The sequence below is a fragment of the Acinetobacter pullicarnis genome (genome assembly GCF_006352475.1).
GTDB classification, from domain to species: domain Bacteria; phylum Pseudomonadota; class Gammaproteobacteria; order Pseudomonadales; family Moraxellaceae; genus Acinetobacter; species Acinetobacter pullicarnis.
The window spans coordinates 1,730,142-1,787,812 of the sequence record NZ_VCMZ01000001.1 but is presented as its reverse complement, the minus strand read 5'-3'; the positions used below and the strand labels follow the sequence as shown (position 1 = coordinate 1,787,812).

Here is a 57,671-nt window from a genome sequence, read left to right as displayed (position 1 = left end):
TTCAGTACGCAGAAATAACCCTAGAACAAGGTTATATTGGACCTAGCAATAATGCGCAGACATTAGAACAATTGTTTGGCAACTATCAATTTAAACAACTTAAAAATAAATGTGACAATGTAATACTTGGCGAGGAAAATGCACATTGGCAATTGACACCAAGCAAGAGTCAACCCATTTATATCACGCTTAAAACCTCAGCCAATCAATCAAAAATTCGTGTGGCACACAATTTATATTGGGCAGACGATCAAGATTACGACAAATGCAATCTAAAGCAATATGATGCAGATTAAATCACTATTCAATTTAAATTATAAAATAGCCCCACTGCGCTACTCGATCTATGCGGGGTTATTACGTCGCAGCAGTATGATTACTGCTTGTGTAAACTGTTGATGCTTCATCGAATAGTGCGAACCTTTATTTAGAAAGGATTTCATAACTCATATTTCTAAACCATTTCTGGCTTTTTTTATGATGGCTAGAGACATGCCAAAATTGCTTAATCGCATAGGTTGGGAAATCAATGGGTGCTGCTAAAATCTGTAGATTGCCACGCGCCAATAGCACTTCACTGAGATAATACGGTACCGTTGCAATACTTTCTGATTCTTGAACCACCAAACCTACCCCCAAATAACTTGGTAGCTTCATCACAATTGATCTTTTTAAACCCAGGTTATTACACACTTGCTCAAGTGAGTAATGCCCTGCGCCTGCATCAACATCAATATGTTTTTCATTTAAATACTGCTCAATACTGATTTTATTATCTTGCAAACGTGGATGGTCTTTCGATGCGATCACCACATAATACTGTTCAAAAAGCTTTTGTTGATAAAAAGAGGGTTCTAAGTTGGGTAAAAAACCAATCGCTAAATCAATCTCACCGCTTTTCATTTTATCAGCAGTATCTAATGTGATCGAATGAACTTCGAGCTGGATACCTGGCGCATGCTGTTTTAAATAGGTTGAAATTTTCGGTAATAAAACCAAATGGGAAACATCGGTCATCGCAATATTAAATTTAAGCTGCGAATTAATTTCATCAAATTGATCAGAGAAATTTAGTACCAATTCAAATTTCTGTAAAACCTCACCAACCAAAGGAAAAAGTTGCTTAGAAAGATCTGTTGGCAACATTTCATTGCCCACTCTTAAAAACAGTGGATCGTTATAATACTTTCTTAATTTATTCAATAAATTACTTAATGTTGGCTGGCTTAAGTTTAAATAATTAGCAGCCTCAGAGATACTTTTAAATCGATAAATACAATAAAAAATGTTCAGTATTTTAATATCTATATCATACATTCTTTAACCATTTTCCAATGAGAGCTTAAAATACAAAAAAGTTCCAATCAATTATCTATCAACAGAAGACGTATTTTTTGAATTAAAGCACTGTCAAATTCATTATTGTGCAATACACTCAAGCAATACTTCTCATCTCTAAAAGTAAAATAATTCTAACTTAGGGTCTAAAAATCGATCACACACTTCGATAAAAACAATCAATACAGCTTAGGCTAGGCCTTCCGATATGGGTGAGTCTAGCGCTAGACATCTCTTAGAGATGCATTCACAAGATTAAACACGTAGCATTCACAATGAACTTTACGCCGCTAAAAACGCTGGCATGCTACGCATTGAATGATCAAATAAACATATCCCTGTAATATTTGATTGATAAACGAAAGTTTTGACTATTTTAGCACAACAGCCATCAGATCTTTATACAAATTGATTTGAGTTGAATTCAAGTCGCCTATGGATTGTGCAGGCAATCCTAGTAGACACAAAATTTCAGCATGCGTTTCTATAGATGAATATGACAATAAACTAAAATGAAACTAAACTTATCCTGTCGTATTAACGTATGTGCTTCTAATACACTTAATGGAATATCAACTCCCCCTAATTTGTATTTTCTGTAAGCTTACATTCTCTCCCTCTTAATCACACTGAGCTTAAACTTTACTCATCAAATCAATAAACAAGAGTAAAGCTCATGGCAACATACGAATTAACCACCTCAAATGACTTAATTGACAACCCATCACCACGTTGTGCATGCATGGTTATTTTAGATACCTCAAGTTCGATGGGTGGCGCAGCGATCCGTGAATTGAATAGTGGTATTCAACACTTCATTGCTTCTGTGCAGGAGGATGAGGTTGCGGCTTATTCTGTGGAAATTGGAGTTATTACTGCTGGCGCAGCCGTAACAGAAGCCTTGGCATTTACCACTGCCAATAATATTGATGGCATTACACAGTTTACCGCGCATGGTACAACACCTTTGGGTCGTGCAACTGAACTTGCACTACAACGTCTTGAGGAACGCAAAAAAGAATATAAAAATTCTGGCGTTGCGTATTATCAACCGTGGCTCATCATTATCAGTGATGGTGCACCTACAGATCACTACAGCGCTGCGGCACAACAAGCTAAAACATTATCAGAACAACGTAAGTTGGTGGTCTTACCAATTGGTGTTGATGGTGCTGATTTAAATATCCTTGGGCAATTCAGTTCACGCGGTGCAAAAAAACTACAAGGTCTTAAATTCAATGAGTTCTTTGAGTGGCTTTCGGCAAGTATGAGTCGCGTCTCAGCTTCTGCTTCAACTTCATCGAGTGTGAAATTGCCTGCAACAGACGGATGGGACTCAATCTAATGATTTTTAAAACTGTTCTAAATCACTTTATGCAGACACGCAGCACAAATGAGCGTTTCGTCACGCCCAAAAAAGCAGATATTGCACAAGGCGCTAGAATGCCAAAAGTCTTTGATCGTTATGCCGTGCAACAGGCCCTTTCACCTTTATTGGCGAAAGGAGGAGAAGGTGAAATCTACCCACTACAACAACAGGAAAATATTTTAGTTAAACGCTATTTGCCAGAAATTCTACATACAGAAAAAATCTATTTGGAACAAAAAATAGAAGCAATGCGTGGTTTACGACCGTTATTTAAAGACCGCAATATGAGCTGGCCTGCTATTTCGGTATACGACGAACATCAACAATGGCTTGGTTATGCTATGCCGAAAATTGAAGGCTCTACCATGCGCGTACTGGCTCATGCAATTGCCTACAAAAAATATGCACCCGATTTAAATCGCCATGACATTGTCAAAATGCTGATTTATTTTCTAGACAATATCCGCCACTTACATAAACACGGCATCATGATCGGTGACTACAATCTTAGTAATTTTATGTGGAATCCCAAAGACTTTAATGTCGGATTTATTGATTGCGATAGCTATCAGATCCAAATAAAAGATCAAACATTCCCATGTTTAGTTGGCAGCCCTGATTTAACTGCCCCGGAACATCATGGCAAAGCATTTAAAGATATTCGTCGGACCCAGGAATCTGAATATTTTTCCATTGCGATCGTACTGTTCATGTGTCTTATGCTTGGTCGTCATCCCTACGACATTATTGGTGGTGATGATCCCGTTCAGAATCTAATCTCAGGAAAATTTGCCTATGGGTTAGGCAATCGCGGCATCCCTAAAGGTCAGTGGTATAACATCTGGAGCCACATGCCCTATCGGGTAAAAAGCTTATTTATTGAAACCTTTACCAATGGTGCAAAAGATCCTTGCGCGCGTGCCGATCTTGAAACTTGGTTAGATGCATTACAGGTGTATGAGCGTGAATTAGCCAAAGGCTATCATGCGATGGAAATCATTCCACCAGAACCAAAGAAATCGATCAAAAAGTAGCAACCACTTGTTTACTCATCACAATTCATTTTTTTGAGATCTCATAATGAAAAATAGCACATCGACTGTGCCAAGTCGCAAAGTTAAAAAACCACGCAATGGCGCGCAGCAGCATATTCAGACTGCAATAACTGCCGCTTCAAACGGCAATATGAAAAAAGTACCTTATCGCTTTACAGACGCGTCTTTATTTGGCTACTCGCCTTGGACATTGAAATTTATCTGCAAGCAATATTTATTTAAATTATTGTCCTTACCATTGGAATCTCAAGCTGAGCAATTAAAATATTATGCACGTGTCACCCAAGAACCAGCCAAGGTCTATGCTGAAGCATTGGTCGGAATACAACATCGCCAACCGAATATTCAACTCCCCTGTCAAGATGCTGCTCAAGCAACTATTAAACCGCGCCCCATTCTAATCGTTTGTGATGGAGCAGGCAGTGCTGCTGTATCAGATTTAGGTGCAAATGCACTCACTGCCCAATTAACCCGGCTCTGCCAAAGTTTAGAACCGTTACTTGCGACTTACCTCGATGTGGCACAGCCTCATGATTTTTCAACCTTAGTGCGGATTGTCATTCGACATGCGATGGGGATTTTACAAGACTGCGCAGCATTACATCGACGCTCAATCCGTGATTTTCGCAGCACGCTTAATTTAGTTGTTGTCGGTTCCGTCCATAGCCTATGGCTTAAAGTCGGTGATGGTGAAATTGTGCAAGAACATCTTTTTCAACTCGATACTGAGCAAGTGCATGTCGACTACCAATGTTTGGGTCTGCACAATAAAGGCGAGTTTGCCAATCAAACTCAATTTATAGATGACCAACTACAGTTTTCTGATGTACATTGGGGTGTTTTAGACAGTCAAATCACGACTGGCTTAGTCCTGATGAGTGATGGTGCCGCGGAAAAACTGGTCAGTGTAAACCGCGATCAAGTAGCAGGACAAATCACACAGTGGTTACAACAGCTACGAGGTGATCAATTTAAAGTTGCTGAGCTTTATAAACGTTTTTATTCGGAAGAATTCTTAACCCGCTCCACAGGTGATGATCGCTCCATTGTTTTATATGCAAAAAACTACCGCTTTGATGCTGATTAAAGTTACTAAAAAAATGAGGTCTAAAAGATGATATTTGCAAGCAAACGCATACCTGCTCGTTTAGACGAAAATTTATCTCAAACTATTGAAATTTATACTTATAAGTATAACTACGAAACATTTTGTCATACAGCAACTTTACTGATACACACTTTGAAATATTTAGCAGCTGTAACTCATTGCTTTACAAAAGGAAAAAACGAGGGTAGAGTCTGAACAGACCTCCCTGCTGATAAGGGATTAAGACAGTTGTAATGTTTTGATTGAATGCGCTTCCAATGTCTGAACAGACCTCTTGAGCCTTTTGCAAAACATGTTTTGCATAGGCGCAAGTTAGGGATGAAGACCAAGCAATCCCTCCCGACCTCCCTTTTCAAAGGGAGGAGCGCTATACAAAAACCGGTTGGACTTGTTATGAAGACTGCCCTGCTGATCAGGGATTAAGACAGATATGTCTCTATTTCGTTAGCTGTTTTTGGTGGTCTGAACAGATCTCTTGAACCTTTTGCAAAGGTAGAAATAAAAAATGGACTACAAAACTAAAATGACTTTGTAGCCCATTTTTTATTATCGATGATACAACCCAACAATTTAGAAGATTGATCATTTTGATATTTACTTAAAAACATCCGTCATAAAAAACAATAAAATTACGATGACATCCAGCGCCAGCAATATGCCTAAATACATTTTTTCCATGCGATTGAAAATAGGCGCAGCAAGTTGCTTCTCTTTTCTCGACCAAATATAGACAGGTAATCCACACGTCAATAACACCGGGATTAAGGCGACATATTTTAAATCACTGGCATAGAGAATAAATAAACAGAATAAGGCACCCAATACACCACTACATAAAGCCATGGTGCGGCCCGTTTTGGCATATTGATCATACTGGCGATTTAAACAGATTTTAGCCATAAACAAAGTGGTGGTAATATAAGCGGGAACAACCATCAATGCGCTAATATTATACATAGTGACCCATGCATTATTTGAGAAATACACCAATAGCATTGCAGCCTGCATCACACCACTACTGACCCAAAGTGAAACATTGGCGGCATGATTTTTATTTGTTTTCGCAAATACTTTCGGAAATGCGCCTTTTTCACCCGCGACCATTGGAATTTCTGCACACAACATGGTCCAAGCCAACCATCCTGCAAGTACGGAAATAATTAATCCAACATTCATGAACCAATCGCCCCAATCCCCCACCATATGGCTTAAAACACCAGCAGTTGATGGATTGGCGACTGTTGCCAATTCGGCTTGCGGCATTGCACCAAAAGGAAGTACCGACAATAAAATATAAATAAATAAGGCAACGATAAAACCAATTAAGGTTGCTTTACCTACATCCTTTTTATTCTTTGCACGCCCAGAAAGAACCACTGCTCCCTCTACCCCAATAAATGCCCACAGTGTGACGGTCATTGGCGCAAGGATCTGGGTGAATAACGAAACGGATTCTTGCGGATTACTGCCTGCAGCAACAATTGCTGGGCTAGTGCCCCAAACATTGGTAAATAACTGCGTATAGTTAATCAAAAATCCTAAAATAATAACAAACAAAATTAAAGGGACCAGCTTGGCAATGGTGCCAATGGTATTGATTGCACCCGCAACACGAGTACCGGATAAAACTAAAAAGTTATAGCCCCAAATTAAGACGGACCCACAAATAATCGACGTTAAGTTATTCCCCCCCGTAAATACCCCTGGGAAAAACTGATTTAATGCATCCATGAGAATAATTGCAAAGGCAACATTCCCAAAACAGGTCATTAACCAATAACCCCACGCTACATTAAATCCAATAAAAGAACCGAAGCCCTCCTGTGCATACATATATACGCCGGCTTGTAAGTCTGGTCTTAAATCAGATAACAGTCGAAATGAGTTTGCAATAAAGTAAATACCAATACCCGCAATCAACCACGCAATCACTACGGGACCCACCGCAGATGTTGCTGCGGTATTTTGTGGCAAACTAAATACCCCACCACCCAACATCGATCCAACCACAATCGCAATAAGTGCCAGTAATCCCAATTTTGCACTCTTGCTTGTGTCTGGCTGATCCGTTGGCGTTACACTATCTTTGCTTTTATTTGTCATAAAAAGTTCCTTTAAATAAAAAAAGCCAATGCATTGCATTGGCTCTCCTCTAGACTATTGACGACCTTTTTTGATCGACGTTGATGTATGGCGTTTGAAACGAATATGGCTTGGCAATTTTTCTGGAACAGTCTCATCTTCCATAATTGCTCTTAACCAGAAATCGCCATTTTGATCAACATTTAGACCTTGAATTTCATGTTCAAAGCCTGGGTACTGCTTATCGAATGTTTGTAAGGCCTGTAAATACCCTAAAATGCCTGTGTCATCTTGCGGTAAGCGCTCTCCTGGCATTAATACAGGGATACCCGGTGGATAAGGAACCAACATCGTTGCTGCAATACGCCCAGTAAATTCTGCAAGACGCACATGCTCAGTTTTATAACGCACGACTTTTTGATAGGCTTCCGCGGGTGTAATCACGGGTGCTGGAGAACTACTGACCGCAGCACTAATATGTTCGATCAGCTGTAATTGCTGCATGGTTTCATGCATGCCCTGACACAATTGTTTTAACGTCATACCATCATATTGAGGCGAGTTTTTCTTTAATGATGGAATGGCTTCGACTGCAGGCGCATCACTATCATATAAATGCTTAAACGCAAGTAAGCTCTCGATCAAAGTGCCCCACTTACCTTTGGTAATTCCAACCGAAAATAATATAAGTAAGGTGTAATCACCTGTTCGGGCAATTTCAGTTCTGCGATCATCTAAAAATTTGGTGATGATATACCCTGGAATGCCCATTTTTTCATAATGGCCATCTGCCGTAATCCCTGGGCAAGTAATGGTGACTTTGACCGGGTCCAACATACAGTCGGTACCCGCAATATCTTCTTGACTGAAACCATGCCAAGCCTCATTTTCTTTGAGTGTCCAGATATCAGCCGTTTGGCTCAACAATTCCATCGGTGCTTGGCCAAATGAATAGTGTGAACCAGACTGAGTGTCCACAACCTCCTTGGGCTGTAAAACATCAAAGAACCACGATGACTCGCCTTCCTGTTCGCGCAGTTTTTCTTTAATATTTACCACAGCTTGGCGGAAAGAGATCGCTTCCTCAATCGATTCTTGCACCAATGATTTACCGGCACGACCTTCCATCATACTGACCGCAACATCGATGGATGCAATGATTGGATAAAACGGTGAGGTCGTTCCGTGCATCATAAAAGAATCATTAAAATCATCATAATCGAGTGGTGCGCGCTCACTTTTTTTAACGTGAATCATCGATGCCATAGACAATGCTGGCAACATTTTATGGGTCGATTGCACTGCAAAAATCGTTGGTCTATCAGGCGTATCATCATCAATATCCATCGCAAAGCGATCTTTATAAAGCGGATGGAATTTTGCATAGGCATACCACGCTTCATCAAAATGAATCCGTGGCACACTTAGTTTTAATTCTTCGACCAACTTTTTAACGTTGTAGCAGAAACCATCATAAGTACAATTGGTGATTACGGCATAGGTCGGTTGTTTACTCACCGCGTGCGCACTCAAGGCACTTTCTGCAATTAATTGATCAATACTGGCTTTACGCATGCGTTGCATGGGGATTGGACCAATTAAGCCATAGCCATTGCGGGTGGGTTTTAAATAGACCGGACGTGCATTTGAAAGGGTGATTCCGTGGTTTAAGGACTTATGGCAATTACGATCGACAACCACAACTTCATTGGCGCCAATTGCGCCTTGCGCAACAATTCTATTCGAGCCAGAAGAGCCTGCAACCGCGTAAAATGTCCAATCCGCGCCAAATAATTTTGCTGCTTTGACTTCAGAGACTTTGGAAGGCCCAGCATGAATCAAATAATCTCCCATTTCAGCTGTGGCAACACCAATATCGGCACGCATAATGTTTTCACCAAAGAATTTGATGAACTCAATGCCAATCGGATGTTTCTCATAGGCCATACCGCCCATATGCCCCGGACAGTCCCAGTAATAATCACCATCTTCTGTAAAATCTTTTAAGGTCTTAAAGTAAACTGGCAATAAATTATCCGCATAATGCTTGACTGCGGTATATATTCGATTCGCGGTAAATTCTGCCGTTTCTGAATATAAATAAACGTACTCATTTACTTCTTTGAGAACTGTTAAGGCAACATGCTCAGTAATATTTGCTTCAGAAAACAAGAAAACTGGCACTTTCTCATTTCGCTCACGAATTGTAGAGATTAACGCTTCACTTTCCGCATTAATCTTTTCATTCCCCTGATCCCAAATTAATCCAATCATGCTGTAGCGTGGACTTGCTTTGAGCAGTTTCAAGCCATCCTCAATACTGTCGGCAATCGAGATATGAAAGCCTCGATTTTCTAATGCTTGATGTATTTGAAATATAGATTTCGCGGCAGGATCTGTGTTTTGAATGGTTGAAGAGAATATGAATAAAATATTTTTATTAAATTTCATTAGCAGACTTTTCCCGTAATTTACTTTCTTAAAAGTAAATATAAAATATTACAGATCCCCCCATCCAATATGTATTTTTGTATCCACTCTAGAAAAAATGTATTTAAATATTTATTTTTGTACCAATTTAAAAACGATATTTGTACTACTCTTTTATAATCATATTGATTATATTCAAATCAACAAGATGCACATATAACCATATTGAACGCACACCATATAATCAAAGTAAAATCTAATGATTTGATATTACACCATTCTAATTTTTCATCGCCAATTTTAAACGCTTAAAATACAGCCACGCCAAAAACGAATGCAAATAGATGTATTCAACCTAAATCATCGTCATACGCAGAACAAACTTTAATATAAAAAAACAATCGAACACATATCCATATTAATTTTATGTATTTAATTATCGATTGATATAAAAATCGCATAAAATTTATTTACTTAAGGATAATAAATGAGCAATGCACCATCGACGAACAACCAAAAATTAGGCTTATTCGCTTTAATTGCGATTGTTGTAAGCACCATGATCGGTAGCGGTATTGATGGTTTACCCCAGAATATGGCAGCAAACTCTGCACTTGGCCCAGTGATTATTGCTTGGTTGATTTGTGGATTTGGCATGTTCTTTATTGCACGAACCTTTATCACCCTTTCAAACATCAGACCCGATTTATCTTCGGGTATCTATATGTATCCGAGTGAAGGCTTTGGACCTTTTGTTGCCTTTATCTCTGCATGGGGATATTGGTTTATGACCATGTTTAGTAATGTCGCTTTTACCATTATGGTGATGGATGTATTAAATTACTTTCTACCGGGTGATTTTAAAGGTGGTAATAATATCGCTTCTTTAATTGGAGCATCCATTTTAGTTTGGGGATTTAATTTCCTCGTTCTTTCTGGAACAAAAGCAGCCAGTTTACTTAATTTAATTGGAACATTTGCTAAAATGATTCCATTGATTGTATTTATATTTATTCTTATTTATTACTTAAACTACAATCTGTTTATAACTGATATTTGGGGACATGCTGCGGTTAATCCTAAACAACAGCTGGGTTCAATTTTAGATCAGGTTATTTCTCCACTCGATGTCGCAATCTGGTGTTTTATTGGTGTGGAAAGTGCTGTGGCACTTTCTAATCGCGCCAAAAATAAAAAGGATATTGGGAAAGCGACTTTTATTGGTTTTATGATCTCACTGACCGTTTGTATTTTAGTTTCGATTCTGCCTTTTGGTGTGCTCAATCAGCAACAGCTTAGTCAAATCGCAACCCCCTCGACTGCAGGTGTGCTGAAAATCATTAGCGGTGAATGGGGAGAATGGCTAATTAATATCGGTGTCTTGGTTTCTATTTTAGCCAGCTGGTTGGCTTGGACCATGATCTGTGCAGAAGTACCGATGGTTGCAGCACAGAATGGGACTTTTCCTAAACAGTTTGCCAAGAAAAATAAAAATGATTCTGCTTCGGTATCTTTATGGACCAGTAGTTTTATTATGCAAGCCATCGTCATTTTAATTTATTTTTCTAAAAATGCCTGGCTGACCATGCTGGCGATTTCCACCATTACGGTTTTACCCGCTTATTTTGCATCTGCCGCTTACCTGCTCAAACTCAATATTCAGAAAGATTCAACGTATAAACTACGGGCAAAAGCACGAATCACCGCGATTTTCAGCAGTGTCGTTAGTATTATTTTCTGTTTATTTATGCTGTACGCCAGTGATTTTCGCTATGTTGCAATGACACCACTTTTAATCACGCTCGGGCTACCTTTCTTTATCTGGGCCAGAAAAAAAGATCCTAACACCGTTCATATTTTTGCAGGCCGTGAATGGATTTATCTCGCGGTACTGATTCTGCTCGATATGATGACCATTGCGCTCTATTGCAACGGTATCATTTCTTTTTAGCATCTTAGTATTTGACCAGCCCAATCCCAATATTGTGATTAAGCAAATATCTAAACCAGTCACTAAGCCAATTACGATGAGAAAAATAAAGCCCCAATCATTGATTAGGGCTTTATTGACTCATTTTCTGAATCGGCTCTGCGGCTGACTAATTAACCACGTTCAGCAAGCGGTGCAAATTTTAGATTTTCAGGACCAGTATAGTTGGCACTTGGGCGAATAATCTTGCCATCTTGGCGTTGTTCGATCACATGTGCAGACCAACCTGCAGTACGCGCAATGACGAACAATGGCGTAAACATTGCTGTCGGTACGCCCATTAAGTGATAGCTCACCGCACTGAACCAATCCAGATTTGGGAACATGTTTTTAACTTCTTTCATCACCGCTTCAAGACGTTCAGCAATCAAATACATTTTTTGATTGTCCTGCGTTTCTGCCAGTTCACGTGCAACCTGTTTGATTACATCATTACGTGGATCTGCAATGGTATAAACCGGGTGACCAAAACCAATTACCACTTCTTTGTTTTCAACACGCTTACGGATATCAGCTTCGGCTTCATCAGCATCGTCATAACGCTGTTGAATCACAAATGCAACTTCGTTGGCGCCACCATGTTTAGGACCACGTAATGCACCAATTGCACCAGCAATGGTTGAATACATGTCTGAACCCGTTCCAGCGATTACACGCGACGTAAAGGTTGAAGCGTTAAATTCATGCTCTGCGTATAGAATCAACGAAGTGTGCATGGCTTGAATCCATTGTTCACATGGCTTTTCACCATGTAACAAATGCAAGAAATGTGCGCCAATAGAGTCGTCGTCAGTCTCCACTTCGATACGTTTGCCATTGTGGCTAAACTGATACCAATACAACAACATAGAACCAAATGAAGCCATCAGCTTGTCGGCAATATCACGTGCACCAGCATAGTTATGGTCTTCATGTTCTGGGGTTAAACAACCCAGAACCGATACGCCTGTACGCATCACATCCATTGGATGTGCATACGGTGGTAATTGTTCTAAAGCGGCTTTAAGTGCTGCTGGTAAACCGCGAAGTGCTTTGAGTTTGGCTTTATACGCTTTTAGTTCAGCTTTGTTGGGTAACTTACCGTGTACCAGCAAATAAGCAACTTCTTCAAACTCACTTTGACCTGCAAGGTCTAAAATATCGTAACCACGATAGTGCAAATCATTGCCGCTTTTTCCAACGGTACACAATGCAGTATTCCCTGCAACTTGTCCGCTTAATGCAACTGATTTTTTTGGTTTGAATGTTGGGGTCGTTGTCTCATTAGTGCTCATCAGATCTTCCTTTTTCCATTTAATGGTTCAATTCTTTGATATTTCGATATTAAAATGCTACAGCCATTCCTAGGCCGCAGCATTGAAGCAGGCGTAAATACCTGATTATTTACCTTTTACAAATGAAGCATCAAGATATTGCTCGAATGCATGGTAGTTAATCCGGTCATACAATTCTTGACGGGTTTGCATGGTATCGACCACATTCTTTTGCGTGCCTTCAGTACGCAAAGTTTGATAGACATTTTCAGCCGCTTTGTTCATAGCACGGAATGCAGAAAGCGGATAAAGCGCAATGCTCACATCAGCCGAAGCCAATTCTGCAGTGGTGAATAATGGCGTAGAACCAAACTCAGTAATGTTGGCCAAGATTGGAATCTTAACCGCATCTGCAAATTGTTTGTACATTGCCAACTCAGTAATGGCTTCTGGGAACAACATGTCAGCGCCTGCTTCTGCATAAGCGCCAGCACGGTCAATCGCTGCTTGTAAACCATCAACCGCCAATGCATCGGTACGTGCCATAATCACAAATTTTTCATCTGTACGTGCATCAACTGCCGCTTTAATACGGTCAACCATTTCTTGTTGCGTTACAATGGCTTTGTTTGGACGGTGACCACAACGTTTTGCACCGACTTGATCTTCAATGTGCATCGCTGCAGCACCGAATTTAATCAATGACTTCGTAGTACGTGCGATGTTAAATGCAGATGCACCAAAGCCTGTATCGGCATCAACCAATAAGGGTAAATCGCATACATCAGTAATACGGCGAACATCGGTTAAGACATCATCAAGATTACTAATACCCAAATCTGGTAAACCCAAAGAACCCGCAGCAACACCGCCACCAGAAAGATAAATGGCTTTATAACCAGCACGTTGTGCCAATAAAGCATGGTTTGCATTGATTGCGCCAACCACTTGTAGCGGATGTTCGCTTGCAACGGCATCTCTAAATTTTTGACCTGCTGATAAATATGACATAAGGATTTCCGCTCTCCGTGTTAACTCAGCTATTAATTAAGCTAAATGTTGTTCGATGTTTTGATAAGAATGTGCAATGTGGCGACGCATAAGCAGTTCAGCCAATTCGGCATCACCTTCTGCAATCGCATCTAAAATATGAATATGCTCAGAAAGTGCTTTATGTGCACGATGTGGTGTTTTCGAATACTGAATCCGATACATCCGCATCACATGGTATAGCTCATCGCATAGCATGTTTTCTAAGGTTTTATTGCCACAATTTTTGATGATGCAATAATGAAAATCGTCGTGGCCTTCCTGCAAGTAATAGCCCTTGCCCTCTTTAAAATCTGGATCTTCTGCATGCATATAAAGCATTTCGCGCAAATTTAGAATTTGCTGCTTATCAATGCTTTGTGCCGCAAGTCGACAAGCCAGGCCTTCGAGATTTTCTCGAATTTGATATAACTCAAGTAATTGTTGATTGGATAATGATACGACCCGTGCCCCGACATGTGCGGTACGCTCAACCAATTTCTGCCCTTCCAGACGATGGATCGCTTCACGCAATGGCCCACGCCCAACGCCGTAGACACGTACCAGTTCAGGCTCAGAGATTTTACTGCCTGGTGCCATTTCACCACTGACAATCGCCATCTGAATTTTTTTAAAAACCTGATCGGTTAATGTTTCAGAAGTTCCCTGTTTCGCTGTTTGTGTCAATTCGTCAGCACCCATACTGTCAACAATATTTAAAGTAACTCATTTAAAATAAGACTAAATTTAGAATTAATCAACCATATTGTCGACAATATTTAATTTGAGCGCGTTTTTGCGACTAAGGTATAAGCGCTGCACATTGCTCCCAATAGTATTCCACTTGGTTTACATGATTGGTGCACTTGGAAATTTAAGCTGCGAATTCGCCACAATCGAATACACCGTTCATTCAAATGACTTAAAAATGTTGAGCGTGTATGTTTCGGAAAATATCAACCAATGTCGGTAGCGTATCGACAAGGTTTCGCTTTGATGGCGTTGAAACAAGGGGGGATGTGGAACCATTAAAGTCTTTGCTGATTCAGATCCTCTTCATCTCAGTTAATGGTCACTTGAAATTAACCTCTCCTTGGAAAAGAGAGGCTGGGAAAGGTGCTTTTAAGCTTTGCTTTAACTTTTTAATTCGGCTGAGACGATTCCAAAACCTGCAACCCACTCACTGATCGGTTCATAACAATGTAGCGTCATGTCATATTCGCCCAATACCGAAAATGCTGCAAACGCGGCCATCCAACAACGGACTTCTTGCCCACCTCGCCCACCTTCTTTGCAAATATCAGCCGTAGTCATGGCTTCTAATGCTGCAAAATCGGCCTGTTTAAATTTTTCAAGTAAAGCAATATCCCAGTCTGGATGCAGTGGTAACGCAACCGACTGATCACCTGCTGCCAAACGCTGACCAACGGAAATCACTTTCGCTTGACGTGCCGCGCGTGATTCAGCAGTGGGATTACGCCCCCCGATTAAAAACGCTTCAGTCTCGGCAGATACTGCACCCATTTGTGGTGTTGGTGGATCATGTGAAAGTCCGCCAGTTCCCAAAATCAGTACCCGTTCATTTTCAAGATCTAATGACTGAATAAAGTGCCCAACAGCTAGGCCCAATGCAATCGCCCTTTTGGTGGTGGGCAGTGGTGCTGCAGCGCCATTAATAAAAATTGGAATAGTTGAATAGCGATCGAGTTGACCGCCATAAAGAAAATGCAAGGGCTGGGTTATTCCGTGATCAATTTGCATCCGATACGAATATGCAATATCAACACCACCATCTAACACTTGTGCCACTAAATCAAGCGCTGTGTCTTCAGGCACATTGATTTCACCTGGGCCATAATTCCAATCACCTGCTGCTGTGGCCCGTATACCCACGCAAAAACTCGGCATAAGATCATAAAAAAAACCATTAAAGTGATCCGAACCAAAGCCAATGATTAAAGTCGGATCATAGGCTTTGACCTCAGCAGCCATTTGAGCAAAAGTCTCACGAACTTTATGTGCTTTGGCTGGATCTTGTGGTGATGCAAACTCCATTAAAGGACTATGCGAAGCACAAATCAGTTTAACCGCCATATTTTTTTCCTTCTCTTTATTCTTTTATATAGATCGGTTTAAAACAGTACATCTCAAAACAAATCGTTCCTAAATCAGCTTCAATCATTTCTCAACCAACGATTCAGCTTTTCTAACGGATGCTTCACTGAACAATGGACGATCGGCAAATTACTTCACGCCGTGTACCGTTAAATAACCTTTAATCACCGCATTAAATTCTTCAGCTTTCTCAACTTGCGACCAATGGCCACATTGGCTGAAAATATGTGCATCCGCATAAGGGACTGTATTTAAAATCTCCCATGAACGAGAGACTGGAATCACCACATCTTGCACACCGTGAATCAACAACACTGGGACATTAATCACTTTCATCTTTTCAAAATCGAGTGGAAAATCAAAACGATCACGATCACGGGCTGCAACAACTTCTGACAATCGATCAAAAGCAGCATCATTTTTTGCAGCTTGGTAACGAACTTTGACTAATTCATCAGTAATTAAAGCTTGGTTGACTACAAACATCGATAGCGTTTGTTTAATCCCTTCTTCAGTTAACACTGGATTTGCATGTGCTTTGAGTGCAGCAGTTTGCATTGCCCCACCGGTCCCCATGGAAACAATCCCCAAGATCCGTTCTGGATAATCCAACACCATTTGAAAGGCTAACCATCCGCCCAAGGAATTACCCACGATCCAGGTTTTCTCAATACCCAATGCATCGAGTGTACGCACGGCATGATCAACCCAAGCCCGAATTCCATAAGCCGTATTTGGTGCAACAACCGTTTGACCATAGCCAATTGAATCAATCGCGATACAGCGTGCTTGCTCACCAATTTGAGGTAAATTGAGCCACCAATTTGCCGCGGCTGATACGCCTGTACCTGAACCATGTAAAAATAGTATTGGGGTTCCTACACCGACTTCGTGGTAATGGGTGAGCTCACCTTCAGCGGTTTCAATCCATTGATCATCCAAGCCAAAAAATGAGTCGGTTTTATAATCTGGAATTTGTACAGTAGTCATATTTAATGCTCTTTGTTCTATTGTCATTTTAAATAATTAGGCTTCGGCTTGTTTTTCTTTTGACAGCGTTAATGCTAAATCTTCAATCATGTCTTCTTGCCCGCCCACCGTGCCGCGACGCCCCAATTCCATCAAGATTTCACGTGCAGACACGTCATATTTGGCTTCAGCTCGTTTCGCAAACAACAAGAAGGATGAATAAACACCGGCATAACCTAAAGTTGCCGCGTCACGATCGGCACGAATCGGATGCAACATCATCGGAACCACTAAATCTTCAGCAACGTCTTGAACTTTAAACAAGTCAACGCCTGTGTCCCAGCCCATCCGGTTTGTCACAGCAATAAACAGCTCAAGCGGTGTATTGCCTGCTCCTGCGCCCAGCCCTGCCGCAGCCAAGTCCACGCGAATGGCACCAGCCTTTACTGCAGCAATACTATTTGCCACACCCATACCTAGGTTGTGATGGCCATGAAAACCCAACTCAATACTTGAATCTAAGCCTTGACGTAATAAATCAACACGCGCAGTGACGTCTTGCGGCAGCATATAGCCTGCTGAATCCGTGACATAAATACAATTTGCACCATAGGACACCATCTTCTGCGCTTCTTCGAGTAATTTCTGTGGTGATGCTAGATGCGCCATCATCAAAAAACCGACCGTATCCATTTCTAACTGACGTGCAGCCGTAATATGTTGTTCTGCGCAATCGGCTTCGGTACAGTGGGTCGCAACACGAATGGTGGATACCCCGATCTCATGCGCCATTTTCAAATGGTCAACCGTACCAATCCCAGGGAGCAGCAAAGCAGAGATTTTGGCATGTTTCATCCGGGGTACCACCGCAGTCAAATAGGCTTCATCGCTTGCCGCAGCAAAACCGTAGTTCACCGATGCCCCGCCCAGACCATCGCCGTGGGTCACTTCAATTAATGGAACGCCGGCATCATCAAGTGCAGTCGAAATCGCAATCATCTGTTCAATGCTGATTTGATGGCGCTGTGGATGCATCCCATCACGTAAGGTCATATCGTGCACAATAATTTTAGACATGTGGTTGCCCCTTAAGCTTCAACGTTTGTGAATAAATGTGCTGCGAACATCTCTGCGGTACGCACCGCAGCGGCGGTCATAATGTCGAGATTCCCAGCATACTTCGGCAAGAAATCACCAAGACCTTCAAGTTCAAGATAAATAGACACGCGATTTCCATCAAAAATAGGGCCATTGACCAAGCGATAACCCGGTACATATTTTTGAACCTCTTGGATCATGGCAGCTACGGATGCAGCAATCGCAACCTGATCTGGGGTATCTGCAACAAGACAGTGCACGGTGTCACGCATCATTAAGGGTGGTTCAGCAGGATTAATAATAATGATCGCTTTACCTTGCTTTGCACCGCCCACCTGCTCAATGGCATTGGCGGTGGTTCGGGTGAACTCATCAATATTCTTGCGGGTGCCTGGGCCAACCGATTTACTTGATACTGTTGCGATAATTTCACCATATTCAACCGTTTGAACACGTGATACCGCTGCAACCATGGGAATCGTTGCTTGACCACCGCAAGTCACCATATTGAAATTTGGGCGTTCACCACCTTGAAGTAAGCCATCAAGGTTCACTGGTGGGACACAGAAAGGACCAATCGCGGCCGGAGTTAAATCAATCATGAGCACTCCTAGTTGATTCAACTTGCGGCTGTTTTCGGCATGGATATAGGCCGTGGTCGCATCGAATGCAATTTTAATATCGCCTTCAACTACGTATGGAATTAAACCATCAACTCCATCAGCTGTGATTCTTAAACCCATTTTGGCAGCACGTGCCAAGCCTCCAGAGCTAGGATCTATGCCGACCATCCAAACAGGTTCTAACCATTCACTACGTTGTAATTTATAGAGTAAATCTGTCCCAATATTGCCAGGTCCAATTATTGCGCATTTAATTTTTTTCATCGTTCTATACTCTTAAAAGTCCGTTTATTGAGTAGTGAATACCGCAGTAACTGAACCCAAGCCCTCTATTTCTACTTTAAACGTATCCCCTGGATTGACTGTAACCATAGGCCCAAGTGCTCCAGTTAAAATAATGTCGCCAGCCAATAGTGGACGACCACGACGCACCATCTCATCGGCTAACCACACTGCTGCATTTAGCGGATTGGCCAAACAGTCGTGACCAATGCCATTGGATACCAATTCATGCCCACGGGTCATGCTCATATAGCAATTGGCAAGATCCAAATTTTCAAGTTTTACTGGACGTGAACCCAAGACAAAAGCAGCAGCAGAAGCATTGTCAGCTACGGTATCAATTAAACTAATTTTCCAGTTTTCTATACGGCTATCGACCACTTCAATTGCAGGCAGTGCATAGGCCGTTGCATTAATAATATCGACATAAGTATGCTTGTCTTGGGTCAAATCTTGTTTGATGATCAAGGCAATTTCGGCTTCAACTTTGGCTTGAATCAGTAAACCCACCGGAATCGCGTCACCATCTCCATAGGCCATATCCGCAAATAACATTCCAAAATCAGGTTGATCAACTCCTAATTGCATTTGTACCACTTTAGAGGTTAGCCCAATTTTACGACCGACCAGACGACGACCTTCCGCAAGCGCGCGTAAGGTATTGAGGTCCTGCACTGCATAGGCAATATCCACATCTGCCTTTTCAGCACCGAGTTGTGGGCGAACGGGCGCAATCGCCGTTTGTGATAAAGCCGCAGCGCGAAGCGCCGAGGCAACTGACTCAATAACAGCAGAATTCGACATTATTTTCCCCTTAGGCAGTACAATGAGATTTTTTTCATTAAAATTTGATAGATCATTGGCAGCATTTTTAAAATGCTGAGCAGCTTCAGCCCTATTTCTAGCTTAATCTTGTCACGGGTAATGAATAGAAAAGCCCAATACAACTGGCCGTATTTAGCATCGATAAAATGCTATTTTTATGCAAATCGTTATTTTATTTTTTATCATAGCTAAAACTGATCCATGCAGTTTTGCAGCTGTCTAATTATTTGGCTAGGACCTACACGCTATTATCAATTTCCTATAAAAATCAAATAAAATCAAATAGAAAGCAACTTAAATACAATTAAAACAAAAATAAAAAACCGATCAAAGCCCAATAAAATCATCGATATTTTAAATAGGTAGTACCAATAGTGCTATTTTCTACGACCAATAGCCAATAAGCGTCTGCATTTTAGTTCAGCGTAAAATTTTATTATCTCAAACTAAGATATTGTTTTGACACATTATAAAAAATATAGCCCCAGATAATAATAATGCATTTCTATGCCTTATATTCGAGCCCGATAAAAACTTAATTTATTTTTTTATAGATAATTGATAGAAATAAATGATTGAAAGATCATAAAAATATATTCAACCAAACCAATTAATAGCTTTAACATCATATACTTACGATTTAAATATTTACTCATTCAAATTTTCGGGATCAAAATAACGACTATAGACTAGCTTGTTCTAACTTCAGGATTCACAGTTAATCATTTTAATGATGTATGGAATGGATTTCGCTGTGAATACAAAGCAAATAAATTACAACACCCAAGTGGCAATTTTAGGGGCTGGTCCTGTCGGCTTGACGATCGCCAACTATTTGAGTAAACAAGGTATTTCAGTCATTGTGGTGGAGAAACTTGATCATTTGATTGACTATCCTCGTGCGATTGGTATTGATGATGAATCCTTACGTACGATTCAATCACTTGGTTTAATTGAAAAAGTGTTACCACATACCACGCCAAATCACGCGATGCGCTTTTTAACTCCGAAAGGTCATTGTTTTGCAGATATTCAGCCCATGACCCGCGAATTTGGCTGGCCACGGCGTAATGCATTTATTCAGCCACAAGTAGATCAAGTTCTATTAAAAAGCCTTCAACAGTATGAAACGGCACAGATTTTATTTTCACGTGATTTGACACAATTTAGTCAAGATACAGATGGCGTCAGCTTAAATATTGCAACAAAAGATAAGCAAGCCGAACTGATCCAAGCACAATATTTGATTGCTTGTGATGGCGGTAATTCGATTGTTCGGCGTACATTAAAGATTGGTTTTGAGGGTAAAACTGCACCTAATCAATGGATTGTGATTGATCTTGAAAATGATCCTTTGGCAACACCACATGTTTATTTATGCTGTGATCCAATACGACCATACGTTTCTGCTGCTCTCCCACATGGGATCCGCCGTTTTGAATTTATGGTGATGCCAGATGAAACACAAGAAGAACTCAGTAAGCCAGAAAATATAAACAAACTGCTCGCCAAAGTACTGCCAACTACTGAAAATATTGAAGTCATTCGGCAACGTGTCTACACACATAATGCCCGTATTGCCGAGAAATTTCGGGTTGATCGCATCTTATTGGCAGGTGACGCGGCACATGTTATGCCTGTTTGGCAAGGCCAAGGCTATAACAGTGGTATGCGTGATGCATTCAATTTGGCTTGGAAAGTTGCCTTGGTGGTCACGGGAAAATCCGGTGCTGCACTGCTTGACTCTTATCAGTTAGAACGTAAAACACATGCCAAAGCGATGATCGACCTTTCTGTTATGGCAGGTTATGTATTAGCACCACCGAAAGTTTGGCAAGGTAAGCTGCGAGACAGTATTGCTTATGCCTTAAATTATATTAAACCCATCAAACAATATTTATTAGAGATGCGGTTTAAACCAATGCCCAAATACTTTGAGGGAGCACTGATCACAGACGGCAGCAAACACACCCCGATTGGTAAGATGTTTATCCAGCCACGCGTCAAAATTGAGTCAGGAGAAACGGTTTTACTCGATGATGTCCTTGGCAATCATTTTGCAATTATTGCTTGGGGGGTTAATCCACAATGGGGACTTGATGCTGCAACGCTGCAAAAATGGCAAGCCTTAGGGGTGAAATTTATTCAAGTGCTACCTGCCGTGCAAATGCAGAATCCGCAACGCAAAAAAATCGATGGTGTTATCACGATTGGTGATCTTGATATTGAGATCCGCACTTGGTTTGCTAAAACCACGCAATCCATTGTGATTTTGCGTCCCGACCGTTTTGTAGCAGCACTGGGGATCCCACAAACCCTAAACACGATTAGTCATGCGTTATTTGCCAAACTCTACGCCTAAGTATTTATTGAACACAAGGCGACGTAAGCAGTGGCCTTGTAAGCAAACTCACATAATATTGAGGTTATAATGTTGCCTTAATATCTCTAAAATCAAATTACTGGCTGCATTTTTTTGGTTTTTACGGTAACTCACATACAATCCAATCATCGGTAAAGGTTCAACTGTATTTTTGACGACCACCTTGTCTCCCAATAGCGGGATGACATACATCGGCACCAAACTCCATCCAACCCCCATCCCCACTAAATTTACATTTAATAAAATGTTAGTTGAATATTGAATCACATTTGGACTGAGTTTTTCTTGCCTAAAAAAATCCTGAATAATGTTGTACAGCTGAGGGGATGCAGTAGCATCGCTTATCACAAATTCTTGTTGGTTAAAGCTTTTCAGACTAATCTGTTTTAATTCAGCAGCAGCCGAATCTTTAGGAATAATCAAAACCAAAGGCTCTTGAAATATCTCTAAGGATTCAAAAGCGCTGTTATCATCGATATAACGGGTGAACGCAATATCAATTTCACCATCTTTTAATGCTTGGAACTGCTGTGCATCGGTCAAGCTTTTAAAATGAATATTTAAATCGGGAAAATGTGTGCGGATCTTCGGCATGATATAGGGAAAGACCTTCATTTCCGCGACTGGGGTAAAGCCAATATTGAGCTGGTGGCTATTTAACATTGAAATTTGACGTGCATCGTGTATGGCTTTATTGGCATGTGCTAAGCAAAGTACCGCCTCTTTTAAAAAAACTTCCCCCTCCTCGGTGAGTTCAACCTTACGGTTATTTCGCAATAACAGTTGTACCCCAACCTCTTGTTCTAAATCTTTAATTTGCTGGCTTAATGAGGGTTGTACCGTGCACATGCGCTCTGCTGCTTTGGTAAAATTGAGCTCTTCTGCAACAGCCACAAAATAGCGTAAATGACGTAGTTCCATACATATACTTTTTATTCCAGAGTTGCCCAATAAAATACATCAAAAACTCGAACTTGATCTTGATCTAAGAAAAAAATTTATAGCATTTCCAATCATTAAACTTCTTTCATCTGTCCTTTTAACGCCTCCTTTGAGAAGAAAAACATAGTGCTTAAAACACGGATAAAAGCGGTCTATTACTTTTTACTTAGCATCGTTTAGGATTTATTCTGCCTTTAAGTCAGCTCATTCATCTTCTATTTTTTATTTATAACTAGGTTTAAAACGATATGTTTTTACTATGACTTGATCACAAATGACTATCTAAGATTAAGCACATGAAATATATAAAATAATAATTAAAAATATGATCTAAAACATTTATTTTCCTATTTTTAAAACTGAACAACTGCTATTTTCATTATTTTATCGGCATGGGAACCGACTATTGTCTTGGTATTTATGCATCGGGATTAAACCGATACTAAGCGGATAAATCGTCAATGAAAAGATTTATATACTATTGATGGAGATCAATCATGACACAAATACAAACAGGGAAAGTGCAAAGGATCTTTACGATATTTTTGTGTTTTTGGGTCGCATTTTTTGAGGGTTTTGATCTTCAAGCACCAGGCATTGCAGCCAAAGGAATTGCCGCAACTTTTTCATTAGATCAAGTACAGATCGGCTATGTATTTAGTTTAGGTGTATTTGGGATGCTATTCGGCGCATTCTTTGGTGGGCGCATTGCAGATTATTGGGGACAAAAAAAAGTATTAATGCTTTCCATTGCGATCTTTGGTTTTTTTATGACGGCAACCGCATTTGCCACACACACCGAAGTCTTATATATCGCCCGCTTTTTTACCGGTTTAGGATTAGGTGCTGCAATGCCAACCATGATTTCAGTCGTTGGTGATGAAGCAACTGAACAGAATCGCGGAAAGTTAAATAGCTTAATGTATTGCGGTTTGCCAGTTGGCGCAATTTTCGTTGCGAGTCTTGCCTTATTATTTTCCGATATCAAATGGCAAACCTTATTTTTCATTGGCGGTCTAACACCACTGGTTTTAATTCCATTGATGGCCTTGGTGCTTAAAGACAAGCCACATCCTCTAACCCAAACACCAACACCAACACCCGCTATACCAAACATGGCACAGGTATTATTTAAAAATCAACAATATAAGCACACCTTACCGCTTTGGGTCAGTTTTTTCTTTACCTTAATGATTAATTATATTTTGATTAACTGGTTACCGAATTTACTGATGGGCCAAGGTCTAGAAAAACAGCAAGCCTTTATGGTGATGTTGGTCTTCCAAGTCGGTGCGGTCATTGGAACCTTAGCATTGGGCTATTTACTGGACCGCCTGAAACTTTGGCAATTGGCAAGTATTATTTATTGCGGCCTACTCCTTGCACTTAGTCTCTTATTCACCACAACCTCAATCCCCGTATTAATTCTCGCCGGTGTTATGGGCGGTATTTTCTCGACAGGAGGACAATCTATCCTTTACGGGATCTCACCGATTTTCTATTCAGGTTTGGGTAAAGTTACCGGGGTCGGCAGCGCGATTTCTTTGGGTCGTTTAGGTGCAATGACGGGTCCCTTACTCACCGGGAAAATTTTAGCCTTAGGTTGTGGAACCGCGGGCATCTTAATGCTGAGTTTACCTGCCCTCGTCATTTCAGCGGTCGCTGTCACCACGCTTTCAAAATATAAATCGACTCTTAAATAGCCTGAACATCCTGTCACATCAGCATGCCAAAACACTAAAAATAAGAAACAATTGATCAATGATATTTTTGTGCACGCATAAGCTAAAACGAAAGGGACAACATCGCTATTCCGATTGAGCAAAAATGCATGAAATAATGGAATGTCGGATCCACTTAATAAACATCAAAGGATTGTTTTATAATGATAAAAATAATAAACCAACACATACTCAGCCTAGCGCTTATTGGTACGACCCTCCCCACGGTTCAAGCACAATCGGAGAAAATACCAAAACCACCCAATATTATGATTATTCTGGCAGATGATTTGGGCTTCTCTGACCTCAGTGCCTATGGTAGTGAAATTCAAACACCGCATATCGACAGCTTATTAAAACAAGGCAAAATATTATCGAATGTGCATGCATCATCCATGTGTTCACCCACCCGCGCTCAATTAATGACAGGTGCAGATAATCATCTCGTTGGTCTCGGTGCAATGTACGAAGCGGCAGAAAAACAAGAAGCTGTGGTTGGCGCTGATAGCCCACGAGTGCTCCTCAAACGCGATGGTTATTCAGGCCATTTAACTCAAAATGCCTATACCCTTGCTGAAATCTTAAAACAAAAAGACTATTACACTTTTATGGTAGGTAAATGGCATCTTGGCTTTAGCCCTGAACAAAATCCCAAAGCACGTGGTTTCGATCAGTCTTTTGCTTTACTCGATGGTTTTGATTTGCATTTCAAAGATCAGCCCAAAAACTATCCACGCAATACTCAATATACTGAAAATGGGGAAAAGGCTGTACTTCCTCAAGACTATTATTCCACCGACTATTTCACCCAAAAAACCTTTGAATACTTAAGTAAAAATAAACAAGACCAACCATTTTTTGCCTATTTGGCCTATACCGCACCACATTGGCCAATTCAAGCACCTGAGCACTACCTTGATCTTTATAAAGGAAAATATGATCAGGGCTATGAAGTGATTCGGAAGCAGCGCTTTGAAAAACAGAAAAAATTGGGGTTAATTCCCTTAAATGCTGAATTTCCTATCGAGCGTGGAAACCAAGCCATTGAAAGCAAAAGTTGGGATCAACTTGATGCGCAGCAACGTCAATATGAAGCGCGCAAAATGGAGGTCTATGCCGGAATGATCACGCATTTAGATGATCGTATTGGTGATGTGATTCAATACCTTAAAAAACATAAACAGTATGACAACACCCTCATCGTCTTTATGTCCGATAACGGTGCTGAGGGAGGTCGCCATGACTTTCCAATGGGCGATGCCGATAATCGCTATGAAAATATTGGCAAAGCCACATCCTATATTTATATGGGACCGCGTTGGGCAGAAGTTAGTAGTACGCCATTTACCTACTGGAAAGCGGCTGCAGCAGAAGGTGCTGTACGTGTTCCATTCTTGGTGAAATACCCAACCCAGTTGTCTAAAGACCGCGGCATCAATGCACAATTTGCAACCGTGCGCGATATTTTCCCAACATTGATGGAAATTGCTGGAATTCATGCTAGCCAGCTCTACCCTGCCTCTAGTCAGAAGATTCGACCTTCCGGTTACAGCTTACTGCCAGCATTTAAAAGCAATACCGCACGGATTCGCCCGGTTAGCACTTTTGACTTTAAAGAGTTACACGGCAGCCGCTATGCGAAAAATGATGAGTGGAAACTACTTGAAAATTCAGCCGCTAAATTCAAAAGTCATGGCTGGGAACTTTATAATCTGAAACGGGATTTCAATGAACAACACAATGTCTATGCTCAGAACCCTAAAATTGTAAAAATCTTAAGTGATCAATATCGACAATATGCGATTAAAAATGGCGTGGTAGATTTTGCGGAGTATTCAAAAAGATAGAATAATAACTTGAATGTGTTATGAAAAAACCGGTATTCGCTCGCATCACAGCGTAGGTTTTTTCATCGCGTTTTCTTGGTACTTTAATTACTTCAACATCTTCAGCAATGAAGTATTTTCAATCTGTATTCTACATCTCTAAAACCGCTGTAAAAGCGGCTTTCAGAGAAAATGAAATCGAATCACGCCTAATATAGCCGAACCCAATCATGTAAAATAAGTTTCTCATGATCGAGGTATGGAAGCTTCGAGGCAAAGATGACGGGTTTATTTAAAGTTGTCGTTTTTATAATCATCATGTTAAGTATTGCCTGGTACATCCATGAATATATTCTCGAAAGTCCAAACACTGGCGCTTTCGAATACTTCTTTTTTTATGTCATTTATATTTTGGCGTTATGTGCAGCATTTGTATTTTTTAAAATATTTCTGCATCCCTAAATACAACAAGTCTAAACACCGCCACAAAATAACAAGCACGGCGCAAAATATATCGCACCCCGATCTTTTAACTTTTAAATGCAATCCGATTGCTTCAATGCTGTTCGATCTACAGAAGTAAATTATAATCATCGAACGTTTCTGTTAATTTTATCTCATATATAAAATTAACGTGCCTTCACATTAACCAAGGAGCTGGTTTTGTTAGAAAAACTTGAAGCTAAACTGCTGAGCAATCCGGATAATAATCGTCAAATTCGTCATGAAGATTTTATTGCGGGTATGGGAAAAGGCATGTCTATTTTAGAAAGCTTTGGAACAGATCGTCATCGGCTTAATATCTCTATGGCTGCTGAACGTACAGGCATGACCCGTGCCGCGGCGAGACGGCATTTACTCAGCTTAGAATACTTAGGCTATTTAGAGTCGGATGGGCATTATTTTTATCTCACGCCCAAAGTGCTGAAATTCTCAGGCGCCTATTTAGGCGGTGCCATGCTGCCTAAAATATCCCAACCGCTGCTCAACTTACTGACCAAGCAAAGCGCACATATCTTTTCAGTCATGATTCTAGATGGTTATGAAGCAATTACGGTTGCGCGTAGTGCTGCACATCAGCAAACCGATCGGGTGAATCCCTATGGACTGCATTTAGGTAATCGCTTACCTGCACACGCGACATCCGCCGGTAAAGTTTTATTGGCACATCTGGAAGATGAACAACAACTGGCTTGGCTTAAACAATATCCACTCAAAGTTTTAACCAAATATACCCATCGCGACGATATGCCTTTTTTGGCACTGCTTCAGCAAATTAAACAGCAAGACTGGTGCTATTCCAGCGAAGAACATGAGCTCGGTATTCATGCTCTTGCAGTACCAATCTATGGTCAAAATGCCAAAGTGGTCGCGGCACTTAATGTGGTTTCCACCACGAGCTCAACCACAGAAGAATATCTGATCAAAAATATTCTACCTTTATTACAAGAAACGGCTAGAGAGCTACGTAATATTATTTAGGCTTATTTGCTGTTATAGCGAAAATAAAGTGACAAAAAGCTTAATGCGGACTCCCACAGGGATTGAGTAGCTGCGCTTTAATTATCGATATAAGCCAAATCCATAATGGTAAGTCCATTGCGGAATTTCATCACTGTATACCGCCAAAGAGGCTTTACAACCCTCCTCTCTACTTAGCCCATATTCAGCAGACAACTCAATTAACTGCTGTGGATGCATGGCTAACCATGCATTTTGGGGTGCCGCTTCCTCGGCAAAATTCACAGGTTTTTTAGAAGGCTCATAACGTCTTGTGGCTGGATTTAATTCAAGTCGGTCATTTTTATTGATAACTTTCAATTGATCATCATAATCAAAAATATAAACTTCTTGTCGTTGTATGCCGCGCAATGCTGTTTCTTTATAAATACCTTCAGTCAATAAACAGGAATCAACCTGATCACTCGCAAATAGTTGGTGGCCAGAAGGATGAAAATATTCCTTACAGAATGCTTCAATTTGCGCATCATCATAGGCCGCAAATTGACATTTCAATTGATCAAATCTCAGACAAGCATCAATAACTAATTGCCCATTCTCCCAAGGTAAAAGTACACTTAAATCTTGGGTTTTATATATATTCTCTTTGCTGCTACTTTGATACGACTCAAAGCCAGGCCATTTAAATGCTGCCATTTTTTTGACTTTCGGCGCTTCCTTATTTTGGCAGTAACGGTAATTAAACTGAGGAATCACAATATTGGGCTGTTTTAGCCCCTTTAAACGATGTCTATTCACTCGACCCGCTGTTTGTACAATCGATTGAATGCTGGATGCATCAATCACAGCCCAATCAAAATCATGATCGCGACCAACTTCTTCAACGGGTGTGGCAATCACAATAAAAGGAATATGCTGATGATCGCTATTTTTTACAATTGCACGAATTTCATCGTCTAACAATATATGTTCATTCCCAGTTTTACGTTTTTTCCCATCAATATGGCGTGTCAGTAAAAAATCAAGGCGCTGCTCTTTATGAAAGCGGGAAATAAGCCAATCATTGGCGTGATAACAGGCGATCTGTGCACCACTTAAATGTTCCGATAAATATTTAGCCAAAGCAATTGCATGTTTAATATTCGCCACACGCACTAAACCAAAGGAGATATTTTTACCTGAATCTGCAAAAGCCCAACCTTGATCTGCATGTAGGGCTTGTACTTCAGCTAAAATCGTTGCTTTCCATTGCGCAACTGTTGGATCAGCTATTTCTGCCAATCTGGCCAAACGATAAGGCTTTTTGGCTTTTTCAAGTAAGACGGCTTGTAAATCATTTAAATGTTGTTGATATTGCTCGCTAAAGTTTTGTTTATGCTTAGCGTCATTCAACCAAGCTTTTGGGGTTAACGCGTTATCAGCAATGGCCACAATAAACTGCTGTGGTGCCTGATAGAGTGCTTGACGCATTTCAATCCCAGATTCAAAGGCCCGATAAATCGATTCGGCAACCGTTGCAGCAAGTGTTGCCGAAGAACAAATAACATGACGACCATACATCGCTGCAAGTTGCACTAAGCGCAACACTGCCACCAAAGCGGTCGGCTCATAGCCATCAATCTCATCTAAAATTAAATCACTACTGATTATTCTTAGCAGTGCTTTGACATGATGCCCTTGTCTATGTGGCTCGCCTGCTGCAATCAAATAATCAATGGTCGAGACTAAGAGTGGGCTAGAAAGCACTGTTTTAGCCTGATGATCAATTGCCTTCCGGCCTTGCACTGTTTTTTCAAATAAAGGATCTAACCAAGACGGTAGGCTATTTTCCTCTCCGAATGCATCAAACATCGGCTCAGGTTGATTTTCGTCTTCATCTACATGTTGCTGCTGACGTTGATTAAAAAGTTGTTGCGTTACTTTGTCACCAATAATCACCGACAATTCATCATCGGATAGATGCATCGCATTTTTTAAAGCTTCGCCTGTTTGTAAGGTCAATGAACGTAGATTTAAGGCAATGGCGATACGCGGATCTTCTGGACGTAAGGTACAGGCAGCACGTAAATTCATCCGAGTCTTACCACTGCCCGTACCTGCGATATTTAAAACTAAGCTCGGTATATTCGGATGCTTCACAATCAGTTTTTGCAAGGTATTGGCAACCGTATTTTGCCACTGAAAGCGTGAGTGTTCAGCACGCTGACAGATATATTCCACCGTCTGCTCACTCAACCCAGTCAGGTTTAAGTCGGTTGCCATTTTGGTTGCAATATAGCTGGCACGCTCACCCACTTGCTCTAAATGCCAACTCAATGGTTGATCTTGTAGTTTTTTTTTCACACCATTTACGGTTGTTTTTATTTTGGTATTGGCAAATAAGTCATGCGTTCCATCTTTGATTTCAGGTGCATTGGCAGAAAACTGCTGTGCTGAAACAATGTGATCTGCATGAATCAACGCCGCACGTGCATGCAAAGTTAATGCTTTCCAATAGAGTATATCTAATGAGATATCTTGATTTAACTTTACCAATCGAGCCATACGATGCTGATGGCTCTTAAAGATAGAGGCTTTAATCTCACCTGCACAGCAGATTTGATCTGGGCTGAATGAGGTTTTCACGCTCACATGTAAATCTGCATTCGGTTTTTCAGCTCCACCCAATAAGCCATGATGACTTACCACCAGATAATCGACAGCTTCAAGTTCATCTGCGATGGAAACGCGTTTAACTTGCTCGCGATGACCTAAGGAGAAATCGCCAATTTTACGTTCAATTCCTTGCCATGCTTCAGGCCAATTCCAGTCATTTTTACGCATTTTCTGCAATAATTTCATCGACAACCACTCATGTCGAATCTCATCTTTAATTCTTTGATTGGCATTTTCGGGGCTGAGTTTATTTTGAAAATGCACTGAAGCTTTGCCAATATCGTGCACATCGCCCGCTGCACCTGCCAATAAACTGGCTGCCCTCACCCAATTTTCGATATTGAGTTGCTTTTGCTGCTTCTGAGTCGATGCCACTGGATAGATCCCATCCAATGCAAAGCGCTGTTTAGAACCAACGATCCACACCAGTTTCATCCGACGCATCCCATAATTTTTATAGGCAGCGACTGCCGTTTGGCGGGTTGCGGTCTTTTTTAAAGCGGCACGGATTTCTTTTAGCCCCTCTTCCGTCATGGGTGCTTGCCAAGTCGCCTGCCCAATACGGATTGCATAGCTATCTAAAACTGCACGGGTTTTTTTAATGGCGCGTTTTTCACAGGCAGAAATAAATATCGTATGCATAATTCACTCTAATTTAGACTTAAATCTTAAGTCTTTGTAACATACAAAGAATATAGCGCACTCATTCAAACGACGTAAAATGTCGCCTAAATGCATCTTCTTATTGTGATAATAGTAAATTTAAGTTACTAATAGTTATATAAACTTTAAATAATTTGTGAGTTTTTATGCCGAATAAAACGAGTGAGGCAATAAATATTTATCAGCAAGCACTTGCTGAATCTGTTCATTTTAGCTTTAAAACAATTAACTCTAATATTGAAAAAGGTGGGCTACGTTTAAGTGATGCTCAAGCCCTCGACTTACCATATATTAGTGCCCGTACCTTGCTGGCAGATGGTTTACTGATACCAACAGATTACCAAGCCAATGCGGGTAAAACCGCAACCCTTTTTAAAGTGGTTAAAGCCACTTTACTGGATGAAGACTTAACAGAAGCAACACCTGAGTTTCAAGAGAATGTTGCAGCACTCAAGCCCCAGATTAAATCCGTCTTTCAGACAGCATATGCTGCAGGAACTGAGCATATTAATGTGCGTATGCGTCAATTGCTTATTCCGTTGAACAAGCAAGATCAGATTAATCAGCAATATCTTTCGATTAGTCCACTGTCTGCTGCTGGGGTCAATTATTTACTCAATATTGAAGTCGACTTACTTAAAGAACAGCGTAAAACTGAAGTTAAAACCTCGAAATTAAAAAATATTCAAACTGCTGTATTTGGAATTGGCGGCGCCAACCCGCAGAACGTCGGAAGTTTGGTTCGCGCGATGCAACGCCCACTGGTCATGGCTGCACCAAGCTTAAATCCTCAGAGCCGTCTTGCCTTTCAATATTTTTATAAAGGCTTTGAATATAATATTTCAAATGCATATATCAACCCCGCTTTGTATCTTGAACTCAGACAATATGCAGCCGATTTAGAGCAGCAAGCACAACTCAGCCACGATTTAGGATTTGCCGCACAAGATATTCACTCTAAATTTTCTAATTTAAGAAGTCGTCAAAAAGAAGTGTCTCGGCTAGAAATTATTGTGCAAGATGTGCTGGCACAGGGACAGAACATTTATCAGGCCTTAAAAAGTATTGAATCAAATTTGCCGAGCTTAAAGACTTTAGATCGAACTTCATTTTGGAATCATCCGGAGGTCTCCCTGCTCATACAAGGTTTGATTAACCCGGAATTACAAAATTTTGAAGATTGGCAAATTTTATTTGCTAACGATTTATCTTTAAAAATCGTTAATCATCAATATTGGAATACTAAAATCAATGCCTCAGTCGACATTGCTTTAGACCAAACTAGTGCTCGGAACTTTCTATCACGGCGGATTCAGGAGCTTTTAAAATGAGCAGTTTTGTTTTAATTCCTTATTTAAAAGTACAAGCAGCGAATTTCCAAAGTAGCGGTTTAGTGATGGGGGGTGCACCCTTAATGGCTGCGGCGATGTTTAGTCATAATATTGCACGACAACTCGAAACTGAAGATGTCGGTTTTCACTTTATCCACCATGATATACAACGGCTTGGTGGTGAGGCTTATGGTCGATTTACCCCTGCACAACGCCGAGGTGCAATATTTATTGGTAAAAATGATTATTCATCCAAAAATAAATATGCGCTGTCTTTGCAACCCACTGCCAGTTGTCATCTGCTCCTGAGCCTTGTGATTGAGTTTAAAGATTCACGCGTCGATTTAGATGACTTAGAAAAGATTTTAGGTCGTAGCCGTTTTTCTGGCGGTCAAATTATTGAGTTTGGAAAGCTGCAAAAGTTTAATCATGCAGATGAAGCTTTAGCGCAGATTCAATCTGGTTATTTAATCCAAGATCGTCATGACTTATTACAGTGCTATCAAGAAAAGTATCAGGTTAATCGCTTGCAGGCTTTTACCCAACTTTTAGCGCATAAACCCATTGGTAAAGATTCAAATCAAATCATTCTTGAGCATTTACCTGAAGAAAAACTCGCTTGGCTATCCGCCACCACATTGGGTTATGCCTTACTTGAGCAACCGAATACTGAACGTTCAGGCGTCCGCCATGCAGACCAACAAGATACGACTGCACATGCCTATGCAGAACCATTAACGGGATTAATTCAATACCAGTCGCTTAATGAAGTTTTAATCGACTATAGCGCAGAAACCCCTGAAAAATGGACCAATCTGGCTGAATTACAATGGTCACATGCTTGGCATAAAGACCATCCTGATGTTTTTTTATTGCAACAAAATTCATAAACCATTTTTTGAAATTAATTTATAAGGAATAATCATGTCTAAAGCAGAAGTATTTAAAAAACTACCAGGAAGCCTATCTTTACAACGCGGTACGATTGTCAGCGATGGTGCTTTTTATCATTTAAACCAAGATGGCACCGAGAACGTCCTCAACGTGATGTATCACGGGATTCGTGGAACACAAAACGTCGCTGGCAATAAAGAAAAAGGCGGTGCGACAGGAAATTCACTGGCACGTGAAGTTTCAAATATTCAAATGACTGAGTCTGCAAAATTACTTCCAAACAGCCAATTATTGGTCAAATGGGATTTACGCTTTATTGATCTTGAGCATATTTTATTTGCCTGTGCCTCGAAAGCAGGTGCAGATAAAGCTGAAGAACAAGCTTTTCGTCAAGGATTTAAAAACTTCATTGATAAAGCCAAAGAAAGTGAAGGTATTCAACAAGTCGCTCGACGTTATGTCCGCAACATTGTCAATGGTCGTTGGTTATGGCGCAACCGTACCATTGCAGAACAAATAACCATTAAAATCAGCGAGACTGAATATCAAGAAAACAGCTTAAATACTCGGAAGTACAGCAACACACTTACATTTGATGCACTCAGTTTCAGCTTAAAATCCTTTGATGAAGTAACTCAGGATGAACAAAAAATAGCGGACATTATCGTCAATGGTATGCGTGGTGATCGAACTGCAAACTTGCACATTGAAGCCGTCATTGATGTCGGAATGGGGGGTATTGAAGTTTTCCCATCACAAAACTATTTAGAAGATAAACCTAAAGGCTTTTCACGTTCGCTTTATCAAATCAATCCAGTAAAACCCGAACGCCAAGCCAAGGACAATCAGTATTTGGGTCAAGCTGCAATTCGTGACCAAAAAATTGGCAATGCTTTACGGACGATTGATACCTGGTATCCAAGTTTTATTGAAAATGACAGCAAACCCATTCCAGTAGAACCCAATGGTGCCAGCCTAGATGCGCAACAATTCTTCCGGGTAGGTAAAGAAAAAGTCTCTGCTTTTGATCTACTCAAAGAAATCCAAACCCTTGATCCAAATAGTGAAAAAGGTATGTTTCTCATTGCCTGCCTGATTCGTGGCGGTGTGTACTCTGAAGGAGAATAAAATGAATGCCAACTACTATTTGGATATTCGTATTCTCGAAACATCAGATGATGCTGATTTAACAATCGAAGTTTTACGCAACCAAATTTATAGTATTTTGCATGGTGTTTTTCGCCAAATGCCAAACTGTTTTGCATTGGCTTTGGAAACATCACCACGCTTAAGAAAAAAAATGAAGGATGCTGAACTCAAATATGGTCGCGCTGCGCGTGCTAATTTTGATATTTTACGTATTTTTTCAGCACAACAGTCTGATCTTGAAGCATTCATTGATCTAATTAAGGGAAATTGGAAAATACGTGATTATACAGTGCTACACGTCCCTATTCCTGTACCCACTGCAAAAATTACAGGATGGAAAAGCTATCGACGTTTTCGCATTCCAACGCGTAAAGCTGAACTAAATTTAACCTCAAACAACGGACAAGAAAGTTTGCATAGTCGACGTATGAAACAAGCCAAGGCACTGCCCTACTTTAAAGTACAAAGTCAAAGCAATGGGCAACAGTTCACTGTCAGCATCGATATTCAAGACACGATAGATGCAGGGCAAGGTTTACCTGATGGCTATGGTTTAGCGCGAAAAACGCAGGCCTTTTCTCTTCCAACATTTGAGGCGATTTAAGTGTCAGATCTCCGTCAACAACGCAGTCGCGCATTAATGCTCTCTAAACGTGCTTGCGTGTTTTATCTTGAACGGGTCCGCGTCATTTTAAAAGATGATCGAATTGTCTATTTGACGGAGAATCTTCAGCCTGTCGAACATTTTTATAATCTTCCCGAAAAGAACACCGCCTTTTTGCTTTTAGGTAAAGGTAGCTCCCTAACCGATGCTGCAGCGCGTCGTTTAGCCGAATCTAATGTGATGGTTGGCTTTTGTGGGTCAGGTGGATCGCCATTATTTTCTGCTCTCGACTTAACTTTTTTAGCACCACAAAGTGAATATCGTCCAACGGAATACATGCAAACATGGATGAGAGCCTGGCTTGATGAGGATGCACGCCTCTTGATGGCAAAGATTTTACTCAGTGAGCGAATCGCTTTAGTACAGCGTTTCTGGCTTAAAAACCCGATTTTAATTCAGCATGGAATTACGATTAACGCTGTCGAGTTACAACGTTTCCAGCAAGCAATAGAACTTGCTATTAATCAAACAGAATTGCTCGCTGCTGAAGGTCGTTGGGCTAAAGCGCTTTATAAACAACTTGCTCAAGGCTTTAATTTCGAATTTAAACGTAATGAAGGGAAATTATCACATGACTCTTTAGCAGATACAGCGAACAGCTATTTAGACCACGGTAATTATATTGCCTATGGCTATGCAGCAGTGAGCCTCAATGGAATGGGAATTAGTTTTGCTTTACCAATTTTACATGGTAAGACACGGCGCGGAGGTTTGGTCTTCGATCTTGCAGATCTAGTTAAAGATGCATTTGTGATGCCGCAAGCTTTTATTTCAGCCAAGCTTCATCACAATCAAAAAGAATTTCGAATGCAACTCATTGAAATTTGCCAAGATCAGGATGTTTTAGATTACATGTTTAGCTTCATTTCTGAGCTATGTAATAAAATTAAGTAATATCAATCACTTAAAATTTTAGATTTTTTTGATCTAATTTCACTCTTTAACAACCTATGTTACTATTATCTAGAGTTTTTTTTATAAATCACTCTAGTTTGCCATCGCACTGATGGTTTAGAAGTTTCCGAATCCGCCTCGCCCCCGTCTTATTGTGTTTGCCATCGCACTGATGGTTTAGAAGAGTCGAATCTTTGGCATCATGACCTGCCATGGGTTTGCCATCGCACTGATGGTTTAGAAGTGTAGCATGTCCTAATTCATGTAATGCTGTCGGTTTGCCATCGCACTGATGGTTTAGAAGAACATCAATAGATTTTAAATATGACTTAATAGGTTTGCCATCGCACTGATGGTTTAGAAGAACACTTGAAAACACAATCACGGACACACTATGTTTGCCATCGCACTGATGGTTTAGAAGTTCTTCCATAGTATGTGAGATTTCACCAACAAGTTTGCCATCGCACTGATGGTTTAGAAGACTAAATTCATTCCATGTACGAAACATATCATGTTTGCCATCGCACTGATGGTTTAGAAGATAGGCTGACATAAACAAACCTTGCTGATTGCGTTTGCCATCGCACTGATGGTTTAGAAGGTGAAGCTTGATGCTATCTTGGACCCGATTATGTTTGCCATCGCACTGATGGTTTAGAAGCTTCTGAAAAAATCTTTTAGCGTTTTGTAGCTGTTTGCCATCGCACTGATGGTTTAGAAGACTGGAGCACGTTTACCGAGACTGTAAACAAGGTTTGCCATCGCACTGATGGTTTAGAAGTGTCAAAGTCTGTGCCAATCCTGACTGTAGGGGTTTGCCATCGCACTGATGGTTTAGAAGTCCTACAGAGTTTCCCGTGCACTTCGCAGAAGGTTTGCCATCGCACTGATGGTTTAGAAGACTGATCCTGATTATTGGTGTTATTATCAATTGTTTGCCATCGCACTGATGGTTTAGAAGTTGCTCTGCAAGCTTGTTAACAAACTGCACCCGTTTGCCATCGCACTGATGGTTTAGAAGATTAAAATCTTACGCCCAACATTTAAAGATATGTTTGCCATCGCACTGATGGTTTAGAAGCAAAAAATACTATTGGTATTACTGAACTTAAAGTTTGCCATCGCACTGATGGTTTAGAAGACTCAAATGCACCAGTTGCAAAAGTAATTGAAGTTTGCCATCGCACTGATGGTTTAGAAGGGTTGGATCGAACATAATGTAATTGATGGGGAGTTTGCCATCGCACTGATGGTTTAGAAGAGAAGATTTACTGAACAATCGAATGCTTGCATGTTTGCCATCGCACTGATGGTTTAGAAGTGTTTGAATTGCCCTAAAGACGACTTCAGATGGTTTGCCATCGCACTGATGGTTTGCCATCGCACTGATGGTTTAGAAGGTTACTGCTGACCGCATGGCGGAGCTTTTAAAGTTTGCCATCGCACTGATGGTTTAGAAGAATGACAATAATCGATGGCAATACGTTTAAGTGTTTGCCATCGCACTGATGGTTTAGAAGTGTAATTATTGGGTTCTTAATAACTGTATATTGTTTGCCATCGCACTGATGGTTTAGAAGAGCAAGTGGTGGGTTGAGTTGAGCGTAAACACGTTTGCCATCGCACTGATGGTTTAGAAGTTTATTTAATGTTAGTTCCATATTCTCTTTCTGTTTGCCATCGCACTGATGGTTTAGAAGTAAACCAGTACCGCCCTTGTCTGTACCATCATGTTTGCCATCGCACTGATGGTTTAGAAGTGTCTATTTGTTTTACTTGGAATTGTTATTCTGTTTGCCATCGCACTGATGGTTTAGAAGATCATACAAAAAAGGTGAGAAGGTCGTGATATGTTTGCCATCGCACTGATGGTTTAGAAGAACTCGTATATCAATATAATCACCACTTAATAGTTTGCCATCGCACTGATGGTTTAGAAGGAGCAATGAGCCTGCATACCAAGCTTTGCTTGGTTTGCCATCGCACTGATGGTTTAGAAGTCAGATCAACAACACCAGTATGATCATTTGCAGTTTGCCATCGCACTGATGGTTTAGATCATTAACCACAATATTAATATTTACCGTCTCCTCATGGCCTAGCACAGATTTATCTACAACTAGGGCATGTGCTTAAAAACATTAAAAAGCAACGCCACTGCGTTGCTCATTTACAATCAATTCTTCAAGTCTATAGGCTTCGATTGAAGCACGCACGATCCTCTAAAATCGTTAAATGCGCCCTTCGCTTCTCTCTTTAAACGCTTTCAATCACGACAGCGAGACCTTGCCCCACACCAATACATAAGCTGATCACCGCATATTTTTTGCCACGGCGTTTTAATTCGCGTGCTACGGTTAAAGCCAAACGCGCACCCGAAGCACCGAGTGGATGTCCTAATGCAATCGCACCACCATTTGGATTCACCCGTGGATCATCAAAAGCTACATCCAAGCCTTTGAGGCAAGACAAGACTTGAGATGCAAACGCTTCATTGATTTCAATGATGTCCATATCATCCAAGCTAAGATTGGCTCGTTTCAAAGCCAGTTTAATCGCGTCTATCGGACCCGCACCCATGATTCGTGGTTCAATTCCTGCAACACCTGAAGATAAAACTTTAGCTAAGGGTTTGATTCCCAAGGTCTGCTCAGCCTCTGCCGAAGCAACGATCAAAGCGACGGCACCATCATTAATCCCGGAAGCATTGCCTGCTGTTACCACACCATTTTCAAACAATGGCCGCAATTTTTGTAAGGCTTCAAAAGTTGAAGATGGACGTGGATGCTCATCGAAAGCAACGACTTTCGGCGGTAATTTACGACCTTGTGGTACTTCAACTGCAACCATTTCATCATCAAAAAAGCCAGCTTGTTTGGCTGCTTCATATTTGGCTTGCGAACTCGCGGCAAAAGTATCGGCTTGTTCTCGACTAATCCCATACACCACCGCAACGTTATCACCAGTTTCTGGCATGCTGTCAGCACCAAATTGCTTTTCGATCAAAGGATTTGGAAAGCGCGCACCAATGGTTGAATCAAAAACTTTTATATCACGACTGTAGGCTGTTTCTGCTTTTGCCATTACCAATGGAGCACGTGACATTGACTCAACCCCACCTGCAATAAAAATATCGCCTTCATTACAACTCACTGCACGGGCTGCATCCACCACCGCGGCCAAACCAGAAGCACAAAGACGATTAATGGTCTGTGCTGGGGTTTTCACAGCTAAACCCGCCAACAATGTAGCGTGACGTGCAATATTGCGGCTGTCTTCACCGGCTTGATTGGTATTGCCCAAAATCACATCTGCAAAAATATCATTGGGAAGATTATGCTTTGTAATTAAAGCTTTAATCACATGTGCAGCAAGATCATCTGGGCGAACACTCGCAAGGCTACCAGCATGACGACCAAATGGAGTACGTAAGCCATCATAAATATAGGCATTTAACATAATTTAATCCTTTAAATTGAAGCGATATGAAATAAAGAGCGCTTTAAGCGTGCACGGCGTTGTAACCAAGGACTTGGGCGATAACGTTGATCCCCTGTGTTTTTATAGATATTTTCTAAAATCAATAAAATCCGATCTGCACCCAGCACATCCCCCCAAGAAATGGGTCCATGTGGATAGCCCAGTCCGAGTTTCACCGCTTGATCAATATCGGCAACGGTCGCAATTTGCTGCTGTGCAATATCACAGGCCAGATTGACCACCATCGCCACAACACGCTGTGCAATAAAACCAATGCTCTCTGCAATCACAGAAACCCCATGATCCTGTTTAGCAAACAGTGCATGTGCTTGATCAATATAGTGCTGTGAAGTCAGGATCGAGGGCATCAACGTGCGGTGTTTGTTAAAATCAGTCAGCATATCCATACTGACTGCTCGTGCTGCATCTACACTGAAACGTAACGCTGCGGTGGTGGTATCTTCCCCATAGGTCGCCAGTAAAATCAGACTGTCCGCTGCCGGCACTGCTGCGCTGTCTCGTCGTAGCCCTTGTTCTACAATATAGTTTGCTAGAACTTCGGCATCTTGAGGTCGATCGGCCTTAATCCAAACCGAATTGAAAGCAGTCACATGAGGTACAGGCTGTGGCGCAACTTCATTGGTTTTAACTGCATTTTCATACGTATAAAAACCTTCCCCTACTTTACGCCCGACTTTGTTGCCGGCTAGCATTTGACGGGTTAACGCGCTTGGGCGATAACGGTCTTCTTGATAATATTGATTAAAAATCGATTCCATTACCGGATGCGAAACATCCAATGCCGTCAAGTCGAATAACTCAAACGGCCCCATGCGAAAGCCTGCACCATCGCGCAAGATTCGGTCGATTTCCGAGACGGAGGCCACGCCTTCAGCAAGGGCTTTTAGGGCTTCGGTACCATAAGCGCGACCGGCATGATTGACAATGAACCCAGGCGTATCTTTGGTCCGCACTCCAAAGTGGCCCATGCGATTTGCCAATTCAAGCATATCAATGACAACAGATTCTGCTGTCACTAAGCCTGCAATCACTTCCACAATTTTCATTAATGGAACAGGGTTAAAGAAGTGAAAACCAACCACACGTTCTCGATATTCGAGCACTGACGCAATCGCGGTGACTGATAGCGATGAAGTATTCGAGGCCAAAATTGTGGTTGGGGCAACAATACTTTCAAGTTGGGTAAATAAACTTTGTTTGATTGCCAAGTTTTCAATAATGGCCTCAACCACTAAATCGACCCCAGCAACATCTTCAATGCGTTCAACAATCACAAAACGGTCTAAGGTATCGGCCAACTGCTGCTCAGTAAACTTGCCTTTGGCATGTAATTTTTCCAATGTCGCTTTGAGCTGCTTTAAGCCTTGTGCTGCTGCACCGTCTTTAACGTCAAATAGACGAACTTCCACACCGGCTTGCGCTGCAATTTGCGCAATCCCCATGCCCATAACACCTGTGCCAATGAGCGCCATTGTTTGAATGGTCATGTTATTCTCCACGATATTGTGCTGGACGTTTGTCAAAGAAAGCATTCGCCCCTTCTTTCTGATCTTTGGTATCAAACAGAATTTGGAAGGCTTTACGTTCTAAGCTCAAGGCACTCTGTAATGACATATCCTGACCTAAATGAGTCACTTCTTTAATTTGTTGTACTGCGATCGGAGAGAAACTGGCAATGGTTGCTGCCAGCGCCATGGTATTTTCATCTTCCACCACTTCAGAGACTAAGCCCATCCCTTTGGCTTCTTCAGCACTGATTAACTTTCCAGACAACACCAATAGCATGGTTTGAAACTTACCTATCGCGCGTAATAGGCGCTGTGTGCCACCAGCACCGGGCATCAAACCCAATTTCACTTCAGGCTGACCAAACTTGGCTGACTGACCTGCCACAATAATGTCGGCATGCATCGCCAATTCACAGCCACCGCCTAAGGCATAGCCATTTACCGCAGCAATAATCGGTTTGCTGCAATCGGTTAAACTTTGCCAATATTGCTCAGTATGGCGCAAGTACATTTCTACAGTGCTCGCCGTGGTGAAATCCTGAATATCTGCTCCAGCAGCAAAGACTTTTTCACCCCCAGTCAAGACAATTGCACGTACCGCTATATTTTTATTAAGTTTTTGAAAAGTTTCAGAAAGTGCCTGACGTAATTCTAAATTTAATGCATTTCGGGCTTCTGGGCGATGTAATTCTATTCGTGCTACACCATTATCCTGAATTTCAACTTTTAATATTTGAGTGCTTTCCATAATCCTCTCATTTCGCACAGCGATATAAAACCAATAATATATACCTTTTCTTCTTTATTAAAATAAGACTTATCAGCGTCTAAAGCAAATGAATTGATAAACAAAACACACTATTAATTAGTTTATCTAATCAATTAATAATTATAATCGCCCGATAAATACCGCTATGCAAAATTAATTTTCACAAATATTGCTTATGCATGCTTTTTTTATTAATATCCATATACGTTTAAACTCAGTGAAACATTGAGTCGAATTGATCAAATCTGGTTAATTACTCATTGTGAACATATAAAGGGAGTTAGGAGATGATTCGTGATCAGGAAACCTTAGATCAATTGGTTGATATGATTCGACAATTTGTTGAGGGTGTATTAATTCCCAATGAAGCATTGCTTGCAGAGACCGATGAGATTCCAGCAGACATTATTCAGCAAATGAAAGACCTCGGTTTATTTGGCTTCACCATTCCTGAGGAATATGCAGGTCTTGGATTGACCATGGAAGAAGAGGTTTACATTGCCTTTGAGCTTGGCCGCACCTCTCCCGCTTTCCGATCGTTAATTGGTACCAACAATGGAATTGGCTCTTCTGGACTGGTTATTGATGGCACCGAACAACAAAAACAGTGCTATCTTCCACGTTTAGCAAGAGGTGAGATCATTGGCTCATTTTGCTTAACTGAGCCAGACTCAGGCTCGGATGCTGCCTCGCTGAAAACCACAGCGATTAAAGATGGCAACCAATATATTCTGAATGGCACCAAACGCTTTATCACCAATGCCCCACATGCAGGTGTTTTTACCGTCATGGCACGCACTGACCCGCAATTAAAAGGCGCTGCCGCGATTTCTGCATTTATTGTCGACAGTAAAACACCGGGCATTTCGCTTGGTCAACGGGATAAAAAAATGGGGCAAAAAGGTGCGCATACCTGTGATGTGATCTTTGAAAATTGTCGCATTCCTGCCGATGCTTTGATCGGTGGCGTAGAAGGTGTTGGTTTTAAAACGGCAATGAAAGTATTGGATAAAGGCCGTATTCATATTGCTGCTGTCAGTGTCGGTGCTGCAACACGGATGCTTGATGATTCATTAAAATATGCAGTTGAACGCAAGCAATTTGGACAAGCAATTGCAAACTTCCAACTGATTCAAGGCATGTTGGCCGATTCCAAAGCGGAAATTTACGCGGCCAAATGCATGGTACTCGACGCAGCGCGTTTACGTGACAGTGGTAAAAATGTCAGTACTGAAGCCTCTTGTGCGAAAATGTTTGCCACTGAGATGTGTGGTCGTGTTGCCGATCGTGGTGTACAAATTCATGGGGGCGCAGGTTATATCAGCGAATATGCAATCGAGCGCTTTTACCGTGATGTGCGCTTATTCCGTTTATACGAAGGTACCACCCAAATTCAGCAAGTGATTATTGCGCGCAACATGATTCGTGAAGCCACGCAATCCTCTTAAAATCTCCATCAGTATGACCGCCTTCTCTCTGATTTGGAGGGAGGCATTTATGTATGCATGAAGATTGATGCTTCTGCTGGCTTAAGTGAGCTCTATTTTCGCCTCAGCCAAGGAAAAAATTTAAGATAGGTAAAACATCTCAGTCCCCATTCCAATGGCCCGTAGGAGAAATAACGCAACCATAAGTGACTCAATCCACATTGAAAAATAAAAATACTAAATGCAATAGCGACGGTTTGACTTGGTGTTAACTGCCCCATCCAACCGAAACCCACCCCAAAAAACAGATAAGTACAAATGATCGACTGCAGGATATAGTTGGTCAACGCCATCCGCCCAGCACTGGCAAGTAAAGCAAAAACTTTATGCAAATATTTGGTTTGATAAAGTTTAAGCAAACAAACTGCATAGCCTGCACTCAGCAGAGGTGCACTCAAAATCGTTAAAGCCAGCGCAAAAATCTCTAGTGCTGAGCCGGGCTGAAAAGTACTGGCATAGCCATAAAATACCCCTACGGGTAAAGCAACTTGGCCCGCCAATCTGCGTACTCTTGGAAAATAAAGCTGATAATGCTCAAGATTTAAAAACAACTGGCGTCGACCTGCGATAAAACCAAAGCAGAACATCGCCAAGGCAATCGGTGCTTGCATCATCAGGGTAATCACCCATACCCCTTGCAACCCCCGCCAATGCTGTGCAATTAAAGTAGACCAATCTAACAGATATTGGTGTTGTACCGATTCTATTTGCAAAACCAAGTTGATCGGATCAGGAATCGGTGATGTCATCCAAGCCAACAGTAACCACAGCAAAGTGGTGAGGCAAATCAAGGTGATCGCACAGCCCATTAACACACGATCCGTTTGATGGCGCAGCGCCAATAACAATATTCCCATCAAAGCATAGGTACTGAGGATATCGCCGTGATATAGCAACAATGCATGAATTAATCCAATGCAAAACAACCCCAATAAACGTCGCATAAACAGTACTTTAAATGGCTTCTGCTTTTTTTCAGCAGAGATCATTTGAATGCTAAAGCTATAACCAAACAAGAATGAAAATAACAAATAAAACTTGGTCTCAAATAACGTCGCAATACTAAAAGTAACGGCATCTTCCCACAGGCTGTTTTGCAACGGATTTGCAATCCCAGAAGCATAGTAAGCAGAAGAAAAAGCCATAATATTGACGATTAAAATACCAAATAAGGCAAAGCCACGTAATACATCAAGGAACGACTGTCTTTCTAAAGAATAGTTACTTGTGGACATAAACAACTCAACTTGGATCATCACATGAAAGTCGTGGTTTTTAACACGCAGCTCAATTAACCAAGCACCGTCGTGTTTCCCCTATTTCCCTCGTCTTTGCCTTATTGAGGGAGGAGGCAGACTGTTCGATGAGGGGCCAAGCCCCTCACTCAATCACCGGCTATTTCTTGCGTTTGGCTGCAATCTTTTCAACCATCCCTAAGACAAACACAAAGAACACTGGCACAAAAAAGATAGCCAAGATGGTCGCGCTGATCATGCCGCCAAATACCCCCGTACCAATCGCATGCTGAGTTTCCGAACTGGCTCCAGTGGCAAATACCAAAGGAATCACGCCACAGGTAAATGCCAATGAGGTCATTAAAATCGGGCGTAAACGCAATTTGGCGGCAGCGACAGTGGCTTCAATCAAGGTCATACCTTCCTCTTTTAGCATCTTGGCAAATTCAACAATTAAAATGGCATTCTTTGCCGATAAACCAATAATCGTAATCAAACCCACTTTAAAGAAAATGTCATTGGGCAGGCCACGGATGAGCAAAGCCAACACCGCACCGAGAATACCAAGTGGAACCACCAACATCACTGACACCGGAATCGACCAGCTTTCATAGAGTGCGGCAAGAACCAAGAACACCACCAACATTGATAATCCCAACAGGAAATTGGTTTGTGATTCAGACTGCTTCTCCTGTAAAGACTGACCGCTCCATTCAAAGCCCACGCCTTTAGGCAGCTGTTTAATTAAGCGCTCCATTTCCAACATTACCGCACCGGTCGATACGCCTGCTGCACCCTCACCAGCAATATTGAGCGAAGGTCTACCATTATAGCGGTTGAATTGTTGCGCGGATTGGGTCCAAACAGGTGTCACGATTTCTGCCAATTTGACCAGTTTTCCACTATTGCTGCTGACGCTAAGATTTAAAATATCTTCTGGACGCATTCGAGATTTGCTATCGACTTGCATAATCACCTGTTGCATCCGACCTTGGTTTGGAAAGTCATTGATATACATCGAACCCATCGCAGTCGAAATGGTGTCCGTCACGTCATCAAAACTGACGCCCAAAGCTTCGGCTTTATCGCGGTCAATTTTCAAATCCACGTTATTGCCTGGCGCTAAACCATCAGGATAAACCTGTGCCAGCTTGTCACTCTGGGCTGCCAATGCCAATAACTGTGCTTGGGCTTGATATAAAGCAGCCATCCCAATATTGGCACGGTCTTGTAAACGTAAACTAAAACCAGACGTAGAGCCCATTTCCTCAATCGCCGGTGGCAATACCGACATAATCATGCCTTCATTGCTTGCTTGCATAGCCACAGTTGTCGCAGCAACTTCATCTGCTGCTGTTGATTGACGCAGTTTAAAATCTTTTAAATTGGTAAAGGCAATCGCGGTATTTTGTCCTGAACCACTAAAGCCAAAACCCAGTACCGAAATATTGTCCTGAATCGCTTCACGTGTTTTTAGATGCTGCTCAAAGCGGGTCACGGCGGCTAAAGTACGTTGCTGGCTTGCATCTGCTGGCAATTGAAAAGAGGTAATGAATGAACCTTGATCTTCTTCGGGTAAAAATGCCGTTGGAATTAATTTAAATAACATCACCGTTGCGCCCGTAAGCACCACAAAAACCGCCATCATAGGCAAAATATAGCGCAGTAATTTGAGTAACAGCACTTCATATTTACGGTTAAAACGTTCAAAGCTACGATCAAACCAAGCAAAAAAACCTTTCTTTTGATGGTTGGCATCAATTGGTTTTAGCATGGTGGCACACAGTGCCGGGGTCAGGGTCAGTGCCAAAAATGCCGAGAATAAAATCGAGACCGACATGGTTACTGTAAATTGACGGTAAATAATGCCGACTGAACCACTGGCAAAGGCCATCGGCAAAAATACTGCAGCCAGTACCAAGGTAATCCCAATAATCGGACTGGAAATTTCGGTCATGGCTTTGGAGGTTGCCTCGACAGGACTTAGGCCCTCTGTCACCATAATACGTTCTACATTTTCGATTACCACAATCGCATCATCAACAATGATCCCGATGGCCAAGACCATGCCAAACATGGTGAGTACGTTGATCGAAAAGCCAAACAGCAACATCACCGCCAGCGTTCCGAGCAGTGCAATCGGTGCCACGATGGATGGAATCAAGGTATAGCGAATATTGTGTAAAAACACATACATCACAATGAATACCAACAGCATTGCCTCAAGCAACGTCGTGATCACCTTTCCAATCGACACTTTTACAAACGGCGCAGTGTCATAGGGAATCGAATATTGCATGCCTTTGGGCAAAGACTGGCTCAGTTCTTCAACTTTGGCTCTAACCGCTTCTGAGGTTTTTACCGCATTGCCACCGGGACTCATCTGAATCGCCATGGCCGTGGCAGGCTTGCCATTTTCTAAAATTGAGAAACTATAACTTTGTGCACCCAGTTCAACCTCGGCCACATCGGCAAGTCGCACTTTGGCCCCAGCGTTGTTAGATCGTAAACTAATGTTTTTGAATTCTTCTACCGTGGTCAGTTGCCCCTGTGCAGTCAATGGCAGACTAATCATTTGTCCCTGAATGGCTGGTAAATCACCAACACGTCCCGGTGAAATCGGTGTATTTTGCTTTTTAATGGCTTGACTGACATCCCGCATTGACAATTGATAGGCCACCAAACGATTGGGATCAACCCAAATTCGCATGGCTTTTTCAGCACCAAAGGCTTCAATACGTCCAACACCTTCGACTCGTTTGATTTCCTCAACCACATTACGAACCAAGTAATCACTTAAATCGATTTCAGAATATTGATTCGTAGGTGAATGCAGGCCAACCATCATTAAAAAGCCAGATGAAGCAGCCTCAATGGTTAAGCCTTGCTGCCGAACCGCTTGAGGAAGCCGTGACTCAATACTTTTTAACTTATTTTGTACATCAACCTGTGCCATTTCCGGATCGGTACCCGGTTTAAAGGTCGCAGAAATACTGGCCATGCCGGAGGCATCTGAAGACGCACTGTAATAGAGTAAGTTCTTTACCCCAGACAGTTCTTTTTCGATCAATGCCACCACACTGTCATTTAAGCTTTGTGGGGTTGCCCCTGGATAACTGGCATAAATACTGATTTGCGGTGGTGCAACCGATGGAAAGCGCGCAATCGGGAGCTTTGGAATACTCAGCACACCGAACAAAATAATAAAAATCGCGATCACCCATGCAAAGATCGGTCGTCGAATAAAAAACTGCGAAATCATGGTGTAGTCTCCACGACTGCCACTTTGGCTGCTGGTGCCTTCCACGCCACAATTTTCAGTTTTTGATCTGGAATAATACGTTCGTGTCCTTCAACCACCACCTGTTCACCCGCGTTTAAACCTGAGAGAATCACATAGTTGCCTTGATAGAACTGTCCCAATTGGATGCTGCGGGTTTCAACTTTCTGCTGTTGATTTACCAATATCAATTGGGGTTTTCCACTGAGATCACGTTGCACCGCCTGCTCTGGCACCACAATCGCATTCGGCAATGCCGCCCGATTGAGACGCACTCGAACATACATCCCCGGCAACAATTTACGCTGGGGATTGTTAACCAAAATACGAATGGTCACATCCCCAGTATCTGGGTCAACATTGGTATCTGAAAACAGTATTTTGCCCGTGACTGGATAAGCCACACCTTGCTGATTTAAAATTTCTACCGCACTTAAGGCGCTTTGCTGCAATTCACCACGATTTAGACTGTCTTGTAATTGCTCATATTCTGCAATCGACTGTTTTACGTCGACATAGACCTGATCAATTTGCTGCACAATCGCCATGGCATTGCTGTCATTGCTATTGACCAGCGCCCCTTCTGTGACCAACAGCTTTCCAATACGCCCAGAGATTGGGGCACGTACTGTCGCATATTGGAGGTTGAGGTTTTGCCGGGTCAGATTGGCACGCATTTGCGCGACTTCTGCGACGGCTTGCTGATATTGTGCTTCCGTATTTTGATAATCCTGTCGACTAATCGCATGACTGGGCAACAATTCGGCATAACGTGCTAATTGGGATTTCAGACGTTTCACTTCTGCCTCTGCCTTGGTGACGTTGGCTTTATAACTGTTCACATCTGCTTGAAAAATTTCTGCATTAATCTTAAATAAGGCCTGCCCAGCGTTTACTTCACTGCCTTGAGTAAATAATACTTTTTCAATAATCCCACCTACTTGTGGGCGTATTTCTGCAATACGATAAGCCTGCACCCGCGCAGGTAAGTTTTCAATAAAGTTGACTGGCTGGACTTGAGCAGTGGTTACACTGACTTGAACCGCAACCGCTGCCGGTGTTTCAGGTTCTTGTTCACCACTGCAACCGCTCAATACAGCCAATCCTAACAAGGGAGATAAAAAATAAAAAAGCTGCTTATACATTGCACAAACCTATGATTTTGCTTGCGGGATTATTCACCGTATATGTGTATCACCAGTGACAAGCATGTGGAAAATGTGTGGAGAGATGAGAAACATTTGCTTTTAACTCATTGCTTTGGCAGATTTAAATCATTGTGAGGATGAACAAAAGCAGACATTTCGGTATGCTAAGAGCAAATTTTAAATAACTGACTCAGCATGAATCATCCAACTTTTCAATTTAACCATGAAGGTAAAGTGATTTTAGTGGTCGAAGATGATTACGATATAGGCGATATCGTCGAAAACTACTTAAAGAAATCGGACTTTCAAGTCAAGCGTGCCATGAACGGCCAACAAGCCTTAGAAATTCAAGCCAACACCCCGATCGACCTGATTATTTTGGATGTAAAGTTACCACAATTGAGCGGTTGGGAAGTGCTGACAACCCTGAGGCACAGCAAACAAACCCCGGTCATCATGCTGACCGCGTTAGATCAGGAAATTGATAAAGTGATGGCCTTACGGATGGGGGCCGATGACTTTGTGGTCAAACCCTTTAATCCCAATGAATTGGTGGCACGTGTGCAAGCCGTACTCAGACGCTCAACCCATCATGCTCGTAAATCAGCCCCAACCACCTTGTATTTTAAAAACATTGAAATCAATACTGAAAATCATAGTGTTTTTATCAAAAGTGAAGATGTTGCTGCTCAAGCGATCTTGCCACTGAACCTGACCCTCACCGAATACAAAATTTTGTTGCTGATGATACAACAACCCTTCAAGGTGTTTAGCCGCAGCGAACTGATGTTGCAATGCTTACCTGACCGGGATGCATTAGAACGCACGGTCGATAGTCATGTCAGCAAATTGAGAAAAAAACTCGAAGACCAGCAATTGTTTAACTTACTAATCAATGTCCGTGGTGTCGGCTACCGATTGGATCAAGCCAGATGAAAACCAGCAGTAGTATTAGCCGCCAGCTGATTTTAACCATGGGTAAAGTCAGTCTGATCACCACGTTATTATCCTTTATCACTGCTTATTTTATTTACTCTCTAGCCCTTGAGTTCAATTTCATTAGCCCAGAACAACTCGACGATGACTATTTTAATATCGTGGATTTTACTTGGATATTTTTTGTTAGTGCCTCTGGTTTTATTACCTCGGTCATTCTTGGTATTCAACTGGCAAAAAAGTTTCTCAACCCGATTAGCAGTCTAGCGCTATCCGCCAAACAAATCAGCGAAGGGAACTTATCGGTACGTGCTGAAATTAATTCGAAATCCCAACTGTCTGAACTATCACGTCTGGTGCTAGATTTTAATGACATGGCGGAAAAGCTTGAAAATTCAGTTAAAAATACCACCATGTGGAATGCTGCCATTGCGCATGAGTTACGTACTCCGGTCACCATTTTACAAGGTCGCTTGCATGGTATTTTAGATGGTGTTTTTGAAGCGGATGAACAGTTATTTAGAGATTTGTTGCGTCAAGTTGAACAACTCTCACTGTTGATTGAAGATTTAAGAACCTTAAGTCTGGCTGAAAATCGACAGTTGAATTTAAATTTCAGCTTTAGTTCCTTACACTCAGTCATTATTCAAAGCATTGATAATTTTCAAAGTCGTTTTGATCAGGCCGGTTTAAAAATTCAAGCCAATTTGACGGATGAACGATGCTACTGCGACACTCAGCGCCTAGAACAAGTCTTAAGTATTCTGTTTGATAATGCCACGCGTTATGCCAATGCTGGAATACTAAAAATCACCACCAAAAAAATCAATCAGGATTGGATTTTACAACTTGAGGATGAAGGTCCAGGTATTGCTGAACAGCATATTGCGCATTTATTTCATCCTTTTTATCGCGTAGAACAGTCACGAAGTAAAGCACAAGGTGGTTCTGGATTAGGATTGGCTGTGGTCGATGCGATTGTCAATTCCCATCAAGGCTATATTACCTATGCGAAATCAAGCAGTTTAGGCGGAAGCTGTTTTCAGATCCGTTTACGTGTAACAGAAGCCGCCAATTAAGCGGCTTCTGCCTTACGCTTTATTCTTAATTTATAACTCTTTTTTCATTCTTGCTTTTTCATTTCGGTTTGGCCGTTACTTTCTACGACGTCCCAATACTGCGCTAAGTGCAAGCCCCATCAAACCAAAGATTGACCACACGCCAAATGATCCACCGCCACCTTTGCTTTCATCTGAGATGGTTGGCGGATTAAAGTCTAAATCGACAATAACGGGATCATGATCGGATGAACGATAAGCATCGGCATGATAGAACGCTTCGATTTGCTCAGGCGTTTTATATTCTTCGTTATAGTCTAAGGCTGTTGGTTCATCTGCATTAATTGCCCAAGTAAAACTACGTTTTACCCAAGGATAGAGATTATGATCTGCAATGGCGTGGTCTAAGTTACCTGCACCGCCATAACCATCAGCATTCGAGTTGACACCAAATACATAGCTATAGGCCGTTTTACCCTGTCCAACTTTTTCATCATTGAGCAAGACTTTAAATTTAGCTTTTTCTAATGCCAAGATTGGATCTTCTTTGGCATAGCTATTCATATCACCAACTAATAAGTAGTTTGGTTGTTGCGCTTGTGTTGGATTTTTTGCCATCCATTGAATTAATGCATCAACATGCTTGACGCGAGTTGGGTTCCAACAGCCTTGACCATCTTTCTGATCTTGATCTAAACCTGTGGCCTTATCACAACTGCCTTTCGATTTAAGATGGTTGGGTACCACAGTAAAGGTTTTTCCACCTTGGATTGGTTGAAAACTTTGCGCCATGGTGACGCGGTTTTTTTCACTCAAATCATCAAAAACGGCCGTTACATTGACAGGTTTAACCCGTTTACTGTTGTAAATAATCGCAACGGCAATCACATCCGTTCCGAGTTTATCCATGTTCGGTGGTGTAACATATTTCCAATCTGGACCTAAGGCTTTGGTTAAGCTGGCTACCGCACTTTTTTCATCATAGCCATTATTGCCAATTTCCATCAAACCATAAACATCAGCATCAATGGCTTTTAATGCGCTGACGATTTTCGCATGTTGTTTTTTGAACTCTTGATAACTGGAAGCACCCCGTTCAGTTTTAAAGTCTTTACCCTCAGCACCGCGTGCGTTGTCATAATTCAACACATTAAATGCCGCCACACGAATCTGGCTGGCTGTTTTGGCTTGAATACTGCTACGAGGATTAACGCTAGTGACTAGCTCAGGTTTAGGCTTACCCGCTATTGGTTGAATGCGCCAAGCATTGAAGCGATATTCTAAAATCCCTTCCACATTTTTTAATTGATTACCCGATCTTACTGTATTTTGGGCACTAAAATTTTGTGGCAACCAAGGGGTTAAATTCTGTGCATTATAACCATCATCTAAAATAATTTTAGACAGTAGATTTTGCTGCGCCAAAGCTTTGGCTTCGGCAGAATTAGCAGGATGTAAATTGGTTGGAATATATAAACGTCCAAGGCTTAAAGCCAATTGACCATAACGACTGTAATCGTAGTTTTCACTAACCGTTAAAGTCTGTGGAATTTTAACCAACATGCCTTGATAGCGTTTGGGCACATTGCCTGTGGCGTCAGTCAAACTGCTAAATGGCAATTTAACCTCTAAAGGCGTTACCAAATGTGCTGCTTGTTGATTACAGCTCAAGATATCTTGATTGAGCTGATCCATTTGTAGCTGGTTTTGAAAATTGGTTAAACGCCCACTCAACACCACTTCTTGCCCAACCTGTCCGCCTTTGACCTTACTGCTGGCAGGGATATAAACAAAAATAGCATTGCTGAGATTTGGCTTGGCCTTACTGTCCTGGGTCTGTATATATAAACCTGACATCCCATTGGCATAGCGATAATCTGCGGTAACCACCCCACGCACAATATAACGCGCATCTAATTTGGCTTTGTGCAAATCCGCAATTGGGGTATCGCTTGAGCTACAACTGATATTTTCAGTAACCGGTGGCGTATTATCTGAGCCTAAATATTTATCAAAATTATTACGATCGTCCCAGATCCCCCACTCGCTTTCTAAATCAAATACCGCTGCTTGATCAATTGAAGTGACTGGATTGGTTTTTTTAGTCCGACTAAAACTTTGATTAAAACTGGTTGGCCCTTTTCCCCATCCGGTTTTCTCAAAAAACTCACCAACACGCCCAAAGCGATCAACTGGCGTACCTTTGTAGAGTAAAACGATCGCATCATCGCCATTAAAATTTAATGCCGCAACTTGCTTCACCTTATTGCCAAGCAACGTTTGTAGTTCGCTCCGACCTACCAAATGTTTTTGCTGAGTCGCAAGTGATCCCGTTAATGCAACCGTCATGGTTTTTGTTTGCGAACCATTACTAAACAACTGGATTTCATAATCTTCCAAACGAACAGTGGCTGCATCTGGATTAAAAACTTCTAAACCTTTGCGATTAGAATTCCCATCAATATATTGGCTAAACATCAATTGAGCATAACTCGGTGCAGAAACCCCGAGTAACAATAAACTTAAAGCGAGCGTATGTGGTTTTAAATTTTTCATATATTTGGAGGTATTGTGAGGAGTATATCCAAGAATAGGTCTTAAAAATGACAAGCTTATGAAGCTTTTATAACAAAACAACGAAGATGAAAATAACTGTATACAGGCGTAATTACGCAGCCTCATTTTCTTTAAGAGTAAATACTTAAACGGTAGTGTGATTATCTTGAAATGACAGTTAAATCTGTCATTTTAATCATTAAGCTATATTGGTAAATATAATGAGCTGAAAATGTTAATATTTTTGACGCTAATCCTATAAAATGCTTTAGACTTCATATATTAACGCATAGATATATCCAGAATACATTTTATAGCATGACTTAGATTTTATTTTATGACCTTTAGAGTATAGGCAATGAACTGTTGGCAACGTTTAGCTATTAAACCAACTTCTGACTTACGAGCCATTAAAAAAGCATATGCGGTTCAGCTAAAATTAATGGATCCAGAAACCGATCCCAACGCATTCATTGCCTTGCGCGAAGCATTGCAACGAGCTCAGTTTGAGGCTGAATGTTTGGCACAAAATCCGATTCAAATGGATACAGCAAATATCCTGCCCAGGCAGGTGATGACGCATCGTGATATAGATAACTTAAGCCAACTCACTGAAATCCCGCATTCTCAACCTTATACAGCAAGCAACGTTGATATTGCACTTGAAGTTGAAAACGACTTCCAACAGCTCAAACAGCACATCGAAATGCAAAACCCCCAGTTTAATTTACAGCATAGATTATCTAAATTCGCTGATTTAATTAAACAACTCGATAAGCAGCAGAGTACGCTTCAAATTGAAAAAATCAATGCATTACTCAACGCCCATGCATTAGGCACACTTGAAATTTGGCTCAAGATCAAACCACAAGACTTATTTAATGATTTAGAGATTAATCAATATGAATTCGATTATATTGAAAAATCCAAATTTACAGAGTCCGAGCTCTATTTACGTAGCCAAGATATTTCTGTCTATCTAGAAAAGAAACTGTTAAGCGATTCGGTTTTTCAACTGTTAAAAGAATTGCTCATTGATATAAACTTTGTCAGCGACGAAGAAAAACAACTCATTAAACTTAAACTCTTAATCCCCTTTGCTGCGAGTTATCGTGACGATCATAAGCAACAGTTTAAACAGTTTGCAACACTCTGGTTAAACAGCTTTCCGATTAGTACAGATCCCGATAAAATACATCTTTATGAAAAAAAAATTCTAAAATGCTTAAATCGTTATCAAACCCTTATGGCACTTGAAGACCCACAATCTCAATATTACGAAAGTATCAAAAAACTCAAGCTTAACCAGCCGTTAAAATGCATTGAGATTTTGAGATTTAAACGCCATTTAAACGACTTGGGTTTGGTCACTCATTTAGATAACCTCTATGAACTACTGGATATTAACGCGCTCAAACATCAGCAAAACTGGTGGAAATTAAAAACGGTCTTAAATATCAAGCTACTGCTCTGGATTCCAATTATCTTATCCCTTTGCATTTTTTATTTTTCTGCAAATAATATCGACAATGTAGTGACTGCCACCATACTCGCCTTCAGTCTTGGGTTTTTCTATTTTTTTGCCCTACAAATGCCGCTTGCAATCCAGGTGCTTCATCGTTTTTCTTCAGAGAAACAACAAGAAATTGCCATTTATTTTTGGTTCGCTTCCGCAATTATACTCTGCATATTGGTTAATTTTATTGCGGCAACTTTACATCAAAGCATCACCTTTATTTGGGTATTATTAACCTGCTTTCTATGGGTTATATTACAACTGAGAAGCCAGCATGATTTTTTCTTAATTTTCACCATCACAGAGAATAGAATTGAGCGCTTTTGTACACTGACCGCAGTGGTTTTATGTTCAGTTGGTATTATTGCAATTTACGCGAAACTTGCGCCATCTATCGCACCTTGGCTTTTATTTTATGCCCTCGTTCCAATTAGTATTCTGATCGCACCACATAAGTTTAACCCACTTTTTAGCTTGTTTAAATTTGAGGGTAAAGATCTTATTTCAAATTATTATCGACGCGACTGGCTTAATTTAAGGGCAATCTTGGTCATTATTGCAAGTTCTGCTATTTTATTTATTACAGTACTAAACGTGGGCTTAGCCGTTGAATTCAAATATAGCTTAGTTATTTTGATTTTAACTATTGTTTCACTTCTCTTGGTGTGCTTAAAGCATCAAGAAATCTTAGCTATTTTTAGAATTTTTTCATTAATCATTACGATATTGATGGTATCACTACTTTTTGGTTTCTTAATGAGTCTAACTAAAAGCAATATTCGCCATATACCAGCTTTTAATTTTCCTCTTGAAATTGAATAAAATAAAAAACCAGTGCTGTTATTTTAACTAAGTATTTTGTATTCATTTTCTCTGTACACGACAAATTTCACAGAACCCTTATCCTATCAGGGTTCTGCCTTCTTAAAATTGCCAAAATTTCCTTAAACTCTTCTTTTTTCCCAAAACCAATTAAACGCTGAATCGCCATTTGAACATAGTCTAAACCATAGCGAAATAAACTCATTGAGAGTCGTCCATGCTTCTTTATTTTTATCACTTTTTTTTGATCATGTTGCCATTCACCCGTTAAGTAACACCAACAGAAGCTTATAGCTAACACCGCAATCAATTTTTTCACTCGTCTAGGGTCTGTCAAGCGCGTATTTTCAAGATTAAACCCGCGTCCTTTGAGACAACTGAATAAGGTTTCAATTTCCCAGCGTAATGCATAATCCTGAATAGCATTGGCATTAAACTGAGGAGAAACGACGAGTAAAAGCTCTCCATTTTCTAACTGTAGTGCACTTATATATAGTTTCACCCGACCAACCAAAATCCGTCGTTTACGACATTCAATTTGACCAACTTTAAGATGGCGAAATAAATCACTAATTTTATGATTCTTTCCTAAATGATTGGTGACAATGAAGTTTTTTTAACACGAATGCAGAAGTTGATGTCTTGTTCAATTAACCATGTAAACCACTGCTCACCGATAAACTCTCTGTCTGCGAACACATTCACAATACGGTCTTTACCAAAAATGGCTATAAAGCGTTGAATCAAAGCAATACGCTCTTTCGTATCTGAATTTCCACGTTTATTAAGCAATGTCCAAAGGATAGGTATCGCTATTCCACGATAAACGATTGCGAGCATCAGGATATTAATATTTCGTTTTCCCCATTTCCAATTGGTTCTATCTAAAGTCAGTTGCACTTGGTCGAATGAAAACATATTGAAAATCAACTGAGAAATTTGACGATAATCAAAATACTGACCTGCAAAGAAGCGCTGCATACGTCGATAAAATGATTGTGGTAAGCACTTGATGGGCAAGGCTTTAGATGCAGAAGAAAGATTACATGTTTGCTTTAAAATAATCACAAGCATGATGAGCGCAAAGCACTTTAAATGTGACTTGTTCCATTTTAGATATTTGTTTAAGATAAGATATAACTCATTGAGATGTGTCATAGTATTCGTCGTTAGAAAACAATTATTATGACATTATTTCAATGAGTTATCTATTTTTGTCGTGTACAGAGATTCATTTTACAAGATGATGCATTGTGTAGTTGTTTTCTATCATTTCAATCTATAGTATTGATATCTAAACATTAAGCCTATGTGAAATATTGTTATCATTAAACTTAGTTCTCACTTACAGCCTTAAAACAATTTTAAAGTACGGATTACTGACCTAACTTGTTACAGTGAATAAACCCCATGATACTGATCAACACCCAACCAAAAAATTACTTAAGTCGGTCTCAACATGCATTACTTTAGCAATAGACTTGAACGTATAAAGTGATCAACTAAAATAAAAAAATTGGTTGAGACTGTAGTTGAATTTAAATTAAGTAGTTGTTTTATTCTTCGAGAATTATAAATGAACTGTTGGCAATATTTGTCCCTTGAACCCACATCTGATCTGCGCGCTATAAAAAAAGCATATGCACTGCAACTGAAGTTAATTAACCAAGAAACTGACACTGAGGCCTTTATTCAGCTTCGCG

General features: G+C 41.0%; 40 protein-coding genes and 1 CRISPR repeat array (2 of these 41 cut by a window edge). Of the genes, 19 read left to right on the top strand and 21 right to left on the bottom strand.

The genetic code is table 11. From position 1 onward, the window contains the following. Window positions 1-296: the 3' portion of a hypothetical protein gene (locus tag FD716_RS07835; protein WP_139851779.1), read on the top strand. It extends 289 nt beyond the left edge of the window; only the last 296 of its 585 coding nucleotides appear in the window; its start codon lies beyond the left edge, outside the window; it ends in the stop codon at window positions 294-296. Between the two features lie 127 nt (window positions 297-423). Here FD716_RS07835 and FD716_RS07830 read toward each other — a convergent pair whose 3' ends face one another. Further along, entirely contained in the window at window positions 424-1,317 is an 894-nt protein-coding gene (locus FD716_RS07830; protein WP_139851778.1) for a LysR substrate-binding domain-containing protein, read from the bottom strand. A gap of 697 nt (window positions 1,318-2,014) precedes the next feature. On the opposite strand from FD716_RS07830, the gene FD716_RS07825 reads away from it, so the two are divergent. Genes FD716_RS07825 through FD716_RS07815 form a run of 3 tightly spaced genes read left to right on the top strand, consistent with a single transcriptional unit; the run spans window position 2,015 to window position 4,849 of the window. After that, window positions 2,015-2,683, top strand: a complete 669-nt coding sequence (locus tag FD716_RS07825) for a vWA domain-containing protein (RefSeq protein ID WP_139851777.1) — start codon at window positions 2,015-2,017, stop codon at window positions 2,681-2,683. Next, a complete protein-coding gene (locus FD716_RS07820; protein ID WP_215895457.1) occupies window positions 2,683-3,741 on the top strand; it encodes a hypothetical protein in 1,059 nt (352 codons plus the stop codon). The genes FD716_RS07825 and FD716_RS07820 overlap by 1 nt, the downstream gene beginning before the upstream one ends. A gap of 46 nt (window positions 3,742-3,787) precedes the next feature. After that, entirely contained in the window at window positions 3,788-4,849 is a 1,062-nt protein-coding gene (locus FD716_RS07815) for a protein phosphatase 2C domain-containing protein (RefSeq protein ID WP_139851776.1), read from the top strand. A 615-nt stretch (window positions 4,850-5,464) separates the two neighbouring features. Here FD716_RS07815 and FD716_RS07805 read toward each other — a convergent pair. Further along, window positions 5,465-6,973 (bottom strand): basic amino acid/polyamine antiporter, encoded by a 1,509-nt coding sequence (locus FD716_RS07805; protein ID WP_139851774.1) that lies wholly within the window; start codon window positions 6,971-6,973, stop codon window positions 5,465-5,467. Window positions 6,974-7,027: 54 nt separating this feature from the next. After that, entirely contained in the window at window positions 7,028-9,403 is a 2,376-nt protein-coding gene (locus FD716_RS07800; RefSeq protein ID WP_139851773.1) for an Orn/Lys/Arg family decarboxylase, read from the bottom strand. A gap of 466 nt (window positions 9,404-9,869) precedes the next feature. On the opposite strand from FD716_RS07800, the gene FD716_RS07795 reads away from it, so the two are divergent. Further along, a complete protein-coding gene (locus FD716_RS07795; protein ID WP_139851772.1) occupies window positions 9,870-11,333 on the top strand; it encodes a basic amino acid/polyamine antiporter in 1,464 nt (487 codons plus the stop codon). Between the two features lie 152 nt (window positions 11,334-11,485). Here the strand turns inward: FD716_RS07795 and prpC are convergent, their stop codons facing one another. The 8 genes from prpC to FD716_RS07755 all read right to left on the bottom strand — a co-directional run bounded on the left by prpC (window position 11,486) and on the right by FD716_RS07755 (window position 19,545). After that, entirely contained in the window at window positions 11,486-12,646 is a 1,161-nt protein-coding gene (gene prpC, locus FD716_RS07790) for a bifunctional 2-methylcitrate synthase/citrate synthase (RefSeq protein WP_139851771.1), read from the bottom strand. A 105-nt stretch (window positions 12,647-12,751) separates the two neighbouring features. Continuing rightward, window positions 12,752-13,636 (bottom strand): methylisocitrate lyase, encoded by an 885-nt coding sequence (prpB, locus tag FD716_RS07785; protein ID WP_139851770.1) that lies wholly within the window; start codon window positions 13,634-13,636, stop codon window positions 12,752-12,754. A 36-nt stretch (window positions 13,637-13,672) separates the two neighbouring features. After that, entirely contained in the window at window positions 13,673-14,356 is a 684-nt protein-coding gene (locus tag FD716_RS07780; RefSeq protein WP_139851769.1) for a GntR family transcriptional regulator, read from the bottom strand. 432 nt (window positions 14,357-14,788) lie between these two features. Then, window positions 14,789-15,748, bottom strand: coding sequence for a 3-carboxyethylcatechol 2,3-dioxygenase (locus FD716_RS07775; protein WP_139851768.1), 960 nt, complete (start codon window positions 15,746-15,748; stop codon window positions 14,789-14,791). A gap of 150 nt (window positions 15,749-15,898) precedes the next feature. After that, entirely contained in the window at window positions 15,899-16,759 is an 861-nt protein-coding gene (locus FD716_RS07770; RefSeq protein ID WP_139851767.1) for an alpha/beta fold hydrolase, read from the bottom strand. A 36-nt stretch (window positions 16,760-16,795) separates the two neighbouring features. Then, window positions 16,796-17,815, bottom strand: a complete 1,020-nt coding sequence (dmpG, locus tag FD716_RS07765; RefSeq protein ID WP_139851766.1) for a 4-hydroxy-2-oxovalerate aldolase — start codon at window positions 17,813-17,815, stop codon at window positions 16,796-16,798. Between the two features lie 11 nt (window positions 17,816-17,826). Then, complete coding sequence (locus FD716_RS07760; RefSeq protein WP_139851765.1) at window positions 17,827-18,723, bottom strand: acetaldehyde dehydrogenase (acetylating); 897 nt, start codon at window positions 18,721-18,723, stop codon at window positions 17,827-17,829. A 24-nt stretch (window positions 18,724-18,747) separates the two neighbouring features. After that, window positions 18,748-19,545: a fumarylacetoacetate hydrolase family protein gene (locus tag FD716_RS07755; protein ID WP_139851764.1), complete on the bottom strand. Its 798-nt coding sequence runs from the start codon at window positions 19,543-19,545 to the stop codon at window positions 18,748-18,750. A 763-nt stretch (window positions 19,546-20,308) separates the two neighbouring features. Here FD716_RS07755 and FD716_RS07750 point away from each other — a divergent pair. Next, the gene (locus FD716_RS07750; protein ID WP_139851763.1) at window positions 20,309-21,928 is read left to right on the top strand and encodes a bifunctional 3-(3-hydroxy-phenyl)propionate/3-hydroxycinnamic acid hydroxylase; all 1,620 of its coding nucleotides are present in this window, start codon (window positions 20,309-20,311) and stop codon (window positions 21,926-21,928) included. A 48-nt stretch (window positions 21,929-21,976) separates the two neighbouring features. Here the strand turns inward: FD716_RS07750 and FD716_RS07745 are convergent, their stop codons facing one another. Continuing rightward, a complete protein-coding gene (locus FD716_RS07745) occupies window positions 21,977-22,870 on the bottom strand; it encodes a LysR substrate-binding domain-containing protein (RefSeq protein ID WP_139851762.1) in 894 nt (297 codons plus the stop codon). Between the two features lie 518 nt (window positions 22,871-23,388). Here FD716_RS07745 and mhpT point away from each other — a divergent pair. The 3 genes from mhpT to pcaU all read left to right on the top strand — a co-directional run bounded on the left by mhpT (window position 23,389) and on the right by pcaU (window position 27,920). Beyond that, on the top strand, window positions 23,389-24,594 hold the full coding sequence (gene mhpT / locus FD716_RS07740; protein WP_139851761.1) for a 3-(3-hydroxy-phenyl)propionate transporter MhpT: 1,206 nt from the start codon (window positions 23,389-23,391) through the stop codon (window positions 24,592-24,594). 182 nt (window positions 24,595-24,776) lie between these two features. After that, a complete protein-coding gene (locus tag FD716_RS07735) occupies window positions 24,777-26,459 on the top strand; it encodes an arylsulfatase (RefSeq protein WP_139851760.1) in 1,683 nt (560 codons plus the stop codon). A 642-nt stretch (window positions 26,460-27,101) separates the two neighbouring features. Beyond that, complete coding sequence (pcaU, locus tag FD716_RS07730) at window positions 27,102-27,920, top strand: IclR family transcriptional regulator PcaU (protein WP_171477006.1); 819 nt, start codon at window positions 27,102-27,104, stop codon at window positions 27,918-27,920. An 81-nt stretch (window positions 27,921-28,001) separates the two neighbouring features. On the opposite strand, the gene cas3f is transcribed toward pcaU, so the two are convergent. Beyond that, entirely contained in the window at window positions 28,002-31,196 is a 3,195-nt protein-coding gene (gene cas3f, locus FD716_RS07725; RefSeq protein ID WP_139851758.1) for a type I-F CRISPR-associated helicase Cas3f, read from the bottom strand. Between the two features lie 167 nt (window positions 31,197-31,363). On the opposite strand from cas3f, the gene FD716_RS07720 reads away from it, so the two are divergent. The 5 genes from FD716_RS07720 to cas1f are packed head-to-tail and all read left to right on the top strand — an operon-like array spanning window position 31,364 to window position 36,149. Continuing rightward, the gene (locus tag FD716_RS07720; RefSeq protein WP_139851757.1) at window positions 31,364-32,548 is read left to right on the top strand and encodes a hypothetical protein; all 1,185 of its coding nucleotides are present in this window, start codon (window positions 31,364-31,366) and stop codon (window positions 32,546-32,548) included. After that, window positions 32,545-33,438 (top strand): type I-F CRISPR-associated protein Csy2, encoded by an 894-nt coding sequence (gene csy2 / locus FD716_RS07715; protein WP_139851756.1) that lies wholly within the window; start codon window positions 32,545-32,547, stop codon window positions 33,436-33,438. Before FD716_RS07720 ends, csy2 begins: the two co-directional genes overlap by 4 nt. Window positions 33,439-33,472: 34 nt before the next feature. Continuing rightward, on the top strand, window positions 33,473-34,570 hold the full coding sequence (gene csy3 / locus FD716_RS07710; protein ID WP_139851755.1) for a type I-F CRISPR-associated protein Csy3: 1,098 nt from the start codon (window positions 33,473-33,475) through the stop codon (window positions 34,568-34,570). 1 nt (window position 34,571) lies between these two features. Continuing rightward, window positions 34,572-35,195, top strand: coding sequence for a type I-F CRISPR-associated endoribonuclease Cas6/Csy4 (gene cas6f, locus FD716_RS07705; RefSeq protein WP_139851754.1), 624 nt, complete (start codon window positions 34,572-34,574; stop codon window positions 35,193-35,195). Beyond that, window positions 35,196-36,149 (top strand): type I-F CRISPR-associated endonuclease Cas1f, encoded by a 954-nt coding sequence (gene cas1f / locus FD716_RS07700; RefSeq protein WP_139851753.1) that lies wholly within the window; start codon window positions 35,196-35,198, stop codon window positions 36,147-36,149. 96 nt (window positions 36,150-36,245) lie between these two features. After that, a CRISPR array of direct repeats spans window positions 36,246-38,212; the repeat unit is 28 nt; unit sequence GTTTGCCATCGCACTGATGGTTTAGAAG. A 196-nt stretch (window positions 38,213-38,408) separates the two neighbouring features. Here the strand turns inward: cas1f and FD716_RS07695 are convergent. Genes FD716_RS07695 through FD716_RS07685 form a run of 3 tightly spaced genes read right to left on the bottom strand, consistent with a single transcriptional unit; the run spans window position 38,409 to window position 41,909 of the window. Beyond that, the gene (locus FD716_RS07695) at window positions 38,409-39,611 is read right to left on the bottom strand and encodes a 3-oxoadipyl-CoA thiolase (RefSeq protein ID WP_139851752.1); all 1,203 of its coding nucleotides are present in this window, start codon (window positions 39,609-39,611) and stop codon (window positions 38,409-38,411) included. A gap of 11 nt (window positions 39,612-39,622) precedes the next feature. After that, window positions 39,623-41,140 carry a 3-hydroxyacyl-CoA dehydrogenase gene (locus FD716_RS07690; protein ID WP_139851751.1) on the bottom strand — a complete coding sequence of 506 codons (1,518 nt, stop codon included), beginning with the start codon at window positions 41,138-41,140 and terminating at the stop codon, window positions 39,623-39,625. 1 nt (window position 41,141) lies between these two features. After that, on the bottom strand, window positions 41,142-41,909 hold the full coding sequence (locus FD716_RS07685; protein ID WP_139851750.1) for an enoyl-CoA hydratase-related protein: 768 nt from the start codon (window positions 41,907-41,909) through the stop codon (window positions 41,142-41,144). Window positions 41,910-42,217: 308 nt separating this feature from the next. On the opposite strand from FD716_RS07685, the gene FD716_RS07680 reads away from it, so the two are divergent. After that, window positions 42,218-43,378, top strand: a complete 1,161-nt coding sequence (locus FD716_RS07680) for an acyl-CoA dehydrogenase family protein (protein ID WP_139851749.1) — start codon at window positions 42,218-42,220, stop codon at window positions 43,376-43,378. Between the two features lie 92 nt (window positions 43,379-43,470). Here the strand turns inward: FD716_RS07680 and FD716_RS07675 are convergent, their stop codons facing one another. The 3 genes from FD716_RS07675 to FD716_RS07665 all read right to left on the bottom strand — a co-directional run bounded on the left by FD716_RS07675 (window position 43,471) and on the right by FD716_RS07665 (window position 49,077). Beyond that, window positions 43,471-44,652 (bottom strand): DUF418 domain-containing protein, encoded by a 1,182-nt coding sequence (locus FD716_RS07675; RefSeq protein ID WP_171477005.1) that lies wholly within the window; start codon window positions 44,650-44,652, stop codon window positions 43,471-43,473. 160 nt (window positions 44,653-44,812) lie between these two features. Next, window positions 44,813-47,914, bottom strand: a complete 3,102-nt coding sequence (locus FD716_RS07670; RefSeq protein WP_139851747.1) for a multidrug efflux RND transporter permease subunit — start codon at window positions 47,912-47,914, stop codon at window positions 44,813-44,815. Then, window positions 47,911-49,077: an efflux RND transporter periplasmic adaptor subunit gene (locus tag FD716_RS07665; protein ID WP_139851746.1), complete on the bottom strand. Its 1,167-nt coding sequence runs from the start codon at window positions 49,075-49,077 to the stop codon at window positions 47,911-47,913. Before FD716_RS07665 ends, FD716_RS07670 begins: the two co-directional genes overlap by 4 nt. 198 nt (window positions 49,078-49,275) lie before the next feature. Here FD716_RS07665 and adeR point away from each other — a divergent pair, with 198 nt between their 5' ends. Next, window positions 49,276-50,016, top strand: a complete 741-nt coding sequence (gene adeR / locus FD716_RS07660; protein WP_139851745.1) for an efflux system response regulator transcription factor AdeR — start codon at window positions 49,276-49,278, stop codon at window positions 50,014-50,016. Further along, window positions 50,013-51,095 (top strand): two-component sensor histidine kinase AdeS, encoded by a 1,083-nt coding sequence (gene adeS, locus FD716_RS07655; protein WP_139851744.1) that lies wholly within the window; start codon window positions 50,013-50,015, stop codon window positions 51,093-51,095. The genes adeR and adeS overlap by 4 nt, the downstream gene beginning before the upstream one ends. A 75-nt stretch (window positions 51,096-51,170) precedes the next feature. Here the strand turns inward: adeS and FD716_RS07650 are convergent, their stop codons facing one another. Then, a complete protein-coding gene (locus tag FD716_RS07650; RefSeq protein WP_139851743.1) occupies window positions 51,171-53,630 on the bottom strand; it encodes an ExeM/NucH family extracellular endonuclease in 2,460 nt (819 codons plus the stop codon). A gap of 358 nt (window positions 53,631-53,988) precedes the next feature. Here FD716_RS07650 and FD716_RS07645 point away from each other — a divergent pair, with 358 nt between their 5' ends. After that, window positions 53,989-55,968 (top strand): MFS transporter, encoded by a 1,980-nt coding sequence (locus tag FD716_RS07645; protein WP_139851742.1) that lies wholly within the window; start codon window positions 53,989-53,991, stop codon window positions 55,966-55,968. A 67-nt stretch (window positions 55,969-56,035) separates the two neighbouring features. On the opposite strand, the gene FD716_RS07640 is transcribed toward FD716_RS07645, so the two are convergent. After that, window positions 56,036-57,126 (bottom strand): IS4-like element ISAba1 family transposase gene (locus tag FD716_RS07640; RefSeq protein WP_088631513.1). Its coding sequence is split into 2 segments (ribosomal slippage): window positions 56,036-56,586 and window positions 56,586-57,126, totalling 1,092 coding nucleotides; the frame shifts between segments, so codons are not numbered across the junction. A 418-nt stretch (window positions 57,127-57,544) separates the two neighbouring features. On the opposite strand from FD716_RS07640, the gene FD716_RS07635 reads away from it, so the two are divergent. Beyond that, window positions 57,545-57,671: the beginning of a hypothetical protein gene (locus FD716_RS07635; RefSeq protein WP_139851741.1), read on the top strand. The gene runs 1,019 nt beyond the window's last position; the window shows 127 of its 1,146 coding nt (coding positions 1-127); its start codon is at window positions 57,545-57,547; the stop codon falls past the right edge of the window.

Bases quoted from the DNA above. Each gene is read 5' to 3' on its own strand.
- FD716_RS07830 (WP_139851778.1), bottom strand. From the start codon at position 1,317: ATGTATGATATAGATATTAAAATACTGAACATTTTTTATTGTATTTAT.
- FD716_RS07825 (WP_139851777.1), top strand. From the start codon at position 2,015: ATGGCAACATACGAATTAACCACCTCAAATGACTTAATTGACAACCCA.
- FD716_RS07820 (WP_215895457.1), top strand. From the start codon at position 2,683: ATGATTTTTAAAACTGTTCTAAATCACTTTATGCAGACACGCAGCACA.
- FD716_RS07815 (WP_139851776.1), top strand. From the start codon at position 3,788: ATGAAAAATAGCACATCGACTGTGCCAAGTCGCAAAGTTAAAAAACCA.
- FD716_RS07805 (WP_139851774.1), bottom strand. From the start codon at position 6,973: ATGACAAATAAAAGCAAAGATAGTGTAACGCCAACGGATCAGCCAGAC.
- FD716_RS07800 (WP_139851773.1), bottom strand. From the start codon at position 9,403: ATGAAATTTAATAAAAATATTTTATTCATATTCTCTTCAACCATTCAA.
- FD716_RS07795 (WP_139851772.1), top strand. From the start codon at position 9,870: ATGAGCAATGCACCATCGACGAACAACCAAAAATTAGGCTTATTCGCT.
- prpC (WP_139851771.1), bottom strand. From the start codon at position 12,646: ATGAGCACTAATGAGACAACGACCCCAACATTCAAACCAAAAAAATCA.
- prpB (WP_139851770.1), bottom strand. From the start codon at position 13,636: ATGTCATATTTATCAGCAGGTCAAAAATTTAGAGATGCCGTTGCAAGC.
- FD716_RS07780 (WP_139851769.1), bottom strand. From the start codon at position 14,356: ATGGGTGCTGACGAATTGACACAAACAGCGAAACAGGGAACTTCTGAA.
- FD716_RS07775 (WP_139851768.1), bottom strand. From the start codon at position 15,748: ATGGCGGTTAAACTGATTTGTGCTTCGCATAGTCCTTTAATGGAGTTT.
- FD716_RS07770 (WP_139851767.1), bottom strand. From the start codon at position 16,759: ATGACTACTGTACAAATTCCAGATTATAAAACCGACTCATTTTTTGGC.
- dmpG (WP_139851766.1), bottom strand. From the start codon at position 17,815: ATGTCTAAAATTATTGTGCACGATATGACCTTACGTGATGGGATGCAT.
- FD716_RS07760 (WP_139851765.1), bottom strand. From the start codon at position 18,723: ATGAAAAAAATTAAATGCGCAATAATTGGACCTGGCAATATTGGGACA.
- FD716_RS07755 (WP_139851764.1), bottom strand. From the start codon at position 19,545: ATGTCGAATTCTGCTGTTATTGAGTCAGTTGCCTCGGCGCTTCGCGCT.
- FD716_RS07750 (WP_139851763.1), top strand. From the start codon at position 20,309: ATGGATTTCGCTGTGAATACAAAGCAAATAAATTACAACACCCAAGTG.
- FD716_RS07745 (WP_139851762.1), bottom strand. From the start codon at position 22,870: ATGGAACTACGTCATTTACGCTATTTTGTGGCTGTTGCAGAAGAGCTC.
- mhpT (WP_139851761.1), top strand. From the start codon at position 23,389: ATGACACAAATACAAACAGGGAAAGTGCAAAGGATCTTTACGATATTT.
- FD716_RS07735 (WP_139851760.1), top strand. From the start codon at position 24,777: ATGATAAAAATAATAAACCAACACATACTCAGCCTAGCGCTTATTGGT.
- cas3f (WP_139851758.1), bottom strand. From the start codon at position 31,196: ATGCATACGATATTTATTTCTGCCTGTGAAAAACGCGCCATTAAAAAA.
- FD716_RS07720 (WP_139851757.1), top strand. From the start codon at position 31,364: ATGCCGAATAAAACGAGTGAGGCAATAAATATTTATCAGCAAGCACTT.
- csy2 (WP_139851756.1), top strand. From the start codon at position 32,545: ATGAGCAGTTTTGTTTTAATTCCTTATTTAAAAGTACAAGCAGCGAAT.
- csy3 (WP_139851755.1), top strand. From the start codon at position 33,473: ATGTCTAAAGCAGAAGTATTTAAAAAACTACCAGGAAGCCTATCTTTA.
- cas6f (WP_139851754.1), top strand. From the start codon at position 34,572: ATGAATGCCAACTACTATTTGGATATTCGTATTCTCGAAACATCAGAT.
- FD716_RS07695 (WP_139851752.1), bottom strand. From the start codon at position 39,611: ATGTTAAATGCCTATATTTATGATGGCTTACGTACTCCATTTGGTCGT.
- FD716_RS07690 (WP_139851751.1), bottom strand. From the start codon at position 41,140: ATGACCATTCAAACAATGGCGCTCATTGGCACAGGTGTTATGGGCATG.
- FD716_RS07685 (WP_139851750.1), bottom strand. From the start codon at position 41,909: ATGGAAAGCACTCAAATATTAAAAGTTGAAATTCAGGATAATGGTGTA.
- FD716_RS07680 (WP_139851749.1), top strand. From the start codon at position 42,218: ATGATTCGTGATCAGGAAACCTTAGATCAATTGGTTGATATGATTCGA.
- FD716_RS07675 (WP_171477005.1), bottom strand. From the start codon at position 44,652: ATGTCCACAAGTAACTATTCTTTAGAAAGACAGTCGTTCCTTGATGTA.
- FD716_RS07670 (WP_139851747.1), bottom strand. From the start codon at position 47,914: ATGATTTCGCAGTTTTTTATTCGACGACCGATCTTTGCATGGGTGATC.
- FD716_RS07665 (WP_139851746.1), bottom strand. From the start codon at position 49,077: ATGTATAAGCAGCTTTTTTATTTTTTATCTCCCTTGTTAGGATTGGCT.
- adeR (WP_139851745.1), top strand. From the start codon at position 49,276: ATGAATCATCCAACTTTTCAATTTAACCATGAAGGTAAAGTGATTTTA.
- adeS (WP_139851744.1), top strand. From the start codon at position 50,013: ATGAAAACCAGCAGTAGTATTAGCCGCCAGCTGATTTTAACCATGGGT.
- FD716_RS07650 (WP_139851743.1), bottom strand. From the start codon at position 53,630: ATGAAAAATTTAAAACCACATACGCTCGCTTTAAGTTTATTGTTACTC.
- FD716_RS07645 (WP_139851742.1), top strand. From the start codon at position 53,989: ATGAACTGTTGGCAACGTTTAGCTATTAAACCAACTTCTGACTTACGA.